56 protein-coding genes (1 of these 56 cut by a window edge) are annotated in these 54,526 nt (G+C 68.0%); 19 read left to right on the top strand and 37 right to left on the bottom strand.

Annotated features, from left to right (window positions below; genetic code table 11):
• From DDE23_RS12315 to DDE23_RS12220, 19 genes are all read right to left on the bottom strand, one after another.
• Positions 1 to 166, bottom strand: the 5' portion of a protein-coding gene (locus DDE23_RS12315) for a hypothetical protein (protein WP_107752048.1). Its footprint begins 485 nt before the window's first position; the window shows 166 of its 651 coding nt (coding positions 1-166); its start codon is at positions 164 to 166; its stop codon lies off the left edge, out of view.
• Positions 166 to 2,358 carry a phage tail tape measure protein gene (locus tag DDE23_RS12310; protein WP_107752047.1) on the bottom strand — a complete coding sequence of 731 codons (2,193 nt, stop codon included), beginning with the start codon at positions 2,356 to 2,358 and terminating at the stop codon, positions 166 to 168. Before DDE23_RS12310 ends, DDE23_RS12315 begins: the two co-directional genes overlap by 1 nt.
• A 9-nt stretch (positions 2,359 to 2,367) precedes the next feature.
• Complete coding sequence (locus tag DDE23_RS12305) at positions 2,368 to 3,972, bottom strand: terminase large subunit (protein ID WP_107752046.1); 1,605 nt, start codon at positions 3,970 to 3,972, stop codon at positions 2,368 to 2,370.
• Positions 3,972 to 4,403, bottom strand: a complete 432-nt coding sequence (locus DDE23_RS12300) for a phage terminase small subunit P27 family (RefSeq protein ID WP_107752045.1) — start codon at positions 4,401 to 4,403, stop codon at positions 3,972 to 3,974. Before DDE23_RS12300 ends, DDE23_RS12305 begins: the two co-directional genes overlap by 1 nt.
• Positions 4,403 to 4,726, bottom strand: a complete 324-nt coding sequence (locus DDE23_RS12295) for a phage head closure protein (protein ID WP_107752044.1) — start codon at positions 4,724 to 4,726, stop codon at positions 4,403 to 4,405. The genes DDE23_RS12300 and DDE23_RS12295 overlap by 1 nt, the downstream gene beginning before the upstream one ends.
• Positions 4,723 to 5,139 carry a DUF3168 domain-containing protein gene (locus DDE23_RS12290; RefSeq protein WP_107752043.1) on the bottom strand — a complete coding sequence of 139 codons (417 nt, stop codon included), beginning with the start codon at positions 5,137 to 5,139 and terminating at the stop codon, positions 4,723 to 4,725. The genes DDE23_RS12295 and DDE23_RS12290 overlap by 4 nt, the downstream gene beginning before the upstream one ends.
• Positions 5,136 to 5,558: an HK97-gp10 family putative phage morphogenesis protein gene (locus tag DDE23_RS12285; protein ID WP_107752042.1), complete on the bottom strand. Its 423-nt coding sequence runs from the start codon at positions 5,556 to 5,558 to the stop codon at positions 5,136 to 5,138. The genes DDE23_RS12290 and DDE23_RS12285 overlap by 4 nt, the downstream gene beginning before the upstream one ends.
• A complete protein-coding gene (locus tag DDE23_RS12280) occupies positions 5,558 to 5,869 on the bottom strand; it encodes a head-tail connector protein (RefSeq protein WP_107752041.1) in 312 nt (103 codons plus the stop codon). Before DDE23_RS12280 ends, DDE23_RS12285 begins: the two co-directional genes overlap by 1 nt.
• Before the next feature lie 2 nt (positions 5,870 to 5,871).
• Positions 5,872 to 6,366 (bottom strand): hypothetical protein, encoded by a 495-nt coding sequence (locus DDE23_RS12275; RefSeq protein ID WP_107752040.1) that lies wholly within the window; start codon positions 6,364 to 6,366, stop codon positions 5,872 to 5,874.
• Positions 6,363 to 6,719, bottom strand: a complete 357-nt coding sequence (locus tag DDE23_RS12270) for an HNH endonuclease (protein WP_107752039.1) — start codon at positions 6,717 to 6,719, stop codon at positions 6,363 to 6,365. Before DDE23_RS12270 ends, DDE23_RS12275 begins: the two co-directional genes overlap by 4 nt.
• A complete protein-coding gene (locus DDE23_RS12265; RefSeq protein WP_107752038.1) occupies positions 6,719 to 7,099 on the bottom strand; it encodes a hypothetical protein in 381 nt (126 codons plus the stop codon). The genes DDE23_RS12270 and DDE23_RS12265 overlap by 1 nt, the downstream gene beginning before the upstream one ends.
• Before the next feature lie 12 nt (positions 7,100 to 7,111).
• A complete protein-coding gene (locus tag DDE23_RS12260; protein WP_107752037.1) occupies positions 7,112 to 8,278 on the bottom strand; it encodes a phage major capsid protein in 1,167 nt (388 codons plus the stop codon).
• The gene (locus tag DDE23_RS12255; protein WP_107752265.1) at positions 8,275 to 8,781 is read right to left on the bottom strand and encodes an HK97 family phage prohead protease; all 507 of its coding nucleotides are present in this window, start codon (positions 8,779 to 8,781) and stop codon (positions 8,275 to 8,277) included. Before DDE23_RS12255 ends, DDE23_RS12260 begins: the two co-directional genes overlap by 4 nt.
• Complete coding sequence (locus DDE23_RS12250) at positions 8,781 to 9,191, bottom strand: hypothetical protein (RefSeq protein ID WP_238149969.1); 411 nt, start codon at positions 9,189 to 9,191, stop codon at positions 8,781 to 8,783. Before DDE23_RS12250 ends, DDE23_RS12255 begins: the two co-directional genes overlap by 1 nt.
• Entirely contained in the window at positions 9,181 to 10,413 is a 1,233-nt protein-coding gene (locus DDE23_RS12245) for a phage portal protein (RefSeq protein WP_107752036.1), read from the bottom strand. Before DDE23_RS12245 ends, DDE23_RS12250 begins: the two co-directional genes overlap by 11 nt.
• 411 nt (positions 10,414 to 10,824) lie before the next feature.
• Complete coding sequence (locus DDE23_RS12235; protein ID WP_107752035.1) at positions 10,825 to 11,088, bottom strand: hypothetical protein; 264 nt, start codon at positions 11,086 to 11,088, stop codon at positions 10,825 to 10,827.
• Between the two features lie 353 nt (positions 11,089 to 11,441).
• On the bottom strand, positions 11,442 to 12,242 hold the full coding sequence (locus DDE23_RS12230) for an AAA family ATPase (protein WP_107752034.1): 801 nt from the start codon (positions 12,240 to 12,242) through the stop codon (positions 11,442 to 11,444).
• The gene (locus DDE23_RS12225; protein WP_133239552.1) at positions 12,239 to 12,763 is read right to left on the bottom strand and encodes a hypothetical protein; all 525 of its coding nucleotides are present in this window, start codon (positions 12,761 to 12,763) and stop codon (positions 12,239 to 12,241) included. The genes DDE23_RS12230 and DDE23_RS12225 overlap by 4 nt, the downstream gene beginning before the upstream one ends.
• A 118-nt stretch (positions 12,764 to 12,881) precedes the next feature.
• A complete protein-coding gene (locus tag DDE23_RS12220) occupies positions 12,882 to 13,685 on the bottom strand; it encodes an FkbM family methyltransferase (protein WP_107752032.1) in 804 nt (267 codons plus the stop codon).
• Positions 13,686 to 13,802: 117 nt separating this feature from the next.
• On the opposite strand from DDE23_RS12220, the gene DDE23_RS12215 reads away from it, so the two are divergent.
• Positions 13,803 to 14,069: a hypothetical protein gene (locus DDE23_RS12215; protein ID WP_107752031.1), complete on the top strand. Its 267-nt coding sequence runs from the start codon at positions 13,803 to 13,805 to the stop codon at positions 14,067 to 14,069.
• Between the two features lie 81 nt (positions 14,070 to 14,150).
• On the opposite strand, the gene DDE23_RS12210 is transcribed toward DDE23_RS12215, so the two are convergent.
• Together DDE23_RS12210 and DDE23_RS12205 are read right to left on the bottom strand one after the other, a co-directional pair.
• Positions 14,151 to 14,762 (bottom strand): L,D-transpeptidase, encoded by a 612-nt coding sequence (locus tag DDE23_RS12210; RefSeq protein WP_420330166.1) that lies wholly within the window; start codon positions 14,760 to 14,762, stop codon positions 14,151 to 14,153.
• A 187-nt stretch (positions 14,763 to 14,949) separates the two neighbouring features.
• Positions 14,950 to 16,623 (bottom strand): ABC transporter permease, encoded by a 1,674-nt coding sequence (locus DDE23_RS12205; protein ID WP_107752029.1) that lies wholly within the window; start codon positions 16,621 to 16,623, stop codon positions 14,950 to 14,952.
• Between the two features lie 165 nt (positions 16,624 to 16,788).
• Here DDE23_RS12205 and DDE23_RS12200 point away from each other — a divergent pair, with 165 nt between their 5' ends.
• Together DDE23_RS12200 and yghU are read left to right on the top strand one after the other, a co-directional pair.
• A complete protein-coding gene (locus DDE23_RS12200; RefSeq protein WP_107752028.1) occupies positions 16,789 to 17,811 on the top strand; it encodes an extracellular solute-binding protein in 1,023 nt (340 codons plus the stop codon).
• 196 nt (positions 17,812 to 18,007) lie between these two features.
• A complete protein-coding gene (yghU, locus tag DDE23_RS12195; RefSeq protein WP_107752027.1) occupies positions 18,008 to 18,844 on the top strand; it encodes a glutathione-dependent disulfide-bond oxidoreductase in 837 nt (278 codons plus the stop codon).
• A gap of 201 nt (positions 18,845 to 19,045) precedes the next feature.
• Here the strand turns inward: yghU and DDE23_RS12190 are convergent, their stop codons facing one another.
• The 12 genes from DDE23_RS12190 to aptA form a co-directional block, all read right to left on the bottom strand.
• On the bottom strand, positions 19,046 to 22,720 hold the full coding sequence (locus DDE23_RS12190) for a vitamin B12-dependent ribonucleotide reductase (RefSeq protein ID WP_107752026.1): 3,675 nt from the start codon (positions 22,718 to 22,720) through the stop codon (positions 19,046 to 19,048).
• A gap of 448 nt (positions 22,721 to 23,168) precedes the next feature.
• Positions 23,169 to 24,158 carry an ABC transporter substrate-binding protein gene (locus DDE23_RS12185; RefSeq protein WP_107752262.1) on the bottom strand — a complete coding sequence of 330 codons (990 nt, stop codon included), beginning with the start codon at positions 24,156 to 24,158 and terminating at the stop codon, positions 23,169 to 23,171.
• Positions 24,159 to 24,203: 45 nt separating this feature from the next.
• A complete protein-coding gene (locus tag DDE23_RS12180) occupies positions 24,204 to 25,112 on the bottom strand; it encodes an ABC transporter permease (protein WP_107752261.1) in 909 nt (302 codons plus the stop codon).
• A gap of 197 nt (positions 25,113 to 25,309) precedes the next feature.
• Entirely contained in the window at positions 25,310 to 26,245 is a 936-nt protein-coding gene (locus tag DDE23_RS12175) for an ABC transporter permease (RefSeq protein ID WP_107752025.1), read from the bottom strand.
• 46 nt (positions 26,246 to 26,291) lie between these two features.
• Positions 26,292 to 26,813: a hypothetical protein gene (locus DDE23_RS12170; protein ID WP_107752024.1), complete on the bottom strand. Its 522-nt coding sequence runs from the start codon at positions 26,811 to 26,813 to the stop codon at positions 26,292 to 26,294.
• Positions 26,814 to 26,853: 40 nt separating this feature from the next.
• Entirely contained in the window at positions 26,854 to 27,621 is a 768-nt protein-coding gene (locus tag DDE23_RS12165; protein ID WP_107752260.1) for an ABC transporter ATP-binding protein, read from the bottom strand.
• Between the two features lie 62 nt (positions 27,622 to 27,683).
• On the bottom strand, positions 27,684 to 28,121 hold the full coding sequence (locus DDE23_RS12160) for a VOC family protein (RefSeq protein ID WP_107752023.1): 438 nt from the start codon (positions 28,119 to 28,121) through the stop codon (positions 27,684 to 27,686).
• On the bottom strand, positions 28,118 to 29,572 hold the full coding sequence (gene hydA, locus DDE23_RS12155) for a dihydropyrimidinase (protein ID WP_107752022.1): 1,455 nt from the start codon (positions 29,570 to 29,572) through the stop codon (positions 28,118 to 28,120). Before hydA ends, DDE23_RS12160 begins: the two co-directional genes overlap by 4 nt.
• A 16-nt stretch (positions 29,573 to 29,588) precedes the next feature.
• Positions 29,589 to 29,912: a hypothetical protein gene (locus tag DDE23_RS12150; protein ID WP_133239550.1), complete on the bottom strand. Its 324-nt coding sequence runs from the start codon at positions 29,910 to 29,912 to the stop codon at positions 29,589 to 29,591.
• Positions 29,913 to 30,053: 141 nt separating this feature from the next.
• Positions 30,054 to 31,304 carry a Zn-dependent hydrolase gene (locus tag DDE23_RS12145; RefSeq protein ID WP_107752020.1) on the bottom strand — a complete coding sequence of 417 codons (1,251 nt, stop codon included), beginning with the start codon at positions 31,302 to 31,304 and terminating at the stop codon, positions 30,054 to 30,056.
• A gap of 12 nt (positions 31,305 to 31,316) precedes the next feature.
• Complete coding sequence (locus tag DDE23_RS12140) at positions 31,317 to 31,673, bottom strand: ACT domain-containing protein (protein ID WP_107752259.1); 357 nt, start codon at positions 31,671 to 31,673, stop codon at positions 31,317 to 31,319.
• Between the two features lie 48 nt (positions 31,674 to 31,721).
• Positions 31,722 to 33,050, bottom strand: a complete 1,329-nt coding sequence (gene aptA / locus DDE23_RS12135) for an omega-aminotransferase AptA (protein ID WP_107752019.1) — start codon at positions 33,048 to 33,050, stop codon at positions 31,722 to 31,724.
• Positions 33,051 to 33,214: 164 nt separating this feature from the next.
• On the opposite strand from aptA, the gene DDE23_RS12130 reads away from it, so the two are divergent.
• A complete protein-coding gene (locus tag DDE23_RS12130; protein WP_107752018.1) occupies positions 33,215 to 33,868 on the top strand; it encodes a TetR/AcrR family transcriptional regulator in 654 nt (217 codons plus the stop codon).
• The gene (locus tag DDE23_RS12125) at positions 33,865 to 34,458 is read left to right on the top strand and encodes a TetR family transcriptional regulator C-terminal domain-containing protein (RefSeq protein ID WP_107752017.1); all 594 of its coding nucleotides are present in this window, start codon (positions 33,865 to 33,867) and stop codon (positions 34,456 to 34,458) included. Before DDE23_RS12130 ends, DDE23_RS12125 begins: the two co-directional genes overlap by 4 nt.
• Before the next feature lie 281 nt (positions 34,459 to 34,739).
• Here DDE23_RS12125 and DDE23_RS12120 read toward each other — a convergent pair whose 3' ends face one another.
• Positions 34,740 to 35,819 carry an anhydro-N-acetylmuramic acid kinase gene (locus tag DDE23_RS12120; RefSeq protein ID WP_107752016.1) on the bottom strand — a complete coding sequence of 360 codons (1,080 nt, stop codon included), beginning with the start codon at positions 35,817 to 35,819 and terminating at the stop codon, positions 34,740 to 34,742.
• 61 nt (positions 35,820 to 35,880) lie between these two features.
• Between DDE23_RS12120 and tyrS the strand changes: the two genes are divergently transcribed.
• A complete protein-coding gene (gene tyrS, locus DDE23_RS12115; RefSeq protein ID WP_107752015.1) occupies positions 35,881 to 37,131 on the top strand; it encodes a tyrosine--tRNA ligase in 1,251 nt (416 codons plus the stop codon).
• Between the two features lie 191 nt (positions 37,132 to 37,322).
• Here the strand turns inward: tyrS and DDE23_RS12110 are convergent, their stop codons facing one another.
• The gene (locus DDE23_RS12110) at positions 37,323 to 38,303 is read right to left on the bottom strand and encodes a GlxA family transcriptional regulator (protein ID WP_107752014.1); all 981 of its coding nucleotides are present in this window, start codon (positions 38,301 to 38,303) and stop codon (positions 37,323 to 37,325) included.
• Positions 38,304 to 38,372: 69 nt separating this feature from the next.
• Here DDE23_RS12110 and bcoG point away from each other — a divergent pair, with 69 nt between their 5' ends.
• The 8 genes from bcoG to DDE23_RS12070 all read left to right on the top strand — a co-directional run bounded on the left by bcoG (position 38,373) and on the right by DDE23_RS12070 (position 47,671).
• Positions 38,373 to 39,281, top strand: coding sequence for a 3-dehydrocarnitine:acetyl-CoA trimethylamine transferase BcoG (bcoG, locus tag DDE23_RS12105; protein WP_107752013.1), 909 nt, complete (start codon positions 38,373 to 38,375; stop codon positions 39,279 to 39,281).
• Positions 39,278 to 39,592 carry a hypothetical protein gene (locus DDE23_RS12100; RefSeq protein WP_107752012.1) on the top strand — a complete coding sequence of 105 codons (315 nt, stop codon included), beginning with the start codon at positions 39,278 to 39,280 and terminating at the stop codon, positions 39,590 to 39,592. Before bcoG ends, DDE23_RS12100 begins: the two co-directional genes overlap by 4 nt.
• A 13-nt stretch (positions 39,593 to 39,605) precedes the next feature.
• Positions 39,606 to 41,072, top strand: coding sequence for a carnitine 3-dehydrogenase (locus DDE23_RS12095; RefSeq protein WP_107752011.1), 1,467 nt, complete (start codon positions 39,606 to 39,608; stop codon positions 41,070 to 41,072).
• On the top strand, positions 41,072 to 42,235 hold the full coding sequence (locus DDE23_RS12090; RefSeq protein WP_107752010.1) for an acyl-CoA dehydrogenase family protein: 1,164 nt from the start codon (positions 41,072 to 41,074) through the stop codon (positions 42,233 to 42,235). Before DDE23_RS12095 ends, DDE23_RS12090 begins: the two co-directional genes overlap by 1 nt.
• Before the next feature lie 88 nt (positions 42,236 to 42,323).
• Positions 42,324 to 44,342 (top strand): acetate--CoA ligase family protein, encoded by a 2,019-nt coding sequence (locus DDE23_RS12085; protein ID WP_107752009.1) that lies wholly within the window; start codon positions 42,324 to 42,326, stop codon positions 44,340 to 44,342.
• A complete protein-coding gene (locus tag DDE23_RS12080) occupies positions 44,339 to 45,133 on the top strand; it encodes a carnitinyl-CoA dehydratase (protein ID WP_107752008.1) in 795 nt (264 codons plus the stop codon). The genes DDE23_RS12085 and DDE23_RS12080 overlap by 4 nt, the downstream gene beginning before the upstream one ends.
• A 247-nt stretch (positions 45,134 to 45,380) precedes the next feature.
• Complete coding sequence (locus DDE23_RS12075; protein ID WP_170121843.1) at positions 45,381 to 46,700, top strand: 3-deoxy-D-manno-octulosonic acid transferase; 1,320 nt, start codon at positions 45,381 to 45,383, stop codon at positions 46,698 to 46,700.
• A gap of 32 nt (positions 46,701 to 46,732) precedes the next feature.
• A complete protein-coding gene (locus DDE23_RS12070; RefSeq protein ID WP_107752006.1) occupies positions 46,733 to 47,671 on the top strand; it encodes a glycosyltransferase family A protein in 939 nt (312 codons plus the stop codon).
• Here the strand turns inward: DDE23_RS12070 and DDE23_RS12065 are convergent.
• The gene (locus DDE23_RS12065; protein WP_107752005.1) at positions 47,663 to 48,793 is read right to left on the bottom strand and encodes a hypothetical protein; all 1,131 of its coding nucleotides are present in this window, start codon (positions 48,791 to 48,793) and stop codon (positions 47,663 to 47,665) included. The genes DDE23_RS12070 and DDE23_RS12065 overlap by 9 nt on opposite strands.
• 248 nt (positions 48,794 to 49,041) lie before the next feature.
• Here DDE23_RS12065 and DDE23_RS12060 point away from each other — a divergent pair, with 248 nt between their 5' ends.
• The 5 genes from DDE23_RS12060 (at position 49,042) to DDE23_RS12040 (ending at position 53,240) form a co-directional block, all read left to right on the top strand.
• On the top strand, positions 49,042 to 49,500 hold the full coding sequence (locus DDE23_RS12060; RefSeq protein WP_107752004.1) for a c-type cytochrome: 459 nt from the start codon (positions 49,042 to 49,044) through the stop codon (positions 49,498 to 49,500).
• A gap of 7 nt (positions 49,501 to 49,507) precedes the next feature.
• Positions 49,508 to 50,422: a c-type cytochrome gene (locus DDE23_RS12055; protein WP_107752003.1), complete on the top strand. Its 915-nt coding sequence runs from the start codon at positions 49,508 to 49,510 to the stop codon at positions 50,420 to 50,422.
• 258 nt (positions 50,423 to 50,680) lie between these two features.
• Positions 50,681 to 51,724 carry an alanine racemase gene (alr, locus tag DDE23_RS12050; RefSeq protein WP_107752002.1) on the top strand — a complete coding sequence of 348 codons (1,044 nt, stop codon included), beginning with the start codon at positions 50,681 to 50,683 and terminating at the stop codon, positions 51,722 to 51,724.
• A complete protein-coding gene (locus DDE23_RS12045; protein WP_107752001.1) occupies positions 51,721 to 52,503 on the top strand; it encodes an MlaE family ABC transporter permease in 783 nt (260 codons plus the stop codon). The genes alr and DDE23_RS12045 overlap by 4 nt, the downstream gene beginning before the upstream one ends.
• The gene (locus tag DDE23_RS12040; protein WP_107752000.1) at positions 52,500 to 53,240 is read left to right on the top strand and encodes an ABC transporter ATP-binding protein; all 741 of its coding nucleotides are present in this window, start codon (positions 52,500 to 52,502) and stop codon (positions 53,238 to 53,240) included. Before DDE23_RS12045 ends, DDE23_RS12040 begins: the two co-directional genes overlap by 4 nt.
• Before the next feature lie 349 nt (positions 53,241 to 53,589).
• Here the strand turns inward: DDE23_RS12040 and DDE23_RS12035 are convergent, their stop codons facing one another.
• Positions 53,590 to 54,384: a FliM/FliN family flagellar motor switch protein gene (locus DDE23_RS12035; RefSeq protein ID WP_146179597.1), complete on the bottom strand. Its 795-nt coding sequence runs from the start codon at positions 54,382 to 54,384 to the stop codon at positions 53,590 to 53,592.
• Between the last annotated feature and the right edge of the window lie 142 nt (positions 54,385 to 54,526).

Here is a 54,526-nt window from a genome sequence, read left to right as displayed (position 1 = left end):
CCAGCACCAGCCGCCCGGACCAGAGGCGCTGGCCGAGCTGCGCCGTGCGGATGGCCCCGCCCCGGGTCCGGCTTACCTTCAGGTTCGCCGGAAGGTGGAAGGTGCATTCGGTCACGGTGATCCCGTCGAAGAATTGCGCGTGCGAAAGCGGAAACGTCAGGGCCATCAGCGGCTCCTCGGGTTGCGTTGAATTTGAGCCAGGCGATCGGGAAGCGTGCGGTCGGCTTGCTCCAGTCCCTTCCTGGTGATGGTCACGGCGTTCTTGGCGGCCTCATCGAGGAGGCGGGCCTCCAGGTCGCGCGAGAGGGCCAGCTCGATCTTGCCGCTGACCTGAGGCGCAGCCGCAGCGGCCGGGGCGGTGCCGACATAGCCGCCGCTGGCGTAGCCCTTCGCCGCCTGGTGCATGCGCTCCAGCCGCGCCACGCCGAGGGCCTGGACGGCGCGCTTGCTGAACACATACTCGCCGCCATGGACCACGCCCTTGGGCTCATGCGTGCCGCCGTCGCCGGTGTATCCGCCCTCTGCGAAGCCGAGGAAGCGCACGATGCTGCCCAGGAAGCCGCCGCCGCCCGACTTGGCGAGGCCCGTGAGCCCCTCGATCGCGCTCATCCGCAGCAGCTCGGCAATGAGGTCGAGGACCGCCCGCTTGGCCACGTCGCCGCCCTGCGCCATCTGCCCGAAGAGATCGACCATGCGCTCGGCCCCCCGGCCCGCCTGCGCCTCCACCTCGCGCAGCTGCTCGGCTGAGCGTTCGGCGGCATTGCCCGCCTGGACATAGGCGCGGGCCAGCTGGTCGATCTCCGCCTGCAAGGCCGGGGTGAGCTCTCGCCCCTCCTGCTGCGCCGCCAGCATCAGCTCGGCCCGCTGGCGAGCGTATTCGATGGCATCGCCGTAGTCTTCGCCAGCGACGGCCGCAGCGACCAGGGCGGCGGCCTCGATCGTCAGCGCTTCGGTGCGGGCGCGGATCTCGGCCGCCGCCGCCGCGTAGCCCTCGCGCGTGCCGCTGCCGCTCGATCCGCCCGAGCGGTCGCCGCTCAGCTCGCCCTCGTTGGGCGCGCGCCGGGGAGCCCGACTGCGGCGGCCGCCGAGCATGTCTTGCGGCAGGACAACATTCTCCAGGGGCGTGCCGGTCGTCATCCCCAGGGCCTCGCCGACCGATTCCGCCGTGGTATCAGCCTGCCTCTGAAGCTCGGCCAGCAGATCCCGCAGCCCAGCGACGACGATGCGCGCATTGTCGAGCGATACCTCGTCGATGCCGTTCGATGCCGCCAGCGCCTCCTCGGCCTGCGTCACGATGGCATCGAGGATATCGCCGTAGCCCTCGGCCTGGATCGCCCCATCGTTGAAGGCGTCCGAGGACATGCGCACGGAATAGGCAATGCCATCGAAGGTGGCGAGGAGGCCCTCGTCGCCGATCCCGCGCGCCGCCTCCCGAAGGATCTCCATGACCGCTTGCAGGGATCGAGCCTCGCCCACCAGCGCCGTGAGCCCGCGCTCCGCGTCATCCGTGGTGAGAAGGTCGCCCACGTCCTGAAGGATGCGGCTCCAGCCGATCACCGCCCGCTTGATGCGGGTTTCGATCGTCGCCGCGATCGCGTTGAACTGGCGGTCGATCTCGGCCGCTCGCTGGATCACGCCCTCATCCATCACGGCGCCGACCTCTTGCGCCGTGGCCATGGTGCGCCGCAACCCCGCCTCGCCCTGCGCCAGGAGCTCCACGAAGCGCTCGCCGCCGGTGCCGCCGAGGATCTCGTCGAAGACCCGGATCTGCGCCGCGCGGTCAAGGGTCTCCATTCGCCGGAAGATCTCCAGCATCAGCTCGGAGGGGTCTTCCAGTCGGCGGCGCAGATCTTGGGCCGAGAAGCCCAGCCGTGTGAAGGCCTCGGCCGCAGCGCCGCCACCCGTGGCGATCCACTCATCCGCGCGCAGGTTCAGTTCCTTGAAGCCGTCCACCAGCGCATCCACGGCGATCCGGTTCTGATTGGCCACATAGGCCCATTGCTGGAACTCTTCGACGCCCAGGCCTGCGCGCCGCGCCTCGTCGCCCACGGCTGCGATGTCGCGCACCGTCTGGCGAAGGTTGCGCGTCACCATGGCCGTTCCCGTGGCGACAGCACCCGCGATCAGGGAGCGGCCGAAGGTGCCGATCCGCGCCGAGGTCGAGGCCAGCGCCTGGTTGATCCGCCCGGTGGAGCGAACCATGTCCTGTTCCATGGCCCGGGTCGCCCTGGTCGAGTTGCGCTGGAGGCCCTGATAGGTCCGGGTGCCGCGCCGTTCCGCCTGCCCCATGCGCTTCTCGAACTCCGAGATCCGCGCCTCCAGCATCACAATCAGCCGCTCGTCGGCGGTTGCGTTCATCGTCCCCTCCTATGCCAGGAACATGTCGTCTTCGAACCAGGGCGCCGAGGTGGTGAAGTGCTCGCCCCCCTGCACCGCGCGGCCCACGGCCATGGCGCTCGCAACCGCGCCGTCGATCTTGTTGCCGGACTTGCCCTTGTGGAACATGCGGTTCCCGGCCTTGTCGGTTTCCACCTGGATGTTGCCGAAGTTCCAGCGCAGCACCGGGTGGCCGCCGTGGTGCAGCGCCCGCGCCAGGATCACCCGCTCCAGCTCCTTCACGGCCGGCGCCATGCTGACCCAGCCCTGCCGGAACTCGACGGCCGGCAGACCGTCCTCGTTCAGCGCCGCCATCATGCTGCGGCCGAACGTCGGATCGAAGGCGATCTCCTGGACGTTGAACCGCGCGCAGAGCTCGCGCACCTGGTCCTCAACCGCCCGCAGATCGACCGTGTTGCCCGGTGTGGGGATGATGTAGCCATCCTGCGCCCAGCTGATGTAATCGACCCCGTGCAGCTCACCCCGCGCCCGAAGGTTATCCTCGGGGCAGAAGAACCAGGCCCAGACCTTGTAGCCGTCGCCGTCGCGCCAGGCGGCAACGATGACGGTCAGGTCCTCGTTCTTGGACAGATCCACACCCAGCCAGCACGGCGCCTGCTCGCTCTCCAGCGCCTCAAGATCGACCTCATGCGCCCCCTGGTCGAAGACGTGCATATCGACGAAGGGCGAGGTCGATTGATCGAGCCAGCGGTTCAGGTTGAACTGGAGGAAGCTATCCCGGTCGAAGGGCGAGTGTTCGGCCTTGCGGGCCTTGTCGCGGTAGGCGTCGAGATCCGGGTAGCCGTATTGCAGGCCCGGGTTGACGGCGTGCCAGAGGGCCTCGTCGCGCCAGTCATCCTCGGGTTCGGCCATGAAGATCACCGGCAGCGTGGCCGGGTCGTCGATCTCGCCCTTCTGCACACGGATGGCGTATTCCACGGTCTTCCAGGCCAGGTTCTCCTGACCCCGACCCGAGGTGCTGGCGACGATCATCAGCGTCCCCGGCACCTTGACCAGCGCCGAATCGAGGGCTTCCCATTGCTTGAGGCCGGGCCGCCCCTCCCAGGCGTGCAGCTCGTCTGCGATCACCACGTTGGGGGTCTTGCCGTGCTGGACCTTGCCGTCCGAGGCGATCGCGATGTAGCGCGTCTGGGCCTTCGCGCAGGCGATGCGCGAGACGTACTCGCGGATCTCCAGGTACTTCTCCAGCCGCCGGTCGTTCCGCACGATCAACGCCGCCTCATTGAAGAGCTCCATGGCCTGTTCATGCGCCGAGGCGGCCGAGATCGTCAGGCCGCCCACTTCCTTCTCCGGGCCGAGAAGGTGCAAGAGGGTGAGCGCCGCGCAGAGCGAGGTCTTGCGGTTGCCACGGGGCAACAGCAACGTCACGCGGCGAACCACCCGCGAGCCGTCCTCGTGGCGCGGGCCATAGATGCGCCGCACAATCCGCTCCTGCCAGGGATCGAGCTGGAAGGCCCGGCCGGGCACACGGCTCTTCGGGTGCTTCAGCATCCTGAGCCAGTTCACCGCAGCCTCGCCCCTGCCGAGCGGGTCGGGGATCTCGCTTCCGTCATTGATCCAGGCCGGTACCAGCATCAGGTCCAGTCCTTCGAGAAGAGATCGTCGTCGCCGTCATTGTCCTCGATCGTCGGCCGCGACCGCGAAACAGGCGTGCAGCCCAGCTCGGCCGCGAGAAGCCGCGCCCGGGTCATCGCATCAGACTGGATCGAGACGGCCGGGTTCTTGCGCATGCCGGTCACATGCGCCGTCCCTTCCTTGTCGAGCGAGTAGACCCGCGCCACGGCTCCGTATTTGGCGATATCGCGCTGCATTTCCCGGACCTGCCCCATGGCGATGCAGTAATTCTCGAAGGTGCCGAGATCCGCCTCGGTCAGGATGCGCCGCTGCGCCAGGATCGGCAGGATGCGGCGCCATTCCCCCTGCGCATCCTCGGTCATCCAGGCGGGCGGCGGCATGTCCTCCAGTGCATCGCGCTCGATCTTGATATGAGGCTTGGCTCCACGCATCAGCTGCCCTCCTCGATCCTGGTGCAGCGCAGCTCCAGGCCGGTCTGGCGATCGAGCCCGCCGATCTCCCGGATGTTGTAGATCTCGCCCCGGAACTTGACGCGCCAGGCCAGCTCCACCGTGACCAGGCCCCGAATGCGGAACACGGCCGCAACCTCGCCCACCGCCCCCTGCGCCTTCAGGAACTCCCGCGCGTCCTGCTGGACCACCTCCGCCCGGAAGGTGCCGACCGCCGACCAGGTTTCCACCGGCGTTCCGGCTGGGTTGATCACGGTGGCCACGCTCTGAAGCTCGATCACATGCCGCATCTTGCCCGCCCTCATGCGCCCGTCTCCACCACCAGGGCCTCGATCGTCAGCACGCCATGGGTGGTTTCGCCGTCAGGGTCCCGCAGGTAGCGAGCGCTCGACAGGCGCTGATCCGCGCAGTGGAGCCCCGCGCCCAGGTCGAGCCGCCCGGCGCGCAGTGCCGCCCTGATCGCCGCGCCGATGGCCTTGCCGCCCTCGGTCGAGGGCTCGCGCACCCAGACATGGACCGTGTGATAGATCCGCGTATGCCGCCGCTGGAGGCTGGTCCCCGTATCGACCTCCTGCGTCTCGCCCAGAACGATGCAGGGCGACGGTGCCGGGCGATGATGCCGGTCGAGGATCGCGTCGGCGGGCACCAGGGCGGTGACGGCGGGCGTTGCAACCAGGCGCGCGCGCAGGGCTTGCTGGAGGGCGAGATCGGCGCTCATCGGGCATCCTTCATCGCTTTGCCGATTCCGCGTTTGATCGCGGTCATGGTCCTCTTGCGATGCAGTCGGACGGCGGGCCAGAAGAACGGGTGCGCCGCGTGCCTGGTCGTGCCGTATTCCTGGAGGTGCGGATAGCGCACGTCCGCATTCCCGGCGGTGATCGCGACGGCGTTCTCGGGCACCACCATGGAGCCGCCCGGCTGCGAATAGGGCGGGGTCGCCTCGCCCGGCCCGGTGATCGCGATGCTGGATTTCAGATCCGGGGCATCGGTCGCGGGGTCGTCGGGCGCGAGCGTGCGCATCGTGTCCGCGATCTTGTCCGCCTCGCGCACCAGCACGGGCTGCACCGCTCGCCGGGCGGCCTTGGGGATCGCCCGCATGCGCTTCTGGAAGCTGGAGAGGCCGCCATCGCTCGCCATCAGAAGGTAAACTCCCGGTATTCGGTGATGATCTCGGACACGCCGAAGGGCATTTCGCGCGCGCCCTCGCCCGCCGCCTCGCGGTTCTCGTACCACCAGGCCGCAAGCTGGCTCACCGCCTCGACCAGCGCCGGGGGGATCGGGTCCTGCCCCGCCCCGCCGAAGGTCGCCTCGATCTTGAAGCCGAGGAGCCGCTCGACATGGTTCTGCGCGGCGGCCAGCTTGCGATCGAGGAGCGTGTCGTCGATCGTGCCCAGGTCGCTGGTGAAGGCGAGTTGCTCCTTCAGCTGGTCGCGGGTGACAATCGCCATGATCAGCTGCCGCCACCGGCCGCGGCGTTGACGCGCACGATGTTGGAATTGACCCAGAGCGAGGCGTTCAGCTTCATGACGCTGTTCGCGGCGTCGAAGGCTTCGCCCGCGCTGCCGACCAGGGCGACGAAGTAGCGCTCGGACGGCGTGCCGCCGCTGGGCGCGTCGTTCAGGACCAGCTTGAAGGCGTGCTCGGCATCGGTCTTTTCGGCGGCGAGCAACGCCAGCTGGCCCTCGTCGGCGTAGTCGATCCCGCAGACGACTTCCATCGTGCCCGCGCTGCGGTTGCCTTTCAGACGCTTGGTGCGGCGCCGGTTGACGGGATCGAAGCTGATCTCGGCCGAGGTGTCCCCCAGCGAGCCCAGGCCTTCGACCTCCCCGATCTCCTTCCAGTTGGCGGTTTGCCCGGAGAAGTCGCCTTGCACGAGATCGACCGAGGTCGCGGCCATGGCGCCGCCGATATAGAGCTTCGCGCCGTTGGTGGCGAAGATGGTCATGGGGTGGTTCCTTTCATATGCCGCTCTTCGCGTTGCTTCGCCCCCGAATGGCAGGCCTTGCAGAGCGACTGGAGATTGCTCGGATCGAGGCGCCGCTCGGGTGCGATCCGGCGCGGCACGATGTGGTCAACGTCGCTGGCCTTGGCACCGCAGCGGCGGCACCAGGGATGCTTCTTGAGGTGCTCGGCCCGAAGGCGGCGCCAGTCGGCGCCGAGGCCACGCGCGGCCGCGCTCGGCCGCCCCTTGTCGAAACGCGCCTTGCGCGCGGCATCGCGCAGCGCCTCGCAAGCACAGCGGGTGCCGTGGGGCACCACGAAGCCGCAGCCGCAGAGGCGAGGCGCGCGCGAGGGCATCAGGCCACCGGCCGGGTCAGCGGGTCGCGGATCGCCACGGCCCCGGCCGCAATCGACGTGCCGCCCGCCTTGGTGAGCGACAGGCGGACATACCGTTTGTGGCCCAGATACCCGAGCCGGTAGGTCGAGGCCGCCGCCAGGGTCGCCGGGGCGTTGGTCTGGATCTCCGCCGCCGCAACATCGGTCCAGCTGGTCGAGCCGTCATCGCTCTCCTGGAGGGTCACGCCGAAGTCGCCCGAGCTGACGATGGCGCCGGTGTTGACCACGAAGCACACGCCCTTGCCGGTGATCAGGTCGATGGCCGCGCCTTGCGCCGCCGCCGACTGGACGGCCGGGGCCAGGGCGGCCACGGCGTCGAGATTGGAATACAGGTCACGCATGGGTCATGCTCCTCAGCTGGTGGCCATCTTGAGCTTGCGGAAGCGCGCCGCCTGCAGGACGCCGCCGCCCACGCGCCGGTTGGCGTGGATGCGGGTCAGGCCGTTGGTGCGCTGGGTGTAGGGATCGACCAGCACGTCGAGGCCGATCCGGTCGAGGATGCGGTAGGCCTGCCAGTCGCCGTAGATGATCGGGAAGGCGTCGGCCGCCACGTCCGGCATGTCGACCATTTCGACCACCGGGCGGCCGAGGATCGTCTCGGGCTGGCCCGCCTGGTAGCTGGGCTGCCAGAGGAAATTGCCCTGCCCATCCTTCAGCTTGCGGATCACGCCCAGGGTCGTGCCGTTCATCGCCCAGGCGCCCCGGTTCCGATAGGTCGCGGGCAGCGCATAGAGGAGCGTGATCAGCTGATCCGCCGAGAGGTTGGTGGCGTGGCCGTTCAGCGTGTGCTGGATTTCGGCGTTGCGCATGAAGCCCTCGGGCTCCAGCGCACCCTCGCCCCAGACGAAGGCCGTCGCCTCTTTCTTCCCGAAATCCTCGGCCAGCGCCGCGCGCACCTCGGCCTCGGCCTGCGGGGCGTCGGCCAGGAGCCGGTTGGAGATATCCACGAAGGTGGCCAGCTCCTTCACGGCGACTTCCTTCTGGCCGAAGGTGATATCGCTGCCGGTGCGGCCCTGCGCCTCGCCCACCCAGCGGGCGTTGGTCAGATCGCCCCGCGTCGGGTAGATCGTCGAGGGCGCGCCGGTGCCGCGCACCGAGGCCACAGAGCGGATCGGGCTGAACTCGACCAGATCGCGGATCACCTCGCTCGACAGCTCGGCCGGGGCCAGGTAGCCACCCTGCGGGTCGCTCGACTGGTTCAGCGCCTTCCTGTCGGTCTCGGGGATCGCGTCACCGAGGCGCAGATAGGCCGCGAAGGCCTTGCGCTCGGCCGTGGCCTCGGCCTTCTTCTCGGTCTCGCCTTCGCCCGGGTTCAGCCGGTTCAGCTTGGTTTCCAGCTTGTCCAGGCGCGCGATCAGCGGGGCCGGGTCGGCCTTCTTCTCGGCCTCGGCCATGCGGGTTTCCACGGCCTTGGTCAGATCCTCGATCGCCTTCGTCACCAGCGCCTCGGGCTCGTCGTCGCCCTTGCGCTCCATGATCATCGCCGCGCCGAGAAGCGCGGACTTGCTCAGGTGTTTCATTCTTTCCTCGTGGAGATCTGCGCGGTTGCGCGTTGCAGTGCAGCGGCGAGGCGCAGCGCGCCAACCGCGTCTTTGGCGGAAGTCACCTTCGCGCCGGGGTGGCAGGGCAGCGTCACGAGTGACGCCTCCATCAGGTCGAGGGCCGTGATCGTCCGTCCCTTGCCGCGACCCGTGGCCTTGCGGGTAATGAAGCCGATCGAGATCCCGCGAACCGCACCGGCCTGCACCAGGGCGCGCACCTCGCGGGCCCGGGGAAGATCTTCGACCAGGAGCTGGCCCTTGAGGTGAAGACCGTCCTCGCGCTCCTCGGCCGTCTCCCAGACGCCCACCGGGTCGTTGGGGTCGTGGCCGAACAGCATAGGGATCGGCATCTTGGCCGAGGCGAAAGCGCCCTTGGTGATCATGTCGCCCACGCGGTCGGGCGTGGCGAAGGGCCATGCCAGGGCGGTGATCGCCCCGGATGCCTCGGCCAGGATCTTGGTTTCGATGATGCTGCGATCCATCAGATCGCCCCCCAATGCGCCGCGCGGTTGCCCGCCATGGCGTCGATCTGCTCTTCCACCCAGCGGGCCGAGCGCAGGAGGCGCAGGACATTGGCCTGCGTGAAGGGCACAGGCTCGCCGCCCTCCTCGATCTCCCAGGCCAAAACGCAGGAGGCGAGGCTGCGAAGGCGGATCTTCTCGCGCGCCGCCGCAGAGACCTTGCCCTCGTCGTCGGCCGCTTCGGCCAGCTCGTCCGTCATGGCGAGGCGGGCGCGGCCCTGCGTGGCGCTGTCCGGCCCAGCCAGGCGCAGGCGGATGCCGGTCTTTGCGCCCGTCACCGGGTCGAAGAGGTCGAACCAGGCGCCCCGGTCCTGGTCGGCCGAATTGGCCTCGATGGCGTCAAGTTGCATTGGCACGGCGTCAAGCTTCATTGGCATCGTCCTCCTGGTCGAGCGCCGGGCCACCGTTGTGGCCGATGGGCGCGGCGCTGATATTCGGGTTCAGGAACTCTTCGCCGCCGTCACGGGGTGGCAGGCCTAGCCAGTGGCGCCCCTCGTTGGGGTTGATCGTGCGGCTGGAGATCAGCGAGTTGATCACGGTGGCTCGGGTCGCCAGATCGGCGCGGGTCAGGTCGTCGCGGTCGAAGCGCAGGACATGGCTGCGGCGCTCGGCATCGCTGAACAGCGCCCGGCGCAGCGCGCCCTCCATGGCCCGCAGCCAGGGCTCCAGGGTGTAGCTCAGGAACTCGCGGCCCTTCTGCTCGCTGTTCGACCAGGTGGCGCGCTCCAGGTCCCCGATCATCGGGCTCGGAATGTTGAAGGCCCGGGCAATCTCCAGGACCTGGAACCGCCGGTTCTCCAGGAACTGGGCATCGGTCGAGTTGAAGGTGAAGGGCTTGAAATCGGCGCCGTCAAAGAGGATCGCCGTCTGGCCGCTCGTGTTCTCGCCCTCGTGGGTGAGCCGCCAGGCCGCCCGCGCCTTCTTGACCGATTCCTCGCCCATGCCCTTGGGGAACAGGAGGGCGCCGGAGGGGCGCGCACCGGAGGTGAAGAGACGCGCCGCGTGGGCATCGAGCGCCCGGGCCGTCGCGATAGCCTCCCGTGCCAGGGACAGCGGGGCGCGGCCGAGCGGCGGCAGAACATGGATCACGTCGCGCGCCGGGATCGGGCGGCCGTGCAGCGTGTAGGACCGCTCGCCGGTGTTCTGGTCCACCTCGAACATGAGGACGCCGTGGCGCCAGCGCACGATCTCGCGCACGTCGCCGCCCACCCGGTTGACCCAGGCCATGCCGCCCGCGTCGGAGGTCAGGGCGTCAACCATGAGCTGCCGGGTCAGCTCGAAGCCCGAGGTCCAGCCGTTGGCCTCGCCGTCGAGGAAGAAGCGCGCCGGGTGCGCGGGAAGGTCAACCTCGGTCGTGCCCTCGATCCGCTTGACCATCACGTCGAGCGAGGCGACGGCTTCCGAGATCAGCTGCACCGCATTGGCAACTGCGGGCACCTGCAAGGCTTCCTGCGTCGTCACGGTCTTCCCCGAAAGCGTCGGCACCGGGGCGCCGATCAGCTCGTAGAAGCTCGCGGCCGTGCTCAGGCTTTTGGCCTCAACGGCGGACGTCCAGGCACGGAAGGACGGGAAAAAGGCAAACGGGTTTCGCATGCCTTAAGGAAGCCCAGCTTCGGCCCCCGCGGTAAGCTGGCAAAACCTTGCAAAATGCAGGAAACCACCGCAAAACCTTGCATCAGCGCTGCCGTCTCCAAGCCAGCAGAGGCCGCCGCTCCGCGAACCAGCGGCCCCCCGGCTTGCTCACCGGCATTCCCAAGGCGGGGTCATTCGCCCACCGCCGCGCAGTATCGACACTCACGCCGAGGCATTGCGCGATCTCCCCCAGGCCCCACAGAGGGCGGTTCGGTTCAAGCACTTCATCGGCCCGCCAGCGATCAATCGGCGGGCGATCAGCGTCTGACGGCAGCGCCCGAACAATCTGACCGCGTTCAACTTTACCCTGCATCATCCCCAACCCTTTCTTATTTCAGTGAAAAACCCTATTTCGGGCAAATCTCGCGCTCGCTACCCCGCGCCGGTCCCCGAGACCGGCGCAAAGTCGAGGACCACCCCCGGGGGCTGCGCGCCGATCCGCGCCTCGGCCTCGACCTCGTAGCGCATCGCCCGCAACCGCCGCTGCATGCTCACCAGATCGCCCTGCGCCTTCACCGTCAGGCCGTCGCACTTGGTGACTGCCCGGATCAGGCCGTACTCGACTGCCTCCAGCAGCGCCGCAATGCGGGCCGCGCTTTCCGTCTTCGTCGTCTTCCTCAGCATCTTCTTCTGCATGGTCTTTCCTCTTCGTTTCTCTCGCTTCAGGCGGGGCCGAGGGCCTCCGCAGGAGGGTGGGGGTTCCCCCCTTTAGGGGGGACCCCCCCACGGGACCCTCGGGGCCTGGAAAGGTGTTCCAGACTAAGGGTTTCGTCGGCGAACCGACGAGAAGGCAAACCTCTACCGTTCGCAGAAACCTGCGTTCCGAGGGTGAGAAGCACGGCCGTTGCTCCTCGCAGTTCGGAGGTCGGTCTCTTGGCGTCGTTGCCTGCTGCCAGCTTCACGGCGTCCAGGGACACGGGAAGCGTTCAAGCGGTCCACCTTGCGTGGAGCGGCCGGGGTCTCGCAGGCCTGTCAGCCTCGGTAGTCGGTCAGCCTCCTTTCAACTGCTCGACGATGCAGCTCGTCACTGGGTCGCCGTCGCTATCAACGCCCAACTGCTCGACGCGCAGGAGAAACTCCTTCTCCAGTCCGCCCTGCATGTCGCGCTGCTTGGTGGTTTTTGCCAGGCGCGTTCCATTGTCGCCCTTGCTCAACTCAATCTCGGTATCGACGGCCGCGCGAAGGCTGGAATGGCCCCTGGCACCGCGCCCGCCGTCCTTCCCGGTGTGATGGATCACCATCACATGGGCCCCGGTCCGTTCCCGGAGGTGGTCCAGGCTCTTCACGAACCCGGCGATATCAGCTGCGGAGTTCTCATCCGCACCAGCCATGACCCGCGCCATCGTATCCACGATGATCAGGCCGAAGGGGCCGTGTTCACAAGCAAGGGACCAAGCGGCCTCTGCCAGCGCAGGAGCATCGGAGTTGCGCCCAGCAAGAGCGATCCCGCCGCGCAACACCTTGAACTTTGCTCTGCGCGCCGCAACGCGGTTGTCAAAGAGGGCGCCGCCCTCGGCCGCGATATAGAGGACCTCAGCCTGCCGAACCCGCTGTCCGCCCCAGGACAGACCGGACTGCACATGGTGTGCCACGTCGATGGCCCAGAAGGTCTTACCGGCGTTCGCGTCGCCATAGACCACACTCAAGGTGCCTCGATCGATCCAGCCTTTCACCAGGTAGTCGCGCTCAAGGTGCGGCTCCAGATCCTCCCCCCACTCGATCCGGTTGAGGAGGGCCTCCGCTCTGGGCGAGATCTTCGGCCGAAACGGGGTCGTGGTCTCGCTACTCATGCGAGCCACCTATGGGCGTAGGCCATGAACGAACGGCGATCAGCGAGTGGCATCGCCTTGAACCCTTGGAGCACATAGGCTTTCCGCTCACGCTTGGTCGCGAGCGCCGCCCAGCATTCGGCCTCCTCCATCACCGTGCGAAACGCGCCGCCCGCATATTCGGGCGTGAGACTGTCCAAGGCTGCGGCCATGATCGGCACCGCTTCCTCCGGGTGGCAGCTGCGGATCGCTCCGATCAGCGCTCTTGCCGCATCGAACCTCTCGCGGTACTCTTGAGTTCTGAAGATCGGCTCTTTGGACTTGACCCCGGTTGCGCCCGCCAGCGCGCCGGGGTTTTCGCTTTCGGCATCCGCGCGACGCATCGAAATCTCGTTGGACAGACGCGGATTTTGTCCTTTGTTTTCAATGCCGCCCCTCGGCGACGTTGGACGGCCAACACCGTTGATTTCATGCGGGAATGCGGCATCCCTACGGGCTGCCACTTCTCCCTGCAAATCGTTGTTTTCGAAGCCGGACCGCAAGGCCCGGCCTGAGCGTTTGGGCTTTCCCTCTCCCGGTGATGAGGCCGCCAATCGGCGCCGGCCGCGCGGGGCCGGCCGCAATCCGGGCCCCGGGGCGCCGTTGTCCGGGCCTGATCGCTCAGAGCCGCAGGGCGCCTGCCAGACGCTCGCTCCAGGTCGCCTGCGGACGGAATCTCTCGTAGCCGGGGATCGACCGGAGCCAGTTCGCAATCCGCTTCTGGTGCGTCCGCCCCTTCATCACGCGTTCACAAAGCGAGAACCTGTCGAAGCCGGTCGCGGCCATCCGCTGCTTCAACTTCGGCTCCTCCTGCGCCAGATGCGCGAATTTGCGGACGTCGAAATCGATCATCACATTGTCGATCTTAATGATTTCGCCGCTGTCCATCAGATCGTTCATGATGTCGCATTCCGATCCCTCGCAATTGAGCTTCATCACCACCAGGTCGTCGGCGGCGATATGGTCGCGAAAGAAGTCCGAGGCCCGGACGAAATCGCAGCGCGTCACGATGGATTTGGTTTCCCCTTCCCGCTTCTTCACGCTGGCGCCCATGTCGTCCAGCCCGTCCGAATGAAACTCGAGCGGTCCGGTAACATTCGAAAGACCGTACTCGATCAGCCTCAGCCTGGGGTCGGAGAACCTGTTGCGGATCACCTCCGCATGCGCCGGAAAGGGCTCGAAGCAATAGACGACATCGAAGCTGTAGAGCGGCTTCAGAACCTCTTCCAGTGACTGCCCGACATGGCCCCCGACATCGAGGAATATCTTTCGCATCGCTCCCCCATTTGGCTGCTCGCGCCGGATCAGGCCCGGCCCGTCGATACCCACCGCCACTAGGAATAGGTTTGTCGCATTTTTCAAGAACCGATGTCGCGGCCGCTGCGGCGGTTCGGGCCGCCAGTCCGCGCCCGGGCCGACCGCCATCTCCCGCAAGACACACTCGCCCCCTCGGATCGCCCCCCTCAGACCGCAGGGCCTTGACGGCGAGGCCCCGGGCGCGTTTTGGTCAACGGCAAACGCTTATCCGGAAGGCCCCAGCCCATGTTCCACCGCAGCCTCGCCCTTGGCGCCGCGCTCCTGCTCTCGGCCTGTGTGTCGAGCACCCCGCCCGAAAACGCCTCGCCCTTCCTGCAGGAACTGCCCGAGGGGCTGGCCGAGGCCGCGGACCCGAACCAGAACCTCAGCGAGGTGCTGATCCTGCCCGAGGACAATTGCTACTGGTATCAGCACGAGAACGCGGTCGAGCAGACCTATCTGCCGCTCCTGACCCGCGACGGGCGGCCGATCTGCTCGCAGCCGCGCGGCTGACCTGGACAGCTGAATACGAAACGGGGCGCCCATCGGGCGCCCCGTTCGCATTCCGATCCCCCGCCGGGCCGCACGCTGCCGTCAGCCGGTGTAGCTGCGCTGTTCGGCCGGGTAGAGATGCACGGTCGAGCCGACCTCGACATTGTCGTAAAGGTCCATGATGTGGCGCATGACCATGCGCACGCAGCCCGACGAGGCGCGGTAGCCCACCGACCAGGGCTGCGGCGTGCCGTGGATCCGCAGATAGGTGTCGCGGTTGCCCGCATAGAGGTAGAGCGCGCGGGCGCCCAGCGGGTTCTCGGGGCCGCCCGGCATGCCGCCCGCCCATTCGGCGTAATGCGGGTCACGCTCGATCATCGAGGCGGTGGGCGTCCATTGCGGCCATTGCGCCTTGCGGCCCACGGTGAAGACGCCGGGCTGGTAGAGGTCGTCGCGGCCGATGGCGACGCCGTAGCGCATCGCCGTGCCGCCTTCCTCGATGTGATAGAGGTAGCGCGCCACCGCATCGACATGGATGTCGCCCGGACGCAGATCCAGGTTCGCCTGCACGCGATGCGGCAGGAAGCGCGGATGCAGGTTCCACGGGTTCGAGCTTTCGGGATCATAGGGCACCGGGGTCACTTGCCGGTCCCAGTCCTCCCAGTTCGCCTGCTGCGCCAGGGCGCGACGGGGCAGGATGGACGGCGCGGACAACGCGGCGACGGCAGCGGCGCTGGTGGCGAGGAAGTGGCGTCTAGAGGTCACGAGTCGGATTCCTTCGGCTACGGCGGCGTTCACATACTGTGATTATGGTCTCTGCGGCAACGGGGACAACGCCATCAGCGCAGAATCGCGCTCACGTCAGCGTCAAAACCCCCGGTTTGGGCCTTCGCCGGGGCCGTCAATGCGACCCGGGGCGGTCCATGGCGCGGCTGAGCAGGACGACGGGGATGATTCCCAGCGCCACGATGACCAGCGCCGAGGTCGAGGCCTCGTCCAGCCGCCCGTCCGAGGCCAGGCGATAGGTGCGAATCGCCAGCGTGTCGAGGTTGAAGGGCCGCACGATCAGCGTGGCGGGCAGCTCTTTCATGACATCGGCGAAGATGAAGATCGCCGCGCTCAGGAGCCCGCCCCTCAGCAGCGGGAAATGCACGCTCAGCAGCGTCCGCGCCGGTCCCGAGCCCAGCCCCCGCGCCGCATCGTCAAGGGACGGCGGGATGCGCTGCAGCGAGGCCTCGATGGTGTTGAGGCTGATCGACAGGAAGCGCACGGCATAGGCAAAGATCAGGCCCATGTAGCTGCCGGTCAGCAAAAGCCCGGTCGAGAGGCCGAAACTGGCCCGCATCCAGGTATCGAGCGTCTGGTCGGCCCAGCTGAGCGGCAGCAGCACGCCGACGGCGATCACCGCGCCCGGCATGGCGTAGCCGATCCCGGCCACGCCCAGCGCCGCGCGCACCAGCGGCCCGCCATCCATCCGCCGCGCGTAGCCCAGGAACAGGCCGAGGGTCAGCAGCACCAGCGCGGCCAGTCCCGCCAGCATCAGCGAATTGCCCGCGAAGGCATAAAAGCGCGCACCCCACATCGGGTCGCCGACCAGGATCGCCCGGCGCACCAGATCGCTGACCGGGATCACGAAACCCACCAGGATCGGGATCGCACACAGCGCCATGACCACGGCCTGCCGCCAGCCGCCCAGCCGGTGACGCGCGGCGGCGCTGGCGCCGCGCCCGCCCGGATCGCCGACATAGCGCCGCGTGCCGCGCAGGATCCGCTCCAGCACCAGCGCCAGCGCCACGAAGCCGATCAGCAGCGCCGCCAGCTGCGCCGCCGCCACCGGCTGACCCCGGCCGAACCAGGTGCGGAAGATGCCGGTGGTCAGGGTCTGCACCCCCAGATGCGAGACGGTGCCGAAATCGGCCAGCGTTTCCATGGCGACAAAGGCCGCCCCCGCGACGATGGCCGGCCGCGCCATCGGCAGCGCCACGCGGAAGAAGGCCCCGCGCGGCGATTGGCCGAGCGCCCGCGCCGCCTCCATCAGATGCAGGGATTGGGTGGCAAAGGCCGCCCGCGTCAGCAGGTAGATATAGGGATAGAGCACCGCCGAAAGCATCAGCGCCGCGCCGGGCAGCGAGGCGATCTGCGGGAACCAGTAATCCTGCCGCCCCCAGCCGAACAGCGCGCGCAGGCCGCTCTGCACCGGCCCCGCATAGGCGAGCTGCTCGTAATAGACATAGGCGATGACATAGCCCGGCATGGTCATCGGCAGCATCAGCGCCCATTGCAGCACGCCCCGGCCGCGGAACTCGAAGCCCGCGATCAGCCAGCCCGCACCCACCCCCACCAGCGAGGCCATGGTCACACTCAGCAGCACCAGCAGCAGCGAATTGCTCAGATAGAGGGGCAGCACGGTCGCCGCCAGATGCGACCAGGCGCCTTCGGTGGGGCGGAAGACCTGCAGGACGACGGCGGCGATGGGCAGGGCGATCAGTGCCGCCACGGCCAGCGCACCCAGGCTCCAGGGGCTGATCCTCCGGCGGCGGCGGCGCAGGTCGGGGCTGGATGCGATGCTGGCCATCGGCTTTCCTTGAGATCTTGCCCTGCCCTAGCCCATCGCGGGCAGGCTGTCCAGTTTCCCGATTCTTATTGTCAGAAAAGCCCGGGTCCGGTAGAGAAGCGCCGTCAACGCCAACCCCCGCCGCGCTTGCGTGGCCCAGGCAGGCCTCAAAAACCGGAGGTTTCCATGTTCCGTTCCCTCACCGCGCTCGGCCTGATCGCCGCGCTCGCCAGCCCCGCGCTGGCGCAGGAAATCAACCTGTACTCGTCCCGTCACTATGACACCGACCTCAGGCTCTACGAGAACTTTACCGCCGCGACGGGGATCCGCATCAACCTCATCGAGGGTGAGGGCGAGCAGCTGATGGAGCGGATCCGCACCGAAGGCGCGAATTCCCCGGCCGATATCTTCGTCACCGTCGACGGCGGGCGCCTGCACCGCGCGGTCGAGGCAGGGATCTTCCAGCCGATCGAAAGCGCCGTGCTGGAAGAGCGTGTTCCCGCCAATTTCCAGCACCCCGACAATCTGTGGTTCGGCCTCTCGTCCCGCGCCCGGGTGATCTTTACCCGCACGGGTGAGCGCCCCGACTGGCTGGACGATTACGAGGATCTGGCCGACCCGCGCCTGGCGGGCGAGATCTGCATCCGCTCGTCCAGCAACGTCTACAACGTCTCGCTGATGGCCGAACTGATCGAGGTGCTGGGCGCCGAGGCGGCCGAGGAATGGGCGGCGGGCGTCAACGCCAACCTCGCCCGCGCGCCGCAGGGCGGCGACCGCGACCAGCTGCGGGCGCTGGCGGCGGGCGAATGCTCGGTGGCGGTGTCGAACACCTATTACTGGGGGGCGCTGGCCGCGTCGGAGAACCCCGACGACCGCGCCGTGGCCGAGGCGGTTGAGTTCTTCTATCCCAACCAGGGGACCGAGGCCGAGCCGGGCCGTGGCGCGCATGTGAACATCTCGGGCGCCGGTGTCGTCGCCGGTGCGCCCAACCGCGAGAACGCGATCCGCTTCCTGGAATACCTGGTCTCGGATGAAGCGCAGGCCATCTTCGCCGATTCGAACAACGAATTCCCGATCGTCCCGGGCGTCGAGATCCACGGCCCCGTCGCGCCCTTCACCGAGTTCCGCAACTCGGGCGTGAACGTCTCGGTCTATGGGCTCAACGCGGCCCTGGCGACCGACATCTTCGACCGCGTCGGCTTCCCGTAAGTTTCGCCCTCGGCTGTCGCCTTCGGGCGACCGCCAGCGGGGGGCTGCTCGCCCCCCGCACCCCCTCGCCAAAGGGGACCCTCGGGCCCCCTTTGGAAACCCCCGAAGATATTTGAAGAACAAAGAAGCCCGTATCGGGGTTGACCTTTTGCTTCACGGGTTCAGGTTCGTCTGATCCGTAGCAAGAGGATCCACGATGAGCAGCGCGCCCTATATTCCCCCGAAAGTCTGGACCTGGGACAAGGAGAGCGGCGGGCGTTTCGCCTCGATCAACCGCCCCGTTTCCGGCCCGACCCATGACAAGGAGCTGCCGGTCGGCGAGCATCCTTTCCAGCTTTATTCCCTGGGCACCCCCAATGGCGTCAAGGTGACGATCATGCTGGAGGAGCTGCTGGCCAAAGGCCACAAGGGCGCAGAATACGACGCCTGGCTGATCGACATCGGTGAAGGCGACCAGTTCGGTTCGGGCTTCGTCGCGGTGAACCCCAATTCCAAGATCCCGGCCCTGATGGACCGTTCGGGCGCCGAGCCGGTGCGGGTCTTCGAAAGCGCCTCGATCCTCTTCCATCTGGCCGAGAAGTTCGGCGAGTTCCTGCCCGCCACCGGCCCCGCGCGGACCGAGGTGATGAACTGGGTCTTCTGGCAGATGGGCGCGGCGCCCTATCTGGGCGGTGGTTTCGGCCATTTCTACGCCTATGCGCCCGAGAAATGGGAATACCCGATCAACCGCTTCGCCATGGAGGTGAAGCGCCAGCTCGACGTGCTGGACAAGGCACTGGCCGACCGCCCCTTCATCGCGGGCGAGGCCTATTCCATCGCCGATATCGCCATCTACCCCTGGTACGGGCGCCTCGTCGAAGGCGGCGCCTATAACGCGGGCGAGTTCCTGTCGGTGCAGCAATACGAGAACGTCATCCGCTGGGCGAAAGACATCGCCGCGCGCCCGGCGGTGATCCGCGGCAAGCGGGTCAACAAGCCGGGCGACGCACCCGACGCGGTGAAGAACCGCCATTCGGCCGCCGACCTCGACTGAGGCGCCCTGCCCTTCTTTGCGCTGCAAATATCCCACGGGGGTCCGGGGGTGTGAAACCCCCGGGGCGCCGCCACCCCGCGCTGCCCTCTCCGCGGCGGGAGGCGCGCGGGGTGGGCGGGCGGGAGCGCGCCTCCCGCCGCTTCCTCCAAACCAAAGGGCCGGGGTTTCCCCCGGCCCTTTCGTCGTCCTGTCGCAATCGCCTCAGCTACAGCCCGAGGTCGAGCCGCAGGTGTTGCACTTCATGCAGGTGCCGTTGCGGACCAGCGTGTAATTGCCGCATTCGCCGCAGGGATCGCCCTCGTAGCCCTGCATCTTGGCCTTGGTGCGGGCGTCCATGCCGATGGACACCGCCTCGACCGAGGTCTCGACCCGGGCCGCCACGGCCACGCCGCCCAAGGGCGGGATCGCCTGCGGGACCGAGCCGTCGGCGGTGCGCGCCACATGCGCCGTGCCGCCCTGCAGCACGATCAGCTCCTGCGGCAGGCGCTTGCGCAGATACCCGGTCGAGGAGATCTGCCGCAGCACTTCCAGCCCGCGCGAGGCGGCGTCATCCGACACCGGGCTCACGTTCTTCTGGCCTTCCTTGTCGCCCGAGCCGAGGTCGTCGAAGGACGCGCCCGAGGGCTTCACATGCGCCAGATCCGTGCGGTCCAGATACGAGATCGCCAGTTCGCGGAAGATATAGTCCAGGATCGAGGTGGCATTCTTCACCGCCTCGTTGCCCTGCACCATGCCCGCGGGTTCAAACCGGGTGAAGGTGAAGGCGTCGACGAATTCCTCCAGCGGCACGCCGTATTGCAGACCGACCGAGACCGCGATGGCGAAGTTGTTCATCATCGCCCGGAAGCCCGCGCCTTCCTTGTGCATGTCGATGAAGATCTCGCCCAGACGCCCGTCGCCGTATTCGCCGGTCCGCAGATAGACCTTGTGTCCGCCGACGATGGCCTTCTGGGTATAGCCCTTGCGGCGCTCGGGCAGCTTCTCGCGGCCGCGGGCGATTTCCTTGACGATGATCTTCTCGACGATCTTCTCGGCGATCAGCGCGGCTTTCTCCTGGTTCGAGCCGGTGGCGAGGATTTCCTCGGCCTCCTCGTCGTCCTCGATCAGCGCCGAGGCCAGCGGCTGCGACAGTTTCGAGCCGTCGCGGTAAAGCGCGTTCGCCTTGATGCCCAGCGACCAGCTGAGTTCATAGGCGGCCAGCGTCTCTTCGATCGTCGCCGTGTTCGGCATGTTGATCGTCTTGGAGATGGCGCCCGAGATGAACGACTGCGCGGCGGCCATCATGCGGATGTGGCTGTCCACCGACAGGTAGCGCGTGCCCTTCTTGCCGCAGGCATTGGCGCAATCGAAGATCGCGTAATGCTCGGCCTTCAGATGCGGCGCGCCTTCCAGCGTCATCGTGCCGAGGACGTGATCGTTAGCGGCCTCGACCTGCTGCTTGGTGAAGCCGAGGTGCTTGAGCAGGTCGAACGAGGGGTCGTTCAGCTTCGCCTGCGGGATACCCAGCGTCTCGCGGCAGAATTCCTCGCCAAGCGTCCACTGGTTGAAGACGAAGCGGATGTCGAAGGCGGTGGCGAGCGCCGCCTCGACCTTCTTGATCTCGGCCGGGCCGAAGCCGTGGCCGATCAGCGCCGTGTGGTTGATGCCGGGCGCCTGGCCGATGGTGCCGTGACCCACGGCATAGGCGACGATCTCCTCGATCTGGCTGGGCTTGTAGCCCAGTTTCGCCAGCGCGGCCGGAACCGATTGGTTGATGATCTTGAAATAGCCGCCGCCGGCCAGCTTCTTGAACTTCACCAGCGCGAAATCGGGCTCGATGCCGGTCGTGTCGCAATCCATGACCAGACCGATGGTGCCGGTCGGCGCGATGACGGTGGATTGCGCGTTGCGGTAGCCATGCGCCTCGCCCAGGGCCAGCGCCTCGTCCCAGGCGTTGCGGGCCAGCGCCACCAGCGTGGCATCGGGGCAATTGGCCGCGTCCAGCAGCACCGGGTTGACGTTCACGCCCTCGAAATCGGTCAGGCCCTGCGCGGCGCGGCGGTGGTTGCGGATGACGCGCAGCATATGCTCGCGGTTGCGGGCATAGCCCGGGAAGGCGCCGAGTTCGGCCGCCATCTCGGCCGAGGTGGCATAGGAGATGCCGGTCATCAGCGCGGTCAGGGCACCGGCCATGGCGCGGCCCTGATCGCTGTCATAGCCCAGCCCCATGTTCATCAGCAGACCGCCGATGTTGGCATAGCCGAGGCCGAGGGTCCGGTAATCGTAGCTGCGCTGCGCGATTTCCTTCGACGGGAATTGCGCCATCATCACGCTGATTTCCAGCGTCACGGTCCACAGGCGGGTGGCGTGGATATAGCCCTCGGCGTCGAATTTGCCGTTCTCGAAGAATTTCAGCAGGTTCATCGAGGCCAGGTTGCAGGCCGTGTCATCGAGGAACATGTATTCCGAGCAGGGGTTCGAGCCGCGGATCGGGCCATCGGCCGGGCAGGTGTGCCAGGCGTTGACCGTGTCGTGGAACTGGATCCCCGGGTCGGCGCAGGCCCAGGCGGCGTGGCCGACCTGATCCCAGAGCTCGCGGGCCGAGACGGTCTTGGCGACCTTGCCATCGGTGCGGCGCACCAGCTCCCAGGGGGCGTCGTCTTTGACGGCCTTGAGGAAGGCGTCGGTCACGCGGACCGAGTTGTTCGAGTTCTGGCCCGAGACCGAGACATAGGCTTCCGAATCCCAATCCGTGTCGTAGGTCGGGAATTCGATCGAGGTATAGCCCTGCTTGGCGTATTGCAGCACGCGGTTGGTATAGGTGTCGGGGATCATCGCCTTCTTGGCCGAGCGGATCGCGGCCTTCAGCGACGGGTTCTTCGACGGATCGACCGCGTCTTCCGACGAGCCGTCCCATTCGCGGATCGCCGCGAAGATCTCGTTCAGGCGGGCTTCATGCGCCTTGGACCCGGCCACCAGCGAGGCGACTTTCTGCTCCTCGATGACCTTCCAGTTGATGAAATCCTCGATATCGGGGTGATCCATGTCGATGATCACCATCTTCGCCGCGCGGCGCGTGGTGCCGCCCGACTTGATCGCGCCCGCCGCGCGGTCGCCGATCTTGAGGAAACCCATCAGGCCCGAGGACTTGCCGCCGCCCGAGAGCTTCTCGCCTTCCGCGCGCAGGCTGGAAAAGTTGGTGCCGGTGCCGGAGCCGTATTTGAACAGACGCGCCTCGCGGACCCAGAGGTCCATGATCCCGCCCTCGTTCACCAGATCGTCGGAAACCGACTGGATGAAGCAGGCGTGGGGCTGCGGATGCTCGTAGGACGACTTCGACTTCACCAGCTTGTGGGTGAAGGGGTCGACGTAGAAGTGGCCCTGCGACGGGCCGTCGATGCCATAGGCCCAATGCAAACCGGTGTTGAACCATTGCGGCGAGTTCGGCGCGGCCATCTGCCGGGCCAGCATCACGCGCATCTCGTCGTAATAGGCCTGCGCGTCACCCTCGGTGGTGAAATAGCCGCCCTTCCAGCCCCAATAGGCCCAGGCGCCCGCCAGACGGTCGAACACCTGCTTGGCCGAGGTCTCGCCGGTGAAACGCTCCGATTCGGGGAGATCGGCCAGCGCCTTGTCATCGGGGATCGAGCGCCACAGGAAGTCGGGAACGCCCTTCTCGGCGACCTTCTTCAGGCGGGCGGGGACACCGGCCTTGCGGAAGTACTTCTGCGCGATCACGTCCGAGGCGACCTGCGACCAGCCTTCGGGGACTTCGACCTGATCGTTGCGGAAGACGATCTTGCCGTCGGGGTTGCGAATCTCGGACACCGTGGTGGTGAACGAAAGCGCCGCATAGGCGTCCTGCCCGTCGGTGGTGAATTTCCGCTCGATCTTCATGGACCTGTCCCCTTTGTCCCTATGTTTCAAAGACAACGAGGGCGTGCATCACATCACGCGGTCGCTTGGCCGGAACTCCCGCAGATTCGCTTCCGCCGCACCCGAAGCGCGCCGTTCACCCCGATATCGTGAGAGGTGCCTGTGATTCTGCCTGTCTGTCCCTGCCTCGTCGAGCCTTACTATATCTAGTGGCCCTGTTGTCGGCCCACACAATCTGACGTATTTGGCGGGGTCTGGTCAATGGCAATCTTCACGACTTCCACAGGATTTTGTGCTTGACCCTGCGAGCGCCTACCAGGGATGCACCGACTCATTCCCGGATGCTCAGGGAATGTCAGGAATCCGGCCCACTTGGCACTCTGTCTTGAGATGTCAGATGAAAAGGCCGGGCCCTGAGGGGGGCCCGGCCAGTGTGTCCGTAAGGTGACAGCAGACGGTTCGCCGCCGCTTATTCCATCGTCGCGGCGTCGGTCACGGCATGGGTGAAGGCCCCTTCCGGCGCCCGGGTGATGACCGGATCCGAGCCGCCGCCCAACAGCGTGTCGACGGTGCGCTGATAGGCCGCCTCGTCCAGAACGCCGGTCGATCCTTCAGTCAGCGCCGCCATTTCGCGGACCATGCGGACCTGATGCTCCAGCGTCTGCGCGCCGGTCTCGTCATGGTCGAGCACCATCTCGGCCGCGGCCTCGGGGTTGGCCAGCGCCCATTCCCAGCCGCGCATCGAGGCGCGGACGAATCGGGCCATGCGCTCGACGAAGGCCGGGTCCGAGAGATTCGCCTCATTGACCCACAGGCCGTCCTCCAGCGTGGCGACGCCGTAATCCTCGTAGCGGAAGACGACGATCTGCTCGGGCGTGACGCCCGCGTCGATCACCTGCCAGTATTCGTTATAGGTCATCGCGGTGACGCAATCGGCCTGACGCTGCAGCAGCGGATCGACGTTGAAGCCGATGCGCAGGATCTCGGCCCCGTCCTCGCCGCCGGTGGTGGGAATGCCCAGCTGCGACAGCCAGTTCAGCAGCGGGATCTCGTTGCCGAAGAACCAGGTGCCGATCTTGTGGCCGCGGAAATCCTCGGGCGTGGCGATGCCCGCATCGGCCCAGCAGACCAGCATCAGGCCCGAGCGGATCACCGGCTGGGCGATGTTCACCACCGGCGCCCCCTGCTCGCGCGCGGCCAGCGCGGACGGCATCCAGTCGACCATCACATCGGCGCCGCCGCCCATCAGCACCTGCACCGGCGCGATGTCGGGGCCGCCGGGGCGGATCGTCACGTCGAGGCCTTCCTCTTCGTAATAGCCGTTGTCGAGGGCGACGTAATAGCCTGCGAACTGGCCCTGCGTGACCCATTTCAGCTGCAGCGTCACCGCATCCTGGGCCGAGGCCATGCCGGCCGTCATCCCCAGCGCCGCGGCCAACCCGGCCCATCCATACTTCATCATTCGTTCAACCTCCTTGTTGGCCGGCCCTTCCAGGGGCCGGATTTATCTGCCGCGCTGCGACGGGTGCCAGAAGGTCACCTGCCGTTCGAGCAGAGCCCAGACGCCGTAGAACGCCGACCCCAGGGCCGCAGCCACGGCGATTTCTGCCCAGACCATGTCCAGCGACAAGCGCCCGACCTCGGTCGAGATACGAAAGCCCATGCCATAGGTGGGCGAACCGAAGAACTCGGCGACGATGGCCCCGATCAGCGCCAGCGTTGCACAGATTTTCAGCCCGTTGAAGATGAAGGGCATGGCGGCAGGCAGGCGCAGGCGGATCAGCGTCTGCCCCCAGCTGGCCGAATAGGTGTGCATCAGGTCGCGCTGCATCGCCTCGGTCGCGGTGAGGCCCTGGACGGTGTTCACCAGCATCGGGAAGAAGACCATCGCCACCACCACCGCCGCCTTCGACGGCCAGTCGAAACCGAACCACATGACGAAAATCGGCGCCGTGCCGATGATCGGCAGCGCCGCCAGGAAATTGCCCACCGGCAGCAGGCCGCGCTTGAGGAACGGGTAGCGGTCGACGACCAGCGCGAACAGGAAGGCCGAACCGCAGCCGATGGCATAGCCCGCCAGCGCCCCCCGGCCGAAGGTCTGGAGCATGTCGATCCAGAGCGTCTCGCTCGAGGTGGCGAGGCGGGCGGCGATCTCGGAGGGCGCGGGCAGGATCACCCGCGGTACGTCGAGTGCCCGCACCACCGTTTCCCAGGCCCAGAGGATCGTCGCGCCGAAGACCAGCGGCGCGATCAGCCCCCAGACCCCGCCCCGCCGCGGCAGATCCGCGACCAGCGCGACCAGCAGCCAGGCGCCGAGCCAGAGGGCGATGGCGGCGGCCCAGAAGCCCTGCGCCTCGGCCCCGGTCTGCCCGAAGGCGAGCCCGACCCCGGCGACGCCCAGCGCCCCGCCCATCGCCAGCAACAGCACCGCCCGGCCCGCCAGCGCCACGCCCGGCACCAGGACCGAGAGCGCCAGCGCCACGGTGAGCGCGACCAGCGTCAGCACACCGGGCTCCGCCCCCCCGGCGGCGCGGGGAAGCCAGCAGGCGGCCAGCACCGCGGCGCCAAAGCCCAGCCGGATCCAGGCGCCCTGCCCCTGCATCAGCCCGTTCATCGCTTCATCCCCATGCGCGCCAGCACCCGCCGCTCGATCAGCCCGACGATGCCCACCAGCCCCGCCGCCAGGATCGCCGCGGCAAAGAGCGCGGCCCAGATCTGTATCGTCTGCCCGTAATAGCTGCCCGACAGCAGCCGCACGCCAAGCCCCCCCTCCTGCACCGGCAGCTCGCCGACGATGGTGCCGACCAGCGCCGCGGCGATGCCCACCTTCAGCGAGGCAAAGAGATAGGGCATCGACATCGGCAGCCGGAGCCGCGCGAAGACCTGCGCCCCCGTGGCCGACCAGGTCTTCATCTGGTCCATCTGCATCGCATCGGGCGAGCGCAACCCCTTCACCATGCCGACGACCACCGGGAAGAAGCTGAGATAGGCGGCAATGATCGCCTTGGGCACCAGCCCCGAGATCCCCACCGAATTCAGCACGACGATAATCATCGGCGCCAGCGCGATGATCGGAATGGTCTGGCTGGCGATGGCCCAGGGCATGACCGAGGCGTCCATGGCCCGGTTATAGACGATGCCGATGGCCAGCAGGATGCCGCCGCCGGTGCCGATCAGGAAGCCCAGCATCGTGGCGCTGAGCGTGACCCCGGCGTGGTAGACGAGGCTGCGGTTCGAGGTGAAGGCCGCCACCACCCGCTGCCCGAAACCCTGCACGGTCAGGGGCGTCGTCTCGCGGCACATCCGCCGCCCCACCGCGTCGCAGCCCACGGTCTGCTGGTAAAGCCCGATCACCACCTGGTGCGGCGCGGGCAGGACGGGGCGCTCCTGCGCCATGGTGCGGGCGACCATCTCGGTGAAGGGCAACTCGGTTCCCGCCCGCCGCGCCTGGTCGTATTCCCAGGTCGCGTTCATCGGGATCACCGCCAGATACCAGAGCGCGATCAGCACCGCGGTGACGGTCAGCACGGGAAGCGACCGGCTCATGCGCGCGCCCTCCCCGCCCCGGCCTTCGGATGAATGCGGCCTGTGGTCACTCGCTCACCCGGTCGATGGTCGCGGCCACCGCCAGCGGCACGCTGGCGCCGGTCACCTCGTCCACCACCTCGGCGGTGACGATCAGCTGGCGGCCAGCCAGGGCGCCCGGCACGGCGAAGTCAAAGCCCAGCAGGAGATAGGCGTCGCGCGGCGAGGCGTCGAACTCGCCCCGCGCGCAGGGCGCATCCGAGACCTGCTGACGCCAGCCATCAGGCGTGGCCAGCGTCACCCGGCAATGCATGTCGACCGCCCCGTCCCTGAGCGAGAACCCCGCCGCGAACAGGCCGAAGAACAGCGTCTCACCGGGCGCGGTGCCGTCCAGCGGCGCGATCCGGGCGCCACCGGCGGCCTGGGCGGCGGTGAATTCGTCCTCGGACATCGGCAAGAGCGTCGCCATGGCGATCAGCTCGCCCGAGCGCCCGCCCTGGGTCGCCCCCGGGGGCACGACAGCCTGCGCCACGCCTGCCGACACAGCCAGCAATCCCGACAGGACAAGGCCTTGCGTGATGATCTTCATGATAGGTCCCTCGTTCTTTTTGTTGTCAGTCTTTTGGTCGTCAGCTGTCCTCGTATCCCGCCCTGAGCCCCTCGCGGACGCGATGGGCGATGGCGATGAACTCGGGCGTGTCGCGGATCTCCAGCGGGCGCTCGGCCGGCAGGGTCGAGTCGATCACATCGGTGATGCGCCCGGGGCGCGGCGACATGACGACGATCTTGGTCGACAGATACACCGCCTCGGGGATCGAATGGGTGACAAAGCCGATGGTCTTGCCGGTCCGCGCCCAGAGCTTCAGCAATTCCTCGTTCAGCCGGTCGCGCACGATCTCGTCGAGCGCGCCGAAGGGCTCGTCCATCAGCAGGATATCGGCGTCGAAGGCCAGCGCCCGGGCAATCGAGGCCCGCTGCTGCATGCCGCCCGACAGCTGCCAGGGAAACTTGCGCTCGAACCCGCTGAGTTCGACCAGCTCCAGCACCTTGCGGGCGCGTTCGGCCTGCTCGGCCCGGGAATAGCCCATGATCTGCAGGGGCAGCCGGACATTGCCCTCGATGGTCCGCCAGGGATAAAGCCCCGCCGCCTGGAACACATAGCCATAGGCCCGCGCCTTGCGCGCCGCCTCGGGGCTCATGCCGTTGACGGTCAGACTGCCGCCGGTCGGATGCTCCAGATCGGCAATCGCCCGCAAAAGCGTGGTCTTGCCGCAGCCCGACGGGCCGATGAAGCTGACGAATTCCCCCTTGCCGATGGTCAGGTCCACGTCCTTCAGCGCATGGACCGGGCCATCATTGGTGTGGAAGGTCAGGTTGAGGCCCCGGGCCTCGATCACTGGCTGGCCCTCGCCGGCGCGCGCGGCGGCGGGCGTCTCGGCAAGGGCGGCGGCTGTGTCGCTCACGCAGGTGTCTCCCAGAGTTTCCGCTCGGCGAACTCGATGGAATTGCCCGCCGGATCACGAAGATAGATGGACCTGGCGCCGTTGGGCCAGTGGAAATCCGCCTCGATCACCTGCCCCTCGGCCCGCAGATGCGCGACCCAGGCGTCAAGCTCCTCGGCGCTGGCGGCAAAGCACAGATGCCCCGCCCCCTCGGCCCCATGGACCGGCACAGGCAGCGCGGCACCCGGCACCGCCACGCGGCTGGCTTCGGCCAGGAAGGTCAGCACGATGGTGCTGCCCGCGCGGAAGAACACATGCCGCCCCGGCTGTTTCAGCACCACCGGCAGTCCGAGGATCCCGGCGTAGAAACGCTCGGTCGCCTCGAGGTCATCGACATAGAGCGCCGCCTCCATGACGCCGCCCGGAACCGGCGCTGTCCGTTCCGCCACGCTCATACCCCCGTCGCCGGGATGCCCGACCGCTCCACCGGCCGCGGCGCGGTCAGTTCCTTCCAGCTCGACAACGCGCGGTTGACCGGGCCATTGGCCTCGCGCTTGACGAATTTACCATGGCCCTCCTCGGTGCGGATCTCGCCGTCATGCACCGCGACCCTGCCCCGCGTCAGGGTGAAGCGCGGCAGACCCTTGACGTGCTGGCCTTCGAAGACGTTGTAATCAATGGAGGATTGCTGCGACCCCGCGCTGATCGTCTTCTCCTTGGCCGGGTCCCAGACCACCAGATCCGCATCCGCGCCGACCAGAACCGCGCCCTTCTTCGGGTACATGTTCATGATCTTGGCGATATTGGTCGAGGTGACGGCGACGAATTCATTCATCGTGATCCGTCCGGTGTTCACGCCCTGGGTCCAGAGCATCGGCATCCGGTCCTCCAGCCCGCCGGTCCCGTTGGGGATCTTCGAGAAATCGCCGATCCCATAGCGCTTCTGATCGGTGGTAAAGGCGCAATGGTCGGTCGCCACCACGCTCAGCGTGCCCGCCTGCAACCCGGCCCAGAGGCTGTCCTGATGCTTCTTGTTGCGGAAGGGCGGCGACATGACGCGCCGCGCCGCATGGTCCCAGTCGGCGTTGAAATACTCGCTCTCATCGAGCGTCAGGTGCTGGATCAGGGGCTCGCCCCAGACCCGCTTGCCGTTCTGCTTGGCCCGCCGGATCGCCTCATGCGCCTCCTCGCAGGAGGTATGCACGACGTAAAGCGGCACCCCCGCCATATCGGCGATCATGATGGCGCGGTTGGTCGCCTCGCCCTCGACCTGGGAGGGGCGCGAATAGGCATGCGCCTCGGGCCCGGTATTGCCCGCCGCCAGCAGCTTGGCGGTCATCTCGGCGACGATATCGCCGTTCTCGGCATGGACCATGGCGATCCCGCCCAGCTCCGCCAGCCGCTGGAACGAGGCATACATCTCGTCGTCATTCACCATCAGCGCGCCCTTGTAGGCCATGAAATGCTTGAAGGTGTTGATGCCGCGGTCCTTGACCACGCTCTCCATCTCGTTGAAGACCTGCTCGCCCCACCAGGTCACCGCCATGTGGAAAGAATAGTCGCAATTGGCCCGGGTCGATTTGTTGTCCCACATCTGCAGCGCGTCGAGCAGCCCCTGCCCCGGGCTCGGCAGCGCGAAATCGACCACCATGGTGGTGCCACCGGCCAGCGCGGCCCGCGTCCCGCTCTCGAAATCATCGCTGGAATAGGTGCCCATGAAGGGCATTTCCAGATGGGTATGCGGGTCGATCCCGCCCGGCATGACATAGCAGCCGGTCGCGTCCAGGTCGGTGTCGCCCTTCAGCCCCGCGCCGATGGCGGTGATGACGCCGCCCTCCACCAGCACATCGGCCTTGTAGGTCAGATCCGCGGTGACGATGGTGCCGTTCTTGATGACGGTGCTCATGCTCTCTCCTGTTGCTTCATACGCTGGCGAAACAATCGAGCGCCCGCCCGTGCACGCCGATATCCAAAGGTCCGAAATCGCTGTCCACGCAGAGCGCGAAACATGCCGCGCGGGGGACATAGAGGACCGAATAACACCCGTCCGAGCGGCAGACCGTCCAGCAGGTCTGGGTGATCCCGCCCGAGAAATTCACCGTCACCGCCCGGTGCCGCTTCACCCGCCGCGCCTGGAAATCCTGCAAGGTCATCGCCCCCGCGCGCGAGGACGCATCGAAGCCCGCGATCTCGGCCTCGACCAGCGCCCCGATCCGCGCCGCCATATCCTCGTCCCTCTGCCCCATCTTTGTTCCAGAAATATCCTCGGGGGTTTCTCAAGGGGGTGGAAAACCCCCTTGAGCGGGGGGCGCGGGGGGCTGGCCCCCCGCCCTTTGTGTCTCTGGGGGCTGGCCCCCCCCTTTACGTTGTCTGGGGCTGCTGCCCCGTCAGCTGACCACCTCCGCCGTCTCCAGCACCGCGTGCAGCAGCACATCGGTCCCGGCCGCGGCCCAGTCCTTTGAAATCTCCTCGGCCTCGTTGTGCGACAGCCCGTCGACGCAGGGGCACATGATCATCGCCGTCGGCGCCAGATCGTTGATCCAGCAGGCGTCGTGCCCGGCACCCGAGATGATATCCATGTGGCTATAGCCCAGCCGCTCGGCCGCCGCGCGGACCCGGCCCACGCAATCCACATCAAAAGCCGGCGGCTCGAACTGGCCGACGATCTGCGACTCGAAGCCGACGCCGATCCCCTCGCAGATCCCCGGGGCGCGGGCGTTGAACTCGTCCACCATCCCGTGCAGCACCTCGGGCAGATGCGAGCGGAAATCGACCGTGAACACCACCTTGCCGGGAATGACGTTGCGCGAATTGGGATAGACGTCGATATGCCCGATCGCCCCCACCGCGCCCGGCTGGTGCTTCATGGCGATCTCGTGCACCAGCTCGGTCAGCAGCGCCAGCCCGCGCCCTGCGTTCTTGCGCATCGGCATGGGGGTCGAGCCGGTGTGGCTGTCCTTGCCGGTCACCGTGCATTCGATCCACCTGAGCCCCTGCCCATGGGTGACGACGCCGATATCCTTGCCCTCGGCCTCCAGGATCGGGCCCTGCTCGATATGCAGCTCAAAAAGCGCATGGATCTTGCGCGCGCCAACCTCCTCGGACCCTTTCCAACCGATCCGCTCCAGCTCATCCCCGAACCGCTTGCCCTTGGCATCCACCCGGTCCAGCGCCCAGTCGAGACTGTGCCGCCCGGCGAAGACCCCGGACGCCAGCATGGCTGGGGCAAAGCGTGTCCCCTCCTCGTTGGTCCAGTTGACCACGACGATGGGATGCTTGGTCTTGATGCCCAGATCGTTCATCGTGCGCACCGCTTCCAGCGCGCCCAGAACCCCCAGCACCCCGTCATACTTGCCGCCCGTCGGCTGGGTATCCAGATGCGAGCCCATGTAGACCGGCGCGGCGTCCGGGTCCGTGCCTGCGCGGGTCGCGAACATGTTGCCGATCTGGTCGACGCCCATGTTCATCCCCGCCGCCTCGCACCAGCGCTGGAACAGATGCCGCCCCTCGCCATCCTCGTCGGTCAGGGTCTGGCGGTTGTTGCCGCCCGCGACGCCCGGGCCGATCCGGGCCATCTCCATCAGGCTGTCCCAGAGCCGGTCCGGGTTGATGCGGAGGTTTTCGCCGGGAGCACTCATCGTCAGGTCCTTCTAACTCTCTGCCGCCAGCGCCGTCAGCACGGCCAGAGCGGCCTCGGCCCGGTCTTCGGGCACGAACAGATGGTCATGGTGCAGCGCTGCCACCATGTTGCAGGGGATGCCCCGAGCCGCCAGCGCGCCCGATACAGCCGCCGTCAGTCCGACGCCATCCAGCGCCGAATGCACCTGCAGGGTGATCTGCGCCATGGCGTCCGGGTCGCCGGGCGCCGCGGGCAGGATGGCCGAGGGCCCTTCGCCCTCGACAAAGAAGCCCCGGATCTCGGGCAGGCGCGCCGCCAGATCGGCGGCCGAGAGGCTGCGGAAGACATAGCGCCCGGCGACCCGTTCGGGGCGCATCCGGCGGACCATCTCGGCCCCGTCGCGTATGATCTCCGCCGCCGCCACCGGGTTGCCGCCTCAGTCCAGCGTGTCCAGCACGTCCTTGATGGTGCCGATCAGCTGGTCGATATGCTCTTTCTCGATGATCAGGGGCGGCGACATGGCGATGATGTCGCCGGTCGTGCGGATCAGGATCCCCTTCTCATAGGCCTTGAGGAAGGCGGTGAAGGCGCGCTTGGTCGGCTCACCGGCGATCGGTTCCAGTTCGATGGCGCCAATCAGCCCGAGGTTGCGGATGTCGATCACATGCCGCGCGCCCTTCAGCGAATGCAACGCCTCTTCCCAATAGGGCGCGATATCGGCGCAGCGCTGGAAGAGCCCTTCCTCGCGGTAGAGTTCCTGCGTGGCGATGCCCGCGGCGCAGGCGATGGGCGAACCGGAATAGGTATAGCCGTGGAACAGCTCGATCATATGTTCGGGTCCGGTCATGAACGTGTCATGCACCGCCCCGGTGACGAAGACCGCGCCCATCGGCACCGTGCCCGAGGTCAGGCCCTTGGCCGTGGTCATCATGTCGGGCATCACGCCGAAATAATCCGCCGCAAAAGGCGCGCCGAGGCGGCCGAAGCCGGTGATGACCTCATCGAAAATCAACAGGATGCCGTGCTTCTTGGTGATCGCGCGCAGCTTCTCCAGATAGCCCTTGGGCGGCAGGATCACACCGGCCGAGCCCGCCACCGGCTCGACGATCACCGCCGCGATGGTGTCGGCGCCATGCAGCGCGACCATGCGCTCCAACTCGTCGGCGAGGGTCTCGCCATGCTCCGGCTGACCCTTGGCCCAGCGGTTCTGGTCGGGCAGATAGGTGTGGCTCAGATGGTCGGTGCCATTGAGCAGCGTGCCGAAGACCCGGCGGTTGTTGACCAGACCGCCGACGGAAATCCCGCCGAAACCGACGCCGTGATAGCCCTTCTCGCGGCCGATGAGGCGGGTCCGCGATCCCTCGCCCCTAGCCCGGTGATAGGCCAGCGCGATCTTCAGCGCGGTGTCGACGGATTCCGACCCCGAGTTGGTGAAGAAGACATGATCGAAGCCCTCCGGCGACATGTCGACAAGGCGGCTGGCCAACTCGAAAGCCATCGGGTGGCCCATCTGGAAGGCGGGCGCGTAATCGAGTTCGGCCGCGGATTTCTGGATCGCCTCGACGATCTTCGGCCGGCAATGGCCCGCGTTGCAGCACCACAGCCCCGCCGTTCCGTCCAGGATCTGGCGGCCGTCATGGCTGGTGTAATGCATGTCCTGCGAGGCGACCAGCATGCGCGGCGCCTGCTTGAACTGGCGGTTTGCCGTGAACGGCATCCAGAAGGCGCTGAGGTCGTTGGGGGTCTTGGGATGATCGAGGCTCATCTGTCTCTCCGATGGCGGGCGGGCCGGGTTGTCACGGCGCTGGCGCGGGCCTATTCTCGCTGGAACCCGGCCACGAAAGGCGGGGGTCAGAAACGACGCTAGCAGACCTGACCAACCAGTCAAGGTCTCTTGGGGGCGGGTTCAGGACGGGGGACGGGGCACGCATGGCCCAGACCGAGAGCGCTGAAAAATCGGGCACTCGCGCCGAAATGCGCGAGGAGACCGAGCGCGCCATTCTCGACGCGGCCGAGGTCGTCTTCGCCGAAGCGGGCTTCGGCGGCGCGACGATGCAGGCCATCGCCGACGCCTGCGGATTGCCCAAGGCGAACCTGCATTACTACTTTGCCTCCAAGGAAAAGCTCTATCGCCGGGTGGTCGAGCGGATCTTCATGATCTGGCTGGAAGCGGCCGACAGTTTCGACACCGAGGCCGAGCCCGAGATCGCGCTGCGCCGCTACATCGCCCGCAAGATGCTGCTGTCGCGCGATTACCGCTCGGGCTCCAAGGTCTGGGCCAATGAGGTGATGCACGGCGCGCCGATCATCCAGGATTATCTGGAAACCACGCTGCAGGCCTGGACCGAGACCCGGGTCGCGGTGATCCGCCGCTGGATCGCCGAAGGACGGATTGCCGCCATCGACCCCAAATGGCTGCTCTACATGATATGGGCCACGACCCAGCATTACGCCGATTTCGCCCATCAGGTGGAGACACTGAACCGCGGCCCGCTGACCGACGCGCAATGGCAGGACGCGACCGAGACGGTCTGCGGGATCGTCCTGCGCGGCATCGGCCTCGACCCGGGCGCGCCGCGATGACCACCCGCATCCAGCGACGCAACCGCCGCAAGATCCTCGACGCGGCGCTCGACGTCTTTTCGGCGCAGGGCTTTCGTGGGGCGACACTCGACCAGATCGCCGGGGTGGCGGGGCTGTCGAAACCGAACCTGCTCTATTATTTCGACAGCAAGGAGGCGATGCACCGGGCGCTCCTGGACGATCTGCTCGATGTCTGGCTGGAACCCCTGCGCGCCCTGAACCCCGACGGCAACGGCAAGGCCGAGATCCTGGCCTATATGCGCCGCAAACTGCAGATGTCGCGGGAATTTCCCCGCGAAAGCAGGCTCTTCGCCAATGAGGTGCTGCAGGGCGCGCCGCGCCTCGGTGACCAGATCGGCGGCGACCTGAAGAAACTGGTCGATGAAAGCGCGGCACTGATCCGCCGCTGGATCGCCGCGGGCCAACTGGCCCCGGTCGATCCCTACCACCTGATCTTCTCGATCTGGGCCCTGACCCAGCATTACGCCGATTTCGACGCCCAGATCCGCATGATCCGCGACGGCGCCGACCCGATGGAGGGGGCGGATGCCTTCCTGGAGACGCTGTTCGAGCGGCTGCTGAAACCCTGAGGCCGGGCTGGAACATGCGGGGGGCCAGCCCCCCGCGCCCCCCGCCAAAGGGGACCCTCGGGCCCCCTTTGGAAACCCCCGAGGATATTTAGAGAACAAAGATGAAGGTTAAGAGGGCATTAAGCCGCCTTCTTTGTTCCTCAAATATCCTCGGGGGGTGAATGCCCGCAGGGCAGAGGGGGGCAGACGGCCCCCCTTTCTGTTTCGGCGCGGCGAAGCCGCGCCGCTGGTCGCCCGAGGTGCCCGCGGCAGCGGGCAACGAGGGCGAAACCCCTCCCCCGTCAGGGCTGGCTGAGCGTGCCGCCCCCGACAGGCGCCACCACCCCCGTCGTGCCCGGGGCCGAGGTCGGCAGGCCCCTCGCCACCCGTGCCGCCAGATAGGCGAAGGCCTGGGCCTCGATCATGTCGCCGTCGAGCCCCGCGGCCTCGACCGGTTCGACCGGGCAGTCGCAGCCCGCCGTCACCATCGCCATCAGCGTCGCATTATGTCGCCCGCCGCCGCAGACCAGCACCCGGGCCGGGGCTTCGGGGAAATGCTCGAAGGCCAGCGCCACGCCTGCCGCCACGCCTGCCGCGAGCGTGGCCAAGGCGTCCTCGGGTCCCAGGCCCGTGACATCGGGCATCGGCGCCGCGCGGTCCAGCGATTTGGGCGGGATGCGGCGGAAGAAGGGATGGGCGACGAACGCCTCGAGCCTTGCCTCGTCCGGCACGCCGAGGGCGGCGCGGGCGCCGTTCTCGTCCCGCGCGCAGCCCAGATGCCTGGCGCAATAATCGTCCATCGGCGCGTTGCCCGGCCCGCAATCGAAGGCGAGGCAGGCGTGTTCCGGCGCCGGGATCCGCGGATCGCACCAGGTGACATTCGCCACGCCGCCGATATTCAGGAACACCACCGGCGCCTGCAGCCGCAGATAGCGGGCCAGCGCGTGGTGATAGAAGGGCGCGAGCGGCGCGCCCTGCCCGCCCAGCCGCACATCGGTCGAGCGGAAATCCCAGACCACCGGCCAGCCCAGCGCCTCGGCCAGGAGCTGCCCGGATCCCGCCTGATGCGTACCCCGCCCGCCCGGTTCGTGCGCCAGCGTCTGGCCGTGATAGCCGACCAGTTCCGCCGGCTCGAACCCGGCCAGCAGTTCGGCATGGGCCAGATCGACCACCTCGGCCGCGGCCTCGGCCCGGGGCTCGCCCGGCCAGGCCCCCAGCGCGGCGCGCAGCACGGCGCGTTCCCCGGGCGTATAGGGCCGATAGGCGCTGTCGCCGAAGCCCAGGATCTCCTGCCCGTCGGTCATCAGCACCGCCGCATCGACCCCGTCCAGCGAAGTCCCCGACATCGTGCCCAGCACCCGCATCACGCCGCCCTTCAACATGGCTTTCCCTTTGCCCGGCCTTCGGTCTATAGACAGCCCGACCGTCCAAAGGACAAGCGAAATGACGTTCCAACCGAAATCCGACTTCCTGCGCATCATCATCGAGCGCGGCTTCCTCGCCGATTGCACCGACCTGCAAGGGCTGGACGAGGCGCTGCTGAAGGGCGTGGTTCCGGCCTATATCGGCTATGACGCGACGGCGAAATCGCTGCATGTCGGGCATCTGTTGAACATCATGCTGCTGCGCTGGTTCCAGAAGACCGGGCACAAGCCGATCACCCTGATGGGCGGCGGCACGACCAAGGTGGGCGATCCCTCGTTCCGCTCGGAAGAGCGCCCGCTGCTCACGCCCGAGGCGATCGACGGCAATATCGACAGCATGAAGCAGGTCTTCGCCAAGTACCTCGCCTATGGCGAGGGCGCGGGCGATGCCATCATGCGCAACAATGCCGAATGGCTGGACGGGTTGAACTATCTGGAATTCCTGCGCGACATCGGGCGACATTTCAGCGTCAACCGGATGCTGTCGTTTGAATCGGTGAAGTCGCGCATCGACCGCGAGCAATCGCTGAGCTTCCTCGAATTCAACTACATGATCCTGCAAGCCTATGATTTCCTGGAGCTTCGGCGCCGCTATGGCTGCCTGTTGCAGATGGGGGGCTCCGATCAATGGGGCAACATCGTCAACGGCATAGACCTGACCCGCCGGGTGATCGACGAGCAGATCTTCGGCCTGACGACGCCTTTGTTGACCACCTCGGACGGCCGCAAAATGGGCAAATCGCAGGGTGGTGCGGTCTGGCTGAACGGCGACATGCTCAGCCCCTATGAATTCTGGCAGTTCTGGCGCAACACCACCGACGCCGATGTCGGCCGTTTCCTCAAGCTCTATACCGAGCTGCCGGTCGAGGAATGCAACCGGCTGGGCGCGCTGGCCGGGTCCGAGATCAACGCGGCCAAGGTCATCCTCGCCAATGAGGTGACGACGCTCTGCCACGGGGCGGAAGCCGCGGCGGCGGCCGAGGCGACAGCGCGGGCGGTCTTCGAGGAGGGCGGCCTGGGCGAGGATCTGCCGCGCGTCGTTCTGGAGGCGGCCGAGGCGGCCGAAGGTGTCTCCATCGTGCAGCTTTTCGTCCGCGCGGGTCTGGCGAAATCTGGCAAGGATGCCAAGCGGCTGATCGCCGAGGGTGGCGCGCGTCTGAATGACGAGGCGCTGAGCGATTCCGGGCTGGTCATCAAGGCTGAGGACCTGACCTCGCCCCTGAAGCTGACCGCGGGGCGCAAGCGGCACGCGCTGGTGGCGCTGGATTGAACGTCAGGCATTTTAACGTCTGACGATACGATCTGCCTGCAAGATTATGATCTTGCTTTATTAAAAGCCGGCCCCTCATCGGGCCGGCTTACTTATCCTCAGGCGGCGCGGCGAAGCACCCGCGAACGTCGCCCTTGACGCCGCAATGCAGCGCAACCCGCCCGCGTCAGCTCCGGCCATTGATCTGACATTCACCCCGCCGCTTTCCCACCCCGCAACACCCTCGGCGCCAGCCCGAACCGCCGCCGGAAGGCGCGTGAGAAGCTCGACCGGTCGGCAAAGCCGCACCGCAGGGCGATCTCCTGGATCGGATGGGCGGTATCGGCCATCATCCGCCGCGCCGCCTGAAGCCGCAGCTCCAGATAGGCCGCCCCCGGCCCCTGCCCCAGCCCCTCGCGGAACAGCTGCTCCAGCCGCCGCAGACCGATCCCCTGCGCCCCGGCAACGAGCGCCAGATCCAGCGGCTCGTCGAGATGCTGGCTCATCAGCGTCAGCGCCGCGGAAAGGCGCGGATCGCGGGCGCCGGGCAGAAGCCCCGGGCGCTGCGGCCGGGCCCCGTCGGCACGCGTCTCATAGAGGAAGGAATCGGCGACCCGCCCGGCCACACCCGCGCCGCAGCGGCTGCCGATCAGATGCAGCATCAGATCGGCGGCGGGCACGGCGCCGCCCGCGGTGAAGCGGTTGCGCGAGATCACGAACCGGTCGGGCACCACGTCGATGGCCGGAAAGGCGGCGGCGAAATCCTCCAGATCCTCCCAATGGACGGTGGCCCGGTGCCCGTCCAGAAGCCCCGCGCGCGCCAGCACCCAGGGTCCGGCATCGACCCCGCCGATGGCCCTGAACCGGCCCGCCATCCGCCGCAAGCCCGCCAGCAGCGCCCGGGTCGCCACCTCCGCCTGCGAATAGCCCGCGACGGCGATCAGCACCTCAGCCCCTTCCGCCGCCGCCAACCCGCCCGAGGACGGCAGCTCGATCCCGCAGGTCAGCGGCACCGGCCCGCCCTCGGGCGAGACCACGCGCCAGCGAAAACCCGCCCGTCCCAGATGCCGGTTCGCCGCCCGCAACGGGTCCAGGACCGAGGCGACCTCAAGGATCGAGGCGCGCGGCAGGACCAGCACGGCAATATCCAGCGGCTGCGGCGTGGGGGCAAAGATGCTTTCGGAAATGGCCATGTTTCTTTCGTAATCCGCCAACTTCGGCGCCGCAAGCCTGCTAGGCTGGCCCCAGAACGGGAGAGAACCATGCCTTTGACCATGAATCGCGAGGTCTTCATCACCTGTGCCGTGACCGGCTCGGGCGGAACGCAGGACCGCAGCCCGCATGTGCCGCGCAGCCCGGCGCAGATCGCCGAAAGCGCCATCGACGCCGCCAAGGCGGGCGCCGCGGTGGTCCATTGCCACGTCCGCGACCCCGAGACCGGCGCCCCTTCCCGCGACCCCGCGCTCTACCGCGAAGTGACGGAGCGGATCCGCGATTCGGGGACCGATGTGGTGCTGAACCTGACGGCCGGGATGGGGGGTGACCTCCTGTTCTACGGGACCGAGGCGATGAACCGCATGTCGCAGAAATCCGACATGGCGGGCGCGGCCGAGCGCGTGGCCCATGTCGTCGACTGCCGGCCCGAGATCTGCACCCTCGATTGCGGCACGATGAACTTTGCCGAGGCCGATTACGTCATGGTCAACACGCCGGGCATGCTGCGCGACATGGCGCAGCGCATGACCGATAGCGGCGTGCAGATCGAGATCGAGGCCTTCGACACCGGCCATCTGTGGTTCGCCAAACAGTTGGTGGCCGAGGGGATCATCCGCGACCCGGTGCTGGTGCAGCTGTGCATGGGCGTGCCCTGGGGGGCGCCCGACGATCTGAACACCTTCCTGGCCATGGTCAACAACGTGCCCGCCGGTTGGCATTGGTCGGCCTTCGCGCTGGGACGCCACCAGATGCCCTATGTCGCAGCCTCGGTCCTGGCCGGGGGGAATGTGCGCGTCGGGCTGGAGGACAATCTGTGGCTCGACAAGGGTGTCCTGGCGACCAATGAGCAACTTGTTGAAAAGGCTGTTGGAATTATCGAAGGCCTGGGCGCGCGGGTCATCACCCCGGCCGAGGTCCGTGCGCGGCTGAAGCTGGAAAAGCGGGCCCCGCTGTGAAGCGCGCCCTCGCCCTGATCCTGCTGCTGGCGGCCTGCACGCCCGGCGAGGAACCCCGACAAGGAGTCCTCGACGCCGCTGCCCGCAGCCAGTGCATTGCCGCGGGCGGCGAGGTCCGGCGTGGCGGACGGCTGGGCCTTGAGTTCTGCGCCGAACGCTCGCCGCAGGCCGGTCAGGCCTGCAGCCGCGCCTCTGACTGCTCCTCGTGGTGCGACGCGACCAGCCGCACCTGTGCCCCTTACAACGATCCCTTCGGCTGCCGTTCCTTCCTCGACGAGGCGGGCCAGCCGGTCGAGATCTGCGTCGACTGACCGGAGTTCATCCATGACCACCAATCGCAAGGCCGCCATCATCGGCGGGGGTGTCATCGGCGGCGGCTGGGCCGCGCGCTTCCTGCTATCGGGCTGGGATGTGGCGGTCTATGACCCCGACCCGGAAGCGCCCCGCAAGGTCGGCGAGGTGCTGGCCAATGCCCGCGCCGCGCTGCCCGCACTGGCCGATGTGCCGATGCCTGCCGAGGGACGTCTGACCTTCGCCGACAGCGTGCACGATGCCGTGGAAGGCGCTGAGTATATTCAGGAATCCGTCTCGGAACGGCTGGACCTGAAGCACCGGGTCTATGCCCAGATCCAGCAATCGGCGCCGGATGCGCTGCTGGGTTCGTCGACCTCGGGCTTCAAACCCTCGGAATTGCAGCAGAATGCCGCGAACCCGGCCGCGATCTTCGTCGCCCATCCGTTCAACCCGGTGTATCTGCTGCCCCTGGCCGAAGTTGTGCCATCGCCGAAGAACGATCCGGAGGCGATTGAAAAGGCAAAGGAAATCCTGCGCGAGATCGGGATGTTCCCGCTGCATGTCAGGAAAGAGATCGACGCCCATATCGCCGACCGTTTCCTCGAAGCCGTCTGGCGCGAGGCGCTGTGGCTGGTCAAGGACGGCATCGCCACCACCGAGGAGATCGACGAGGCGATCCGGATGGGTTTCGGGCTGCGCTGGGGCCAGATGGGTCTGTTCGAGACCTACCGCGTGGCCGGAGGCGAGGCGGGCATGAAGCATTTCATGGCGCAATTTGGCCCCTGCCTGCAGTGGCCCTGGACCAAGCTGACGGACGTGCCCGAGTTCAACGACGAGCTGGTCGATCTGATCGCCGGACAATCGGATGCGCAATCCGGCCATCACTCGATCCGCGAGCTGGAGCGGATCCGCGACCGCAACCTGATCGGCTTCCTGCGGGTGTTGAAGGAACGCAACTGGGGTGCGGGAAAGGTGCTGCTGGACCACGACGAACGGCGTAGGATGGGCAATATTGCCCATCCTACCGGCTCGGGCGCGCCCATGGTGCTGTCGCATCAGCAGGTTCTGCCGGGCTGGATCGACTACAACGGCCATATGACCGAGAGCCGGTATCTCTTTGCCTCGTCCGAGACTTGCGACGCCTTCCTCCGTCATATCGGCGCCGGGATGGACTATGTCGCGGGCGGGCACAGCTATTACACCGCCGAGAGCCACATCCTGCATGCGGGCGAGGCGAAGCTGGGCGACCGGCTGACGGGGTCCGTGCAGGTGCTGGGCGCCGACGAGAAGCGGCTGCATCTGTTCATCCGCATCGAGCGGGAGGGCATGCTGGTCGCCTCGGTCGAGCAGATGCTGCTGCATGTCGACATGAAAGCGGGCAAGTCCTGCCCCGCCGCGTCCGAGGTTCTGGCGCGGTTGATGCCCATCGCCGAGGCGCATCAGGCCCTGCCGCGCCCCGAGACCGCCGGACGACACGTCGGACAGAGGAAAAGCTGATGCATTTCGGATTGTCAGACGAACAGCGGATGATCGTCGAGACCACCCGCGCCTTCGTCGAGACCGAGCTGTACCCGCATGAGGCGCTGGTCGAACGGACCGGCCATCTGCCGATGGAGCTGATCCGCGAGCTGCAGAAAAAGGCCATGGAGGCAGGGCTTTACGCGGCGAACATGCCGGAGGAGCTGGGCGGCGCGGGGCTCGATACCCTGTCCTGGCTGCTCTATGAGCGCGAACTCGGCCGGGCGAATTATGCCCTGCACTGGACCTGCGTGGCGCGGCCCTCGAACATCCTGCTCGCTGGCACGCCCGAGCAGCGCGAGCGGTATCTCATGCCCTGCATCCGTGGCGAGACCTGGGATTGCCTCGCCATGACCGAACCCGGCGCGGGGTCGGATCTGCGCGGGATGACGGCCAGCGCCCGCCCCGACGGTGGCGACTGGGTGCTGAACGGCACCAAGCATTTCATCAGCCACGCCGATGTCGCGGGCTTCACCATCGCTTTCATGGCCACGGGCGAGGAAGAGACGCCGCGCGGCCGGAAGAAGAAGATCACCGCCTTCTTCGTTGACAAGGGCACCAAGGGTTTCACCGTGCGCGACGGCTATCGCAACGTCTCGCACCGGGGCTACACCAATTCGGTGCTGGAATTCGGCGATTGCCGGGTGCCGGCCGAGAACATCCTGGGCGAGGTCCACAAGGGCTTCGAGGTGGCGAATGACTGGCTGGGGGCGACGCGGTTGCAGGTCGCCTCGACCTCGATCGGGCGGGCCCACCGGGCGCTGGAACACGCGCTGACCTATGCCGCCCAACGCAAGCAGTTCGGCCAGCAGATCGGCAAGTTCCAGGGGGTCAGTTTCAAGCTGGCGGACATGGCGCTGGAGCTGAAGGCGGCGGAGCTGCTGACCTTCGAGGCGGCATGGAAATTCGACGAGGGCAGTGTCACCGACGCCGACATGGCCATGGCCAAGCTGAAGGCGACCGAGGCGCTGGCGATGATCGCCGACGAGGCGATCCAGATCCACGGCGGCATGGGGTTGATGGACGAATTGCCTTTGGAGCGGATCTGGCGCGACGCGCGGGTCGAACGGATCTGGGAAGGCACCTCCGAGATCCAGCGGCACATCATCAGCCGGGAATTGCTGCGCGCCGTCGGCGGCTGACCAGGGCGGGGGGCTGCTCGCCCCCCGCACCCCCTCGCCAAAGGGGGCACGCCCCCTTTGGAAACCCGTGGATATTTGGAGAACAAAGATGGGCAGCGCGCCCGCGACCCTCTCGCCCGACCCGCGCCTGTCGCGCCTGCTGCGCCCCCGCTCCATCGCGGTGCTGGGCGCCGGTTGGGCGCAGAATGTGATCGAGCAATGCCGCAGGATGGGCTTTGACGGGCCCGTCTGGCCGATCCATCCGACCCGCGCCGAGATCGCCGGCATGCCCTGCCTGCGCGCGCTGGCCGAGTTGCCGCAGGCGCCGGATGCCGTCTTCATCGGCGTGAACCGTTTCGCCACCGTCGAGGTGGTGCGCGAGCTTGCCGCCATGGGCGCGGGCGGGGCGATCTGTTTCGCCTCGGGCTGGGAGGAGGCAGGCGAGGCCGGGTTGCAGGCGCAGCTGGTCGCGGCGGCGGGTGCCATGCCGATCCTCGGGCCGAATTGCTATGGCGTCATCAACTACCTCGACGGCGCGCTGCTCTGGCCCGACCAGCACGGCGGACGGCGGGTCGAGCGCGGCGTGGCGCTGATCAGCCAATCCTCGAACATCGTCATCAACCTGACCATGCAGGCGCGCGGCCTGCCGGTGGCCTATGTTGCCTGCCTGGGCAATGCCGCGCAGGTGGGGCTGGCGGAACTGGCGGGCGCGGTGCTGGCCGATCCGCGGGTCACGGCGTTGGGCCTTTATGTCGAGGGGATCGACGACGCCCCCGCCTTTGCCGCGCTGGCCGAGGCGGCGCGGGCCGCGGGCAAGGGCATGGTGGTGGTGAAATCCGGCAAGACCGAGGCCTCGCGCGCCGCCGCCGCCTCGCACACGGCGGCTTTGGCGGGGGGCGGGGCGGCTTCGTCGGCCTTCCTGCGGCAGGCGGGCGTGGCCGAGGTCGACACGTTGGGCGCGCTGATCGAGGCCTTGAAGATCCTCCATGTCCACGGGCCGGGGATCGGCGCGCGGCTCTGCTCGCTGTCCTGTTCGGGCGGCGAGGCGGGGCTGGTGGCCGATCTGGGCGCGACGGCGGGCGTGGTCTTCGAGCCGCCGACGGACAGCCAGAAGGCCCGCCTCGGCGCCGTGCTGGGCCCGCTGGTGACGCTGGCCAACCCTCTGGATTACCACACCTTCATCTGGGGCGACGGGCCGAAGACCGAAGCGGTCTTCACCGCCATGCTGGAGGGCTATGACGCCGGGATCTTCGTCATCGACCCGCCGCGTCCCGACCGCTGCGACCCGGCCAGTTTCGAACCGGCGATCCGCGCCATCGAGGTGGCGCAGGCGGTGACCGGTAGGCCCGCCTTCCCGGTCGCCTCGCTGCCCGAGAATTTCGACGAGGACCGCGCGATCGCCATGATCGCCCGCGGCGTGGTGCCGCTGATGGGGCTGGAAACCGCGCTGGAGGCGCTGGTCGCGGCGCAGCGGCCTGCGGGGCTGGCGGGCTGGCGGCCCTGGGGCGTGACGCCGGGGGGCGAGGCGGTGTTGATCGACGAGGCGCGGGCGAAGGCTATGCTGGCGGCCGCCGGCATCGCCGTGCCGAAAGGCGTGACCGCGAAGGGCCTTGCCGCCCTGGATGCGCGCGGCCTGACCGCCCCTTTCGCGCTGAAGGGGCTGGGCTTTGCCCACAAGACCGAGGCCGGGGCGGTGCGGCTGGGCGTGACCGATCCCTGCGCCGAGGCCGAGATGCCGGGTGCCCGGGGCTATCTCTGCGAAGAGATGGTGACGGGCGGCCTCGCCGAGCTCTTGCTCGGCATCCGCCGCGACCCGGTCTATGGCGCGACGCTGACGCTGGGTCTGGGCGGGGTGACGGCCGAGCTTCTGGCCGATACGGTGACGCTGGTCGCCCCGGTGACGCGGGCCGAGATCGAGGCGGCGCTGAAAGGGCTCAGACTCTGGCCGCTGCTCGACGGCTGGCGGGGGCGGGCGAAACCGGCGGTTGGCCGGGCCATCGACGCCGCGCTGGCGATGCAATCAATGATGGCGGCCGATCCGGCGCTGCAGGAGATCGAGGTGAACCCGCTGATCCTGACGGCAACCGAGGCAGTCGCCGTAGACGCAGTAATCTGGAGGCAGAGATGAAAGACCGCACCGAGGGCCCGATCAAGACCCGCCGCGAGGGCGGCATCCTGGAGGTGACGCTGGACCGGCCCAAGGCCAATGCCATCGACCTCGCCACCAGCCGGATCATGGGCGATGTCTTCAAGGCCTTCCGCGACGACGACGGGCTCAGGGTGGCGATCCTGCGGGCCGAGGGCGAGAAATTCTTCTGCCCCGGCTGGGATCTGAAAGCGGCGGCTGGGGGCGATGCGGTGGACGGGGATTACGGCGTCGGCGGTTTCGGCGGCTTGCAGGAACTGCCGAACCTCAACAAGCCGGTGATCGCTGCGGTCAACGGCATCTGCTGCGGCGGCGGGCTGGAACTGGCACTGAGCTGCGACCTGATCCTCGCCTCGGACACCGCGAGTTTCGCCCTGCCCGAAATCCGCTCTGGCACCGTGGCCGACGCCGCCTCGATCAAGCTGCCAAAGCGCATCCCCTATCATGTGGCGATGGACCTCCTGCTGACCGGCCGCTGGTTCGACGTCGATGAGGCGAAACATTGGGGCCTGATCAAGGAGATCTGCCCCCCGGAAGAACTCCGCACCCGCGCCTGGGACCTCGCCCGGCTCCTCGAATCCGGGCCACCGCTGGTCTTCGCCGCCATCAAGGAAGTGGTGCGAGAGGCCGAGGCGATGCGCTTCCAGGACGCGCTGAACCGGATCACCAAGCGCCAGTTCCCCACCGTCGACCGGCTCTATGGCTCCGAAGACCTGCACGAGGGGCAACGCGCCTTCACCGAGAAACGCGACCCGGTCTGGAAGGGGCGCTGAGCTTGTCCCTGGCATGGGAGGTCCGGCCCCACCCGGCAAGACCCGGCGCCTGAATTCGGGGCCAACCCTTCCGTCAGGGCCGCCCCGCCCCCTCTTTGTTCCTCAAATATCCCGGGGGGTCCGGGGGGCAGCGCCCCCCGGCTGGTCGCCCGAGGAGCCCGTGCGCCAGCACGGGGGACGAGGGCGAAACCCCTCGCCCTTGCGCGGGCGCGGCGGCGCGGCTATCCCCGCCGGGAAAGGATCCCGCATGCCGCTCCTCCTGCGTCTCTATCTTGCCTTCGCCGCGGTCTCGGCGCCGTTCTGGCGGCTGGTGCTGTGGATCCGGCAGCGTCAGGGGCGCGAGGATCCGCGGCGCGGGCGCGAGAAGCTGGGCCATGCCTCGCAATCGCGGCCCGAGGGCGTGCTTTTGTGGTTCCACGCCGTCTCGGTCGGCGAGGCGCAGGCGCTGGTCACGCTGCTCGACCGGCTGACCGCCGCCCATGCCGATCTCACCATCCTCCTCACCACCCATACCACCGCCTCGGCCGAGGCTCTGGCCCGGCGCGGCCTGCCCGACCGGGTGCTCCATCAATTCGCCCCGGCCGATTACCCCGGCGCGCTCGACCGCTTCATGGCCCATTGGCGCCCCGATGCGCTGATCGTGGCCGAGGCCGATCTCTGGCCGCTGATGCTGCGCCGGGCGCGCCGTGCCGGGCTGCCGATGGTGCTGATCAACACCCATGTGACCGAGCGCCGCTACCGCCGCCGCCGCCGCATGGTCGCCACCAACGGCGCGCTGATGGACCTTTTCGACCGGATTCTTGTACAGGATGCGGATTCGATGGCGCGTTACCGCGATCTGGGCGCGCCCGCCGGGAAGATGTCGGTGATGGGGGTGCTGAAGGCCGCGTCCGACCCCCTGCCCGACCGGCCCGAGGCCCGCGCCCTGCTGGAGGCCCAGATCGCCGGGCGGCCGGTCTGGCTGGCGGCCTCGACCAAATCGGTGGAAGAGCCGCAACTCATGCAGGCGCAGGCGCTGGCGCATGAGGCGTTGCCGGACCTCTTGTTCCTCATCGCGCCGCGCAAGCCCGCCGAGGCCGACGGCACCGAGGCCGCGGCGCGCGCCCATTTCCCGCCCGGGGCCATTGCCCGGCGGTCGCGCGGCGAGGCGATCACCGCCGCGACCCGGGTCTATATCGCCGACACGATCGGCGAGATGGGGCTCTGGTATCGCCTCGCGCCCGTCGCCTATACCGGCAACTCGCTCCGCGTGCCGGGCGTGACCCTCACCGGCAAGAACCCGTTCGAGGCCGTGGCGCTGGGCGCGCTGGTCCTGCACGGCCCCGATACCGGCAATTTCGCCGAAGCCTATGCCCGGCTCAAGGCCGCAGGCGGCGCGCTGGAGGTGGCCGATGCCGCCGCCTTGGCCCGGGCCGTGGTCGCCGCCCAGGACCCCGCCTTCCGCGCCCCCTATCTGGCCGGCGCCGCCCGGGTTCAGGCCGAGAACCAGCACCCGCTGGAGGTCTCGCTCAAGGCGATGGAGGCGGTTCTGGACGGCCTTCTGGACGGGCGCCCCGCCTCGCGCTAAGCCCGAAGTCTCACAGTGAAGGAGGGCCAGGCATGCCAGAGGAACCCCGGGGGGTCCTGACGGTTGCGGTGATGACCTACAACCGGCCCGCGCATCTGCGCAATTGCCTGGAGTCGATCGCCCGCCATCTGCCCGGCGTGCCGGTCCTGGTGCTGGACGACCGCAGTGACGACCCGGCGCAGGTTGCCTTGCTGGCCGAGGTCGCGGCGGCTGGCGAGCAGGTGGTGACCGGCAAGGCAGGCGAGGAATGGCACGGCGGCCTCTACGCCAACATGCAGAAGGCGCTCGACCTCTGCCAGACGCCGCTGCTGCTCTATCTGCAGGACGACACGCAGCTGGTGCGCAGCCCCGGAACCGGGGAGGTCGCAGCGGTTCTGGGGCTTCTGGAACAGCCCGGGGCCGGGTTCGTCTCACCGTTTTTCGTCAAGGCACGCAAGGGCTTCCAGTGGCGCGGGCGGTTCGCCCCCTCGGCCGATGGCCAATTCCTGCTGCCCGGGATCAACGCCCGCAAGGGCCGCCGCCACCTGAGCTATTCCGACATCTGCATCGCCCATGTGCCCAGCCTGCGGGCGGCGGGCTGGACCTTCGTGGGGTCCGAGGGCGCGAATTCCGGGCAGGCGGCGCGGCTCTTCCCGGCGGGCATGGCGTTGATGCACGCGCCCTGGGGCTTCTATTGCCCCGAGGTGCCGGTCTTCCGCTACCGCTCGCGCGGGCATACGCTGGCCGGGCGGATCGCCGCGCGCCGGGCCGGGGACAGCGTGAAGCGCTTCCGCGCGCTGTCGCCCGACCGGGTCGCCGCGCTGCGGAACCGGTCGCCGGGCCTTCTGCCGCTGGCCGAGAGCTGGCTTGAGCCCGAAGACCCCGGCGTGCGCCGTCCCTTCGTCTATGCCGACATGCAGCGGTCCCGCTGGCTGTGGCTGCTGCACAAGGGCGAGCTGGCGCTCAGGCGGCTCAGCGGCGGGTCAGGCTGACCAGAGCGCCTCAAGCACCGGATCGCGCTGCCAGACACGTTCCCCGGCCGTGGCCTCGCGCCCTTCCTTCCAGCGCATCGAGATGTCGTGGCAATGCGCGAACCAGAATTCGGGCGAGGCCTTGAAGGCCGCGCGCGGTAGCGCTTCCAGCGAATGGGTCATCCAGGACCAGCCGGCCAGCGCGCCATCGGGGCGGATCACGTATTTCGTCGGGCAGGGTTTGCTGCGCGCCGGGTCAATCCAGAGGTGGTCGGCATGCCGCGCGCGCTGGCCCGACGGGACGCGCGAAAAGCGCCAATAGCCCGGCACCGTCAGGAACCCCAGCTTTCGCGCCACCGCCGCGTCAAACACGCTGCGCCCGCTGGTCGAGATCATCAGCTCGTCGATATCGCACGACAGCACCGCCCGCGCGCGGGTCAGGTAGAGGTCGCGGTGAAGGTTGGCGATCGCCGTCTGCAGGAAGCGCGCCTGCGAGGCGCGGCGGCAGATCGCCGAGCTGGGCCCGTAGCGAAAGGGCACCGAGGTCACGCGCAGGCCCTTGAGGAAATCGAGCCGCGACAGCCGCTCGGCCAGCTCCCCGGGCGTATAGGCGGTGCTGCCGTTGTCGGCGATCACCAGCCCGTTGGCGCCGTGGTGGCGGTGGTGATAGGTGATCCAATCCTCGATCCAGTCCAGATCGTTGTTCTGCGACATGGTGTAGAGGGTGTTGAGCCCGGCCAGCGCCTGCAGGTCCTGGGTCAGGACCGGCATACTCAGCCGCTGGCCCGCCACCTCCATGAACAGCGTGCCGACCGGCCGGTCGAGCGGGAATTCCGCCGTGACATAGCGTTTGAAGCGGCGCAGCCGGGGGGCGGGCAGCGGCCCGGCCTCGGTCTCGTAACGCGCGCTCCGCAGCAGGGGGCGCAGGTTCAGCCCCGGCGGCCCGAAGAGCCTGAGCCGCCCCTCGCCCGCCAGCCAGACCGCCCCGTACCACAGCGTCACATCGTCATAACGCGCCCTCAGCGCCGGATCCTCGGTGCGGAAGGACGAAAGGCGCGGCAGGCGGCGGCGCGGCGCCTCGGCCGGGACCACGATCCCGGTCAGGGCCTGCGTCAGGGTCTGGATCGGGCGGGGCTCGGGCATGGGGGTTCCGGGGTGAACAGACGCGGCGGACCCTAGCCCTTGCCCGGCAGCGCTTCAAGCCGGATGCCGGTCGGGCAAGGTTTGGCGCGACAAGAAGCAGATATTGCACACATGCAGCAATCCGACCCCCTTCTGTGCGATCATTCACAGAATATGTGCAGGCCGAGAGGGGCGATCACGCATTCGCGAGAAGTCTCGCACCGAATGCGTGCGTATCCTGATCCCGGATCGACAACAGGGAGACCTCGATGCCTCGCCTTCTGACTGCGCTCGCCACCGCCGCAGCCCTCGCGCTGCCGACGCTCGCCACCGCCCAGGACATGAACCCGAACGTCGCGGCCCGCCATGCGGTCATGGACGTTCTGGCCTATAACCTGGGGCAGATCGGCGGCATGGCTCAGGGCCGCATGCCCTATGACGCCGCCGTCGCCTCGGCGGCCGCCAACAACATCTACCATCTGTCGATGCTGGACATCGCCCCGATGTTCGCCGAGGGCACCGACAACGCCTCGGCCCAGGGCTCGCGCGCGCTGCCGGCGATCTGGACCGACATGGACGGGTTCAACGCCCGCTGGGCCGCGCTGCAGACCGCGGCCGAGGCGATGAAGGACGCGGCCGGCACCGACCTCGCCTCGCTGCAGGGCGCGATGGGCGGCCTCGGCGGCGCCTGCGGCGCCTGCCACCAGACCTATCGCCAGCCGCAGTAAGCACCGCATGCTGGCGCGCCTGGGTACATTCGCACTCGTCCTCGCCGCTGTCGGCGGGGGCGCCTTCTGGGTGCTGACCAGGCCCGCCAGCCTGTCGGCCGACACGCTGACCGCGCTGCAATCGCACAGCGCCGACCCGCAGCACGGCGAACAGGTCTTCTGGACCGCCGGCTGCGCGTCTTGCCACACCGCGCCCTCGGTCGATGCCACGGCCTCGACCGAAGCGCGGATGGTTCTGGCCGGGGGGCGCAGCTTCGTCACGCCCTTCGGCACCTTCCGCGCCCCCAATATCTCGCCCGATCCCGAGGCCGGGATCGGCGGCTGGACGCTGGAGCAATTTGCCACCGCCGTCATGCTGGGCGTTTCGCCCGAGGGGGCGCATTACTACCCCGCCTTCCCCTACACGACCTATACCCATGCCACGCCCGGGGATATCGCCGACCTCTGGGCCTATTGGCAGATGCTGCCCGCGGATCCGACGCCTTCGGCCGCGCATGAGGTGGGCTTCCCCTTCTCGATGCGCCGCGGGCTCGGCCTGTGGAAGATGCTGAACTTCGACCCCGCCTTCGCCACGCCGGTCCCCGAGGATCCCGAAGCCGCGCGCGGTCATTATCTGGTCGAGGCGCTGGGCCATTGCGCCGAATGCCACACGCCGCGCGATGCGCTGGGCGGGCTCGACCGGTCTCAATGGCTGGCGGGGGCGCCCAATCCGGTGGGCGAGGGGCGGATCCCGGCCCTGCCGCCGCAGGGGTGGACCGCCTTCGATATCGCCGCCTATCTGGAAACCGGCTTCACGCCCGAATTCGATACGGCAGGCGGCGAGATGGCCGATGTCGTCGCCAACATCAGCCGGATAGCCGCCCCGGACAGGGCGGCCATCGCGGCCTATCTCGTGGCGCTCAGAGCATCGCCCAATCCGTGAAACGGTGGGTCGGTGCCGGCTTCTGGGGGGCCGGTTTCTGGCTGCTCTTGCGCGTTTGGGTCGACATTGTCCTTGCCTTTGTGTCTGCACGATCCGTTTCGAATCGCGTCCGTTACATCACTCTGTCGCAGTGCCTCCGCAAGAGGTTCAAACGGAAACGTGTCCAATTTGAGGCGACTTATCCACAGCCTGAGCGGAAGGCCGCCCGGCGCCTTTTCGCCCTTGACTAAAGGGGCTCCTGCCCCCCAAACCTGCGCCATGAGTTCCGCGCGCCTGACCATCGACCTCGACGCCGTCGCCGCCAATTGGCAGCGGCTTTCCCGCCTGTCGCAAGCCGAGACCGGCGCCACGGTCAAGGCCGATGCCTATGGGCTGGGCGCCGGGCCGGTGGTCAAGAAACTCGCCGGGGCCGGGGCGCGCACCTTCTTCGTGGCCTTGGCCGAAGAGGGCGCGGCGATCCGTCAGGCTTTGGGCGCCGGGCCGCGGATCTTCGTCTTTTCGGGCCATATGGCGGGGGATGCGCCGAGCCTGCGCAACCTCGACCTGATCCCGCTGCTGAATTCGGCCGAACAGCTGACCCGCCACGCGGAATCGCTGGCCGGCCATCCCTTCGGCATCCAGCTCGACACCGGGATGAACCGGCTGGGGATGGAGCCCGCCGAATGGGCCGCCGTCCGCGCCGTCGGCCTGCCCGGCGCGCCGCAGCTGGTCATGTCGCATCTGGCCTGCGCCGACGAGCCGCAGCATCTGATGAACCCCGGCCAGTTGGGCGCCTTCCTCGAAATGACCGAAGGGATGACCGCGCCCCGCTCGCTGGCGGCGACGGGGGGCATGCTGCTGGGACCGGATTACCATTTCGACCTCTGCCGTCCCGGCATCGGTCTTTACGGCGGCGCCCCCTTCGAACAGGCGCAGCCGGTCGCCACGCTGTCGCTGCCGGTGGTGCAGGTCCGCGACGTGGAGCCGCACGAGGCGGTGGGCTATTCCTGCACCTGGGTCGCGCCGCGCCCCTCGCGCATCGCCACCGTCGCCGCGGGCTATGCCGACGGGCTGCTGCGCACGCTCTCGGGCAAGGCGATCCTCTGGGCGGGCGAGATCCCCTGCCCCGTCGTCGGCCGCGTGTCGATGGACCTTATCACTGTCGATGTGACGGAACTGGACAGCGACCCGGTGTCGCTGGATATCCTGGGACCGCGGCAGGATGTGGACGATCTGGCGGAACTGGCCGGCACCATCGGCTATGAGATCCTGACATCGCTCGGCAACCGCTACCGCCGCCGCTATGTCGGGGCGCCCTCGTGAACCCCGTCGCGACGCTGGGCGCCACCGGCCGCGGATTGGCCGGGGCGCTGGGCGCGCTGGGCCGCTTCGTGGGCTTCACCGGTCAGGCGCTGGGCTGGATGCTGCGCCCGCCCTTCCACCTGCGTGAGGTGGCGGCGCAGCTGGTGCAGATCGGCTGGCTGTCGCTGCCGGTGGTGGGCATGACCGCGCTCTTCACCGGCGCCGCGCTGGCCTTGCAGATCTTCGCGGGCTCAGCCCGCTACGGCGCCGAATTCGCCGTCCCCTCGATCACCGCCATCGGCATGGTGCGCGAGCTGGGCCCGGTGCTGGGCGGGCTGATGGTGGCGGCGCGCGTCGCCTCCTCGATCGCGGCCGAGATCGGCACGATGAAGGTCTCCGAACAGCTCGACGCGCTGAAGACGCTGGCGGTGGAGCCGATGCAATTCCTGACCGTGCCCCGGCTGGTCGCAGCAACGCTGGCCATGCCGGTGCTGGTGGCGGTGGGCGATTCCATCGGCATCCTCGGCGGCTATGCGGTGGGCGTCACGCGGCTTGGTTTCGACGGCCCGACCTATCTGCGCAACACGCTGGATTTCCTCGAATTCTGGGACATCGCCTCGGGCCTCGTGAAGGGCGCGGTCTTCGGCTTCCTGGTGGCGCTGTCGGGCTGCTATTTCGGCATGAACTCGGGGCGCGGCGCGCAGGGCGTGGGCGAGGCCACCAAATCGGCGGTGGTGCTGGCCTCGGTGCTGATTCTCGCGTCGAATTACCTGCTGACCGAAGCGTTCTTTTCCGCATGATCCGGGCCGAGGGATTGCACAAGGCCTTCGGGCAGAAGACGGTCCTGCGCGGGGTCAGCTTCGAGGTGCCGAAGGGCCAGAGCCTGGTGGTGATCGGCGGCTCCGGCACCGGCAAGTCGGTGTTGCTGAAATGCCTGCTGGGGCTGGAGCGCGCCGATAGCGGCGAGGTCGCGCTGGCCGGGCTGAAGAACCCCACACCCCATGCCGTCGCCCCGCATATCGGCATGCTGTTCCAGGGCGCCGCGCTCTTTGATTCGCTGCCGGTCTGGCAGAATGTCGCCTTCCGCCTGATGCGCGGCACCGGCCGGATGGGCCGGGTCGAGGCACGGGCCCTCGCGGTCGAAAAGCTGGCCCGCGTGGGGCTCGGGCCGGAAGTGGCGGATCTTTTCCCCGCCGAACTCTCGGGCGGGATGCAGAAGCGTGTCGGGCTGGCGCGAGCCATCGCTGGCGACCCGCCGGTCCTCTTCTTCGACGAACCGACGGCGGGGCTGGACCCGATCATGTCGGCGGTGATCAACGCGCTGATCCGCGGCATCGTCACCGAGATGGGGGCGACGGCGCTGACCATCACCCATGACATGCGCACGGTCCGCGATGTCGCCGACCGGGTGGCGATGCTGCACGAGGGCCGTTTCCACTGGCAGGGCCCGACCGCCGAAGCCTTCAGCTCGGACGATCCGGTACTGCGGCAATTCACCGAAGGGCGGACCGAAGGCCCGATCCCGACGCTGCGCTGAGCGTGCGCCCTCGTCCCGCGGGCAACCAAGGCGGGGGTGAGCGGCGCCTCGGAAATGCACCGGTCGCGGGGCCGGATCCGCGGAAACCCTCGCCCCCCCCCGCGAGAATTCAGCGCCCCAAGATGACGACCAACAGAAGCGGGCGCCTTCGGGCGCGGCCCCGACCACTGCGCAGCGCCACCACCGCGCGACCGATACCCGCTACCGGGCGGCGCCCTGCCCTTTCACTTTGTCGAAAATACGCAATCCTCCGCCCCCACCGCCCGCCGCCCCCAAAGGAAGCGCCGCGCTGACCTGAGGCAGCGGGCCGCAGGCGGGGTGGGCGGGCGGGAGCCTGCGGCCCGCTGCCTCAGGTCTCGTCCTCGGGCAGGTCCAGGGCCATGGGCGCCATGGCGGCCATCATCGGGAAGTCCGGCGCTGCAACCTCCTCGTCCTCCAACGGAGCTGCGGCGGGCATCGCCCGGCCCGGGGGCGCGGCGTCGAGCATCGGCGATGGCGGCAACCCGCCGGGCCAGCCGGTCAGGCGCACCGCCCGCATGCCACGGGTCTGGCCCAACCGCCCCACCGCCTGCACCGCGCCATCCAGCGCCACCAGCTGCACTTCCTCCAGGTTCGAGAGCGGCAGCGTCAGGCTGCTGCCCGGCCCCAGCGCCAGAACCTCGGCCAGAGGCAGCGTCACCCGGCCCAGTTCGGCCCTGAGCGAGGCGGGCGCCCGCATGACCGCCGCGTTCAGCGCCTCGGACCAGTCGCGGGCCGGTTCCTCTGCCGAGGCGACCACCTCGGCCGCATCGGGTCGCGGCAGGGCCAGCATCAGCCGCAGGGGCCGCGTCACGCTGCCCGAGACGACCACGGCGGTCAGCGCCACCAGATCATAGTCGATCTCTTCCAGGATCACCGGCAGCAGGCGGTGATCCGCCACCGGACGGCCGCAGCGCAGCCCCGACAGCGGGTCCTCCGCCCCGAGGCCGGCCAGCGTTGCGTCGATCACCTCGGCCAGCAGGGCGGCATCGGTCGTGGTCGGGCGGCGCGGGCCGGTGGGCCGGGCGGCGAGCCGGCCCATGGTCATCGCCTCGATCACCGCGCCGAAGCCTTCCTGATCCATCAGCGCCAGCGCCGGGGCCTCGGCCCCGGTCAGCAGCGTCACAAAGGCCTCGGGATCGTAAGCATCCGCCGAAGGCCGCAGCCGTGCTATATTGATCAGAGGCTTCTGGGTGCGGCTTTTGGTTTGCGCGGCTTTGGGGCCCATTTTTTGGCGAGGCGCTCGAAGTTGTCGAGGATACGGCCGA

The organism is Pararhodobacter aggregans (assembly GCF_003075525.1).
Taxonomy (GTDB): Bacteria; Pseudomonadota; Alphaproteobacteria; order Rhodobacterales; family Rhodobacteraceae; genus Pararhodobacter; species Pararhodobacter aggregans.
The sequence above is the reverse complement of the archived record's forward strand: the minus strand, read 5'-3'. Positions and strand labels throughout refer to the sequence as shown.

Coding starts and splice junctions, on each gene's coding strand:
- DDE23_RS12310 (WP_107752047.1), bottom strand. CDS start 2,358: ATGAACGCAACCGCCGACGAGCGGCTGATTGTGATGCTGGAGGCGCGG.
- DDE23_RS12305 (WP_107752046.1), bottom strand. CDS start 3,972: ATGCTGGTACCGGCCTGGATCAATGACGGAAGCGAGATCCCCGACCCG.
- DDE23_RS12300 (WP_107752045.1), bottom strand. CDS start 4,403: ATGCGTGGAGCCAAGCCTCATATCAAGATCGAGCGCGATGCACTGGAG.
- DDE23_RS12295 (WP_107752044.1), bottom strand. CDS start 4,726: ATGAGGGCGGGCAAGATGCGGCATGTGATCGAGCTTCAGAGCGTGGCC.
- DDE23_RS12290 (WP_107752043.1), bottom strand. CDS start 5,139: ATGAGCGCCGATCTCGCCCTCCAGCAAGCCCTGCGCGCGCGCCTGGTT.
- DDE23_RS12285 (WP_107752042.1), bottom strand. CDS start 5,558: ATGGCGAGCGATGGCGGCCTCTCCAGCTTCCAGAAGCGCATGCGGGCG.
- DDE23_RS12280 (WP_107752041.1), bottom strand. CDS start 5,869: ATGGCGATTGTCACCCGCGACCAGCTGAAGGAGCAACTCGCCTTCACC.
- DDE23_RS12275 (WP_107752040.1), bottom strand. CDS start 6,366: ATGACCATCTTCGCCACCAACGGCGCGAAGCTCTATATCGGCGGCGCC.
- DDE23_RS12270 (WP_107752039.1), bottom strand. CDS start 6,719: ATGCCCTCGCGCGCGCCTCGCCTCTGCGGCTGCGGCTTCGTGGTGCCC.
- DDE23_RS12265 (WP_107752038.1), bottom strand. CDS start 7,099: ATGCGTGACCTGTATTCCAATCTCGACGCCGTGGCCGCCCTGGCCCCG.
- DDE23_RS12260 (WP_107752037.1), bottom strand. CDS start 8,278: ATGAAACACCTGAGCAAGTCCGCGCTTCTCGGCGCGGCGATGATCATG.
- DDE23_RS12255 (WP_107752265.1), bottom strand. CDS start 8,781: ATGGATCGCAGCATCATCGAAACCAAGATCCTGGCCGAGGCATCCGGG.
- DDE23_RS12250 (WP_238149969.1), bottom strand. CDS start 9,191: ATGAAGCTTGACGCCGTGCCAATGCAACTTGACGCCATCGAGGCCAAT.
- DDE23_RS12245 (WP_107752036.1), bottom strand. CDS start 10,413: ATGCGAAACCCGTTTGCCTTTTTCCCGTCCTTCCGTGCCTGGACGTCC.
- DDE23_RS12235 (WP_107752035.1), bottom strand. CDS start 11,088: ATGCAGAAGAAGATGCTGAGGAAGACGACGAAGACGGAAAGCGCGGCC.
- DDE23_RS12230 (WP_107752034.1), bottom strand. CDS start 12,242: ATGAGTAGCGAGACCACGACCCCGTTTCGGCCGAAGATCTCGCCCAGA.
- DDE23_RS12220 (WP_107752032.1), bottom strand. CDS start 13,685: ATGGCGGTCGGCCCGGGCGCGGACTGGCGGCCCGAACCGCCGCAGCGG.
- DDE23_RS12215 (WP_107752031.1), top strand. CDS start 13,803: ATGTTCCACCGCAGCCTCGCCCTTGGCGCCGCGCTCCTGCTCTCGGCC.
- DDE23_RS12205 (WP_107752029.1), bottom strand. CDS start 16,623: ATGGCCAGCATCGCATCCAGCCCCGACCTGCGCCGCCGCCGCCGGAGG.
- DDE23_RS12200 (WP_107752028.1), top strand. CDS start 16,789: ATGTTCCGTTCCCTCACCGCGCTCGGCCTGATCGCCGCGCTCGCCAGC.
- yghU (WP_107752027.1), top strand. CDS start 18,008: ATGAGCAGCGCGCCCTATATTCCCCCGAAAGTCTGGACCTGGGACAAG.
- DDE23_RS12190 (WP_107752026.1), bottom strand. CDS start 22,720: ATGAAGATCGAGCGGAAATTCACCACCGACGGGCAGGACGCCTATGCG.
- DDE23_RS12185 (WP_107752262.1), bottom strand. CDS start 24,158: ATGAAGTATGGATGGGCCGGGTTGGCCGCGGCGCTGGGGATGACGGCC.
- DDE23_RS12180 (WP_107752261.1), bottom strand. CDS start 25,112: ATGGGCGGGGCGCTGGGCGTCGCCGGGGTCGGGCTCGCCTTCGGGCAG.
- DDE23_RS12175 (WP_107752025.1), bottom strand. CDS start 26,245: ATGAGCCGGTCGCTTCCCGTGCTGACCGTCACCGCGGTGCTGATCGCG.
- DDE23_RS12170 (WP_107752024.1), bottom strand. CDS start 26,813: ATGAAGATCATCACGCAAGGCCTTGTCCTGTCGGGATTGCTGGCTGTG.
- DDE23_RS12160 (WP_107752023.1), bottom strand. CDS start 28,121: ATGAGCGTGGCGGAACGGACAGCGCCGGTTCCGGGCGGCGTCATGGAG.
- hydA (WP_107752022.1), bottom strand. CDS start 29,572: ATGAGCACCGTCATCAAGAACGGCACCATCGTCACCGCGGATCTGACC.
- DDE23_RS12150 (WP_133239550.1), bottom strand. CDS start 29,912: ATGGGGCAGAGGGACGAGGATATGGCGGCGCGGATCGGGGCGCTGGTC.
- DDE23_RS12145 (WP_107752020.1), bottom strand. CDS start 31,304: ATGAGTGCTCCCGGCGAAAACCTCCGCATCAACCCGGACCGGCTCTGG.
- DDE23_RS12140 (WP_107752259.1), bottom strand. CDS start 31,673: ATGGTCCGCCGGATGCGCCCCGAACGGGTCGCCGGGCGCTATGTCTTC.
- aptA (WP_107752019.1), bottom strand. CDS start 33,050: ATGAGCCTCGATCATCCCAAGACCCCCAACGACCTCAGCGCCTTCTGG.
- DDE23_RS12130 (WP_107752018.1), top strand. CDS start 33,215: ATGGCCCAGACCGAGAGCGCTGAAAAATCGGGCACTCGCGCCGAAATG.
- DDE23_RS12125 (WP_107752017.1), top strand. CDS start 33,865: ATGACCACCCGCATCCAGCGACGCAACCGCCGCAAGATCCTCGACGCG.
- DDE23_RS12120 (WP_107752016.1), bottom strand. CDS start 35,819: ATGTTGAAGGGCGGCGTGATGCGGGTGCTGGGCACGATGTCGGGGACT.
- tyrS (WP_107752015.1), top strand. CDS start 35,881: ATGACGTTCCAACCGAAATCCGACTTCCTGCGCATCATCATCGAGCGC.
- DDE23_RS12110 (WP_107752014.1), bottom strand. CDS start 38,303: ATGGCCATTTCCGAAAGCATCTTTGCCCCCACGCCGCAGCCGCTGGAT.
- bcoG (WP_107752013.1), top strand. CDS start 38,373: ATGCCTTTGACCATGAATCGCGAGGTCTTCATCACCTGTGCCGTGACC.
- DDE23_RS12095 (WP_107752011.1), top strand. CDS start 39,606: ATGACCACCAATCGCAAGGCCGCCATCATCGGCGGGGGTGTCATCGGC.
- DDE23_RS12090 (WP_107752010.1), top strand. CDS start 41,072: ATGCATTTCGGATTGTCAGACGAACAGCGGATGATCGTCGAGACCACC.
- DDE23_RS12085 (WP_107752009.1), top strand. CDS start 42,324: ATGGGCAGCGCGCCCGCGACCCTCTCGCCCGACCCGCGCCTGTCGCGC.
- DDE23_RS12080 (WP_107752008.1), top strand. CDS start 44,339: ATGAAAGACCGCACCGAGGGCCCGATCAAGACCCGCCGCGAGGGCGGC.
- DDE23_RS12075 (WP_170121843.1), top strand. CDS start 45,381: ATGCCGCTCCTCCTGCGTCTCTATCTTGCCTTCGCCGCGGTCTCGGCG.
- DDE23_RS12070 (WP_107752006.1), top strand. CDS start 46,733: ATGCCAGAGGAACCCCGGGGGGTCCTGACGGTTGCGGTGATGACCTAC.
- DDE23_RS12065 (WP_107752005.1), bottom strand. CDS start 48,793: ATGCCCGAGCCCCGCCCGATCCAGACCCTGACGCAGGCCCTGACCGGG.
- DDE23_RS12060 (WP_107752004.1), top strand. CDS start 49,042: ATGCCTCGCCTTCTGACTGCGCTCGCCACCGCCGCAGCCCTCGCGCTG.
- DDE23_RS12055 (WP_107752003.1), top strand. CDS start 49,508: ATGCTGGCGCGCCTGGGTACATTCGCACTCGTCCTCGCCGCTGTCGGC.
- alr (WP_107752002.1), top strand. CDS start 50,681: ATGAGTTCCGCGCGCCTGACCATCGACCTCGACGCCGTCGCCGCCAAT.
- DDE23_RS12040 (WP_107752000.1), top strand. CDS start 52,500: ATGATCCGGGCCGAGGGATTGCACAAGGCCTTCGGGCAGAAGACGGTC.